Annotated in this window: 55 protein-coding genes and 4 tRNA genes (1 of these 59 running past the window's edge); 38 read left to right on the top strand and 21 right to left on the bottom strand. The window is 65.8% G+C overall.

Features of this window, described 5'->3' with window-relative positions:
- From AB0N05_RS03935 to AB0N05_RS03915, 5 genes are all read right to left on the bottom strand, one after another.
- Positions 1–357, bottom strand: partial view of an alpha/beta hydrolase family protein gene (locus AB0N05_RS03935; protein WP_364687193.1) — the 5' end (the start) only. Its footprint begins 699 nt before the window's first position; only the first 357 of its 1056 coding nucleotides appear in the window; the start codon lies at positions 355–357; its stop codon lies off the left edge, out of view.
- Between the two features lie 42 nt (positions 358–399).
- On the bottom strand, positions 400–1440 hold the full coding sequence (locus tag AB0N05_RS03930) for an alpha/beta hydrolase family protein (RefSeq protein ID WP_364687191.1): 1041 nt from the start codon (positions 1438–1440) through the stop codon (positions 400–402).
- Between the two features lie 58 nt (positions 1441–1498).
- Complete coding sequence (locus AB0N05_RS03925) at positions 1499–5830, bottom strand: bifunctional nitrate reductase/sulfite reductase flavoprotein subunit alpha (protein ID WP_364687189.1); 4332 nt, start codon at positions 5828–5830, stop codon at positions 1499–1501.
- Positions 5831–6012: 182 nt separating this feature from the next.
- On the bottom strand, positions 6013–6726 hold the full coding sequence (locus tag AB0N05_RS03920; RefSeq protein ID WP_364687187.1) for a demethylmenaquinone methyltransferase: 714 nt from the start codon (positions 6724–6726) through the stop codon (positions 6013–6015).
- A 56-nt stretch (positions 6727–6782) separates the two neighbouring features.
- A complete protein-coding gene (locus AB0N05_RS03915) occupies positions 6783–7292 on the bottom strand; it encodes a DUF3592 domain-containing protein (protein WP_364687185.1) in 510 nt (169 codons plus the stop codon).
- A 39-nt stretch (positions 7293–7331) separates the two neighbouring features.
- On the opposite strand from AB0N05_RS03915, the gene AB0N05_RS03910 reads away from it, so the two are divergent.
- Positions 7332–7835, top strand: a complete 504-nt coding sequence (locus AB0N05_RS03910) for a DUF2505 domain-containing protein (RefSeq protein ID WP_364687183.1) — start codon at positions 7332–7334, stop codon at positions 7833–7835.
- Between the two features lie 145 nt (positions 7836–7980).
- On the opposite strand, the gene AB0N05_RS03905 is transcribed toward AB0N05_RS03910, so the two are convergent.
- Positions 7981–9255, bottom strand: coding sequence for a geranylgeranyl reductase family protein (locus AB0N05_RS03905; RefSeq protein ID WP_364687180.1), 1275 nt, complete (start codon positions 9253–9255; stop codon positions 7981–7983).
- Positions 9256–9568: 313 nt separating this feature from the next.
- Here AB0N05_RS03905 and AB0N05_RS03900 point away from each other — a divergent pair, with 313 nt between their 5' ends.
- The gene (locus tag AB0N05_RS03900) at positions 9569–10591 is read left to right on the top strand and encodes a polyprenyl synthetase family protein (protein WP_364687178.1); all 1023 of its coding nucleotides are present in this window, start codon (positions 9569–9571) and stop codon (positions 10589–10591) included.
- 198 nt (positions 10592–10789) lie between these two features.
- Positions 10790–11671 (top strand): zinc metalloprotease HtpX, encoded by an 882-nt coding sequence (gene htpX, locus AB0N05_RS03895; protein ID WP_364687176.1) that lies wholly within the window; start codon positions 10790–10792, stop codon positions 11669–11671.
- 83 nt (positions 11672–11754) lie between these two features.
- Here the strand turns inward: htpX and AB0N05_RS03890 are convergent, their stop codons facing one another.
- Positions 11755–12246 carry a YajQ family cyclic di-GMP-binding protein gene (locus AB0N05_RS03890; protein ID WP_364687174.1) on the bottom strand — a complete coding sequence of 164 codons (492 nt, stop codon included), beginning with the start codon at positions 12244–12246 and terminating at the stop codon, positions 11755–11757.
- A 140-nt stretch (positions 12247–12386) separates the two neighbouring features.
- On the opposite strand from AB0N05_RS03890, the gene AB0N05_RS03885 reads away from it, so the two are divergent.
- The 26 genes from AB0N05_RS03885 to AB0N05_RS03760 all read left to right on the top strand — a co-directional run bounded on the left by AB0N05_RS03885 (position 12387) and on the right by AB0N05_RS03760 (position 39324).
- A tRNA-Tyr gene (locus AB0N05_RS03885) sits at positions 12387–12469 on the top strand.
- A 257-nt stretch (positions 12470–12726) separates the two neighbouring features.
- A tRNA-Thr gene (locus tag AB0N05_RS03880) sits at positions 12727–12799 on the top strand.
- 78 nt (positions 12800–12877) lie between these two features.
- Positions 12878–12950 (top strand) — tRNA-Met (locus AB0N05_RS03875).
- 45 nt (positions 12951–12995) lie between these two features.
- Positions 12996–13166: a 50S ribosomal protein L33 gene (rpmG, locus tag AB0N05_RS03870; protein WP_011211653.1), complete on the top strand. Its 171-nt coding sequence runs from the start codon at positions 12996–12998 to the stop codon at positions 13164–13166.
- Positions 13167–13328: 162 nt separating this feature from the next.
- Positions 13329–14456: a fused (3R)-hydroxyacyl-ACP dehydratase subunits HadA/HadB gene (locus AB0N05_RS03865; protein ID WP_364687172.1), complete on the top strand. Its 1128-nt coding sequence runs from the start codon at positions 13329–13331 to the stop codon at positions 14454–14456.
- A 192-nt stretch (positions 14457–14648) separates the two neighbouring features.
- Positions 14649–14721: transfer RNA gene (locus tag AB0N05_RS03860), tRNA-Trp, on the top strand.
- A gap of 30 nt (positions 14722–14751) precedes the next feature.
- Complete coding sequence (secE, locus tag AB0N05_RS03855) at positions 14752–15138, top strand: preprotein translocase subunit SecE (RefSeq protein ID WP_364687169.1); 387 nt, start codon at positions 14752–14754, stop codon at positions 15136–15138.
- 128 nt (positions 15139–15266) lie between these two features.
- Positions 15267–16085: a transcription termination/antitermination protein NusG gene (gene nusG, locus AB0N05_RS03850; protein WP_364687167.1), complete on the top strand. Its 819-nt coding sequence runs from the start codon at positions 15267–15269 to the stop codon at positions 16083–16085.
- 155 nt (positions 16086–16240) lie between these two features.
- Positions 16241–16672 carry a 50S ribosomal protein L11 gene (gene rplK / locus AB0N05_RS03845; RefSeq protein ID WP_364687165.1) on the top strand — a complete coding sequence of 144 codons (432 nt, stop codon included), beginning with the start codon at positions 16241–16243 and terminating at the stop codon, positions 16670–16672.
- 78 nt (positions 16673–16750) lie between these two features.
- Positions 16751–17461 (top strand): 50S ribosomal protein L1, encoded by a 711-nt coding sequence (gene rplA, locus AB0N05_RS03840; RefSeq protein WP_364687163.1) that lies wholly within the window; start codon positions 16751–16753, stop codon positions 17459–17461.
- Positions 17462–17895: 434 nt separating this feature from the next.
- Positions 17896–18465, top strand: a complete 570-nt coding sequence (gene rplJ / locus AB0N05_RS03835; protein WP_364687161.1) for a 50S ribosomal protein L10 — start codon at positions 17896–17898, stop codon at positions 18463–18465.
- Between the two features lie 64 nt (positions 18466–18529).
- A complete protein-coding gene (gene rplL / locus AB0N05_RS03830) occupies positions 18530–18904 on the top strand; it encodes a 50S ribosomal protein L7/L12 (protein ID WP_364687159.1) in 375 nt (124 codons plus the stop codon).
- Positions 18905–19203: 299 nt separating this feature from the next.
- Complete coding sequence (locus AB0N05_RS03825; RefSeq protein WP_364687157.1) at positions 19204–20262, top strand: ATP-binding cassette domain-containing protein; 1059 nt, start codon at positions 19204–19206, stop codon at positions 20260–20262.
- Between the two features lie 10 nt (positions 20263–20272).
- Positions 20273–21067, top strand: a complete 795-nt coding sequence (locus AB0N05_RS03820; RefSeq protein ID WP_364687155.1) for an ABC transporter permease — start codon at positions 20273–20275, stop codon at positions 21065–21067.
- A 105-nt stretch (positions 21068–21172) separates the two neighbouring features.
- A complete protein-coding gene (locus tag AB0N05_RS03815; RefSeq protein WP_364687469.1) occupies positions 21173–21937 on the top strand; it encodes an ABC transporter permease in 765 nt (254 codons plus the stop codon).
- A complete protein-coding gene (locus AB0N05_RS03810) occupies positions 21934–23286 on the top strand; it encodes an MCE family protein (RefSeq protein WP_364687153.1) in 1353 nt (450 codons plus the stop codon). Before AB0N05_RS03815 ends, AB0N05_RS03810 begins: the two co-directional genes overlap by 4 nt.
- Before the next feature lie 8 nt (positions 23287–23294).
- Positions 23295–24371 carry an MlaD family protein gene (locus AB0N05_RS03805; RefSeq protein ID WP_364687467.1) on the top strand — a complete coding sequence of 359 codons (1077 nt, stop codon included), beginning with the start codon at positions 23295–23297 and terminating at the stop codon, positions 24369–24371.
- Complete coding sequence (locus tag AB0N05_RS03800) at positions 24371–25378, top strand: MCE family protein (RefSeq protein WP_364687151.1); 1008 nt, start codon at positions 24371–24373, stop codon at positions 25376–25378. The genes AB0N05_RS03805 and AB0N05_RS03800 overlap by 1 nt, the downstream gene beginning before the upstream one ends.
- Before the next feature lie 17 nt (positions 25379–25395).
- Positions 25396–26637 carry an MCE family protein gene (locus AB0N05_RS03795; RefSeq protein WP_364687465.1) on the top strand — a complete coding sequence of 414 codons (1242 nt, stop codon included), beginning with the start codon at positions 25396–25398 and terminating at the stop codon, positions 26635–26637.
- Entirely contained in the window at positions 26634–27848 is a 1215-nt protein-coding gene (locus AB0N05_RS03790; RefSeq protein WP_364687150.1) for an MCE family protein, read from the top strand. Before AB0N05_RS03795 ends, AB0N05_RS03790 begins: the two co-directional genes overlap by 4 nt.
- On the top strand, positions 27845–29086 hold the full coding sequence (locus tag AB0N05_RS03785; protein ID WP_364687148.1) for an MlaD family protein: 1242 nt from the start codon (positions 27845–27847) through the stop codon (positions 29084–29086). Before AB0N05_RS03790 ends, AB0N05_RS03785 begins: the two co-directional genes overlap by 4 nt.
- 52 nt (positions 29087–29138) lie before the next feature.
- Positions 29139–29972 (top strand): hypothetical protein, encoded by an 834-nt coding sequence (locus AB0N05_RS03780; RefSeq protein WP_364687146.1) that lies wholly within the window; start codon positions 29139–29141, stop codon positions 29970–29972.
- Between the two features lie 12 nt (positions 29973–29984).
- A complete protein-coding gene (locus tag AB0N05_RS03775) occupies positions 29985–30689 on the top strand; it encodes a hypothetical protein (RefSeq protein WP_364687144.1) in 705 nt (234 codons plus the stop codon).
- Positions 30690–31186: 497 nt separating this feature from the next.
- The gene (locus AB0N05_RS03770) at positions 31187–34672 is read left to right on the top strand and encodes a DNA-directed RNA polymerase subunit beta (RefSeq protein ID WP_364687142.1); all 3486 of its coding nucleotides are present in this window, start codon (positions 31187–31189) and stop codon (positions 34670–34672) included.
- A 99-nt stretch (positions 34673–34771) separates the two neighbouring features.
- Positions 34772–38725 carry a DNA-directed RNA polymerase subunit beta' gene (locus AB0N05_RS03765; RefSeq protein WP_364687140.1) on the top strand — a complete coding sequence of 1318 codons (3954 nt, stop codon included), beginning with the start codon at positions 34772–34774 and terminating at the stop codon, positions 38723–38725.
- A gap of 155 nt (positions 38726–38880) precedes the next feature.
- A complete protein-coding gene (locus AB0N05_RS03760) occupies positions 38881–39324 on the top strand; it encodes a hypothetical protein (RefSeq protein ID WP_364687138.1) in 444 nt (147 codons plus the stop codon).
- A gap of 79 nt (positions 39325–39403) precedes the next feature.
- Here the strand turns inward: AB0N05_RS03760 and AB0N05_RS03755 are convergent, their stop codons facing one another.
- Entirely contained in the window at positions 39404–40090 is a 687-nt protein-coding gene (locus AB0N05_RS03755; RefSeq protein WP_364687136.1) for a hypothetical protein, read from the bottom strand.
- A 96-nt stretch (positions 40091–40186) separates the two neighbouring features.
- The gene (locus AB0N05_RS03750; protein ID WP_364687134.1) at positions 40187–41116 is read right to left on the bottom strand and encodes a DMT family transporter; all 930 of its coding nucleotides are present in this window, start codon (positions 41114–41116) and stop codon (positions 40187–40189) included.
- A gap of 39 nt (positions 41117–41155) precedes the next feature.
- On the opposite strand from AB0N05_RS03750, the gene AB0N05_RS03745 reads away from it, so the two are divergent.
- A complete protein-coding gene (locus tag AB0N05_RS03745; RefSeq protein WP_364687132.1) occupies positions 41156–41686 on the top strand; it encodes a CGNR zinc finger domain-containing protein in 531 nt (176 codons plus the stop codon).
- A 7-nt stretch (positions 41687–41693) separates the two neighbouring features.
- On the opposite strand, the gene AB0N05_RS03740 is transcribed toward AB0N05_RS03745, so the two are convergent.
- Positions 41694–42389, bottom strand: coding sequence for a TetR/AcrR family transcriptional regulator C-terminal domain-containing protein (locus AB0N05_RS03740; RefSeq protein ID WP_364687130.1), 696 nt, complete (start codon positions 42387–42389; stop codon positions 41694–41696).
- A gap of 142 nt (positions 42390–42531) precedes the next feature.
- Between AB0N05_RS03740 and AB0N05_RS03735 the strand changes: the two genes are divergently transcribed.
- The 3 genes from AB0N05_RS03735 (at position 42532) to AB0N05_RS03725 (ending at position 45233) form a co-directional block, all read left to right on the top strand.
- The gene (locus AB0N05_RS03735; protein ID WP_364687128.1) at positions 42532–43050 is read left to right on the top strand and encodes a hypothetical protein; all 519 of its coding nucleotides are present in this window, start codon (positions 42532–42534) and stop codon (positions 43048–43050) included.
- Positions 43051–43126: 76 nt separating this feature from the next.
- Entirely contained in the window at positions 43127–44650 is a 1524-nt protein-coding gene (mqo, locus tag AB0N05_RS03730) for a malate dehydrogenase (quinone) (RefSeq protein ID WP_364687126.1), read from the top strand.
- Positions 44651–44762: 112 nt separating this feature from the next.
- Positions 44763–45233, top strand: a complete 471-nt coding sequence (locus AB0N05_RS03725; protein ID WP_364687124.1) for a PaaI family thioesterase — start codon at positions 44763–44765, stop codon at positions 45231–45233.
- A 72-nt stretch (positions 45234–45305) separates the two neighbouring features.
- On the opposite strand, the gene AB0N05_RS03720 is transcribed toward AB0N05_RS03725, so the two are convergent.
- The 3 genes from AB0N05_RS03720 to AB0N05_RS03710 all read right to left on the bottom strand — a co-directional run bounded on the left by AB0N05_RS03720 (position 45306) and on the right by AB0N05_RS03710 (position 47781).
- Positions 45306–46313 (bottom strand): aldo/keto reductase, encoded by a 1008-nt coding sequence (locus AB0N05_RS03720; protein WP_364687122.1) that lies wholly within the window; start codon positions 46311–46313, stop codon positions 45306–45308.
- A 79-nt stretch (positions 46314–46392) separates the two neighbouring features.
- Positions 46393–47235 carry a DUF4097 family beta strand repeat-containing protein gene (locus tag AB0N05_RS03715; RefSeq protein WP_364687120.1) on the bottom strand — a complete coding sequence of 281 codons (843 nt, stop codon included), beginning with the start codon at positions 47233–47235 and terminating at the stop codon, positions 46393–46395.
- 21 nt (positions 47236–47256) lie between these two features.
- Positions 47257–47781 (bottom strand): hypothetical protein, encoded by a 525-nt coding sequence (locus AB0N05_RS03710; protein ID WP_364687118.1) that lies wholly within the window; start codon positions 47779–47781, stop codon positions 47257–47259.
- A gap of 123 nt (positions 47782–47904) precedes the next feature.
- On the opposite strand from AB0N05_RS03710, the gene AB0N05_RS03705 reads away from it, so the two are divergent.
- The gene (locus AB0N05_RS03705) at positions 47905–48744 is read left to right on the top strand and encodes a helix-turn-helix transcriptional regulator (RefSeq protein ID WP_364687116.1); all 840 of its coding nucleotides are present in this window, start codon (positions 47905–47907) and stop codon (positions 48742–48744) included.
- A 66-nt stretch (positions 48745–48810) separates the two neighbouring features.
- Here the strand turns inward: AB0N05_RS03705 and AB0N05_RS03700 are convergent, their stop codons facing one another.
- The 4 genes from AB0N05_RS03700 to AB0N05_RS03685 all read right to left on the bottom strand — a co-directional run bounded on the left by AB0N05_RS03700 (position 48811) and on the right by AB0N05_RS03685 (position 51500).
- Entirely contained in the window at positions 48811–49797 is a 987-nt protein-coding gene (locus AB0N05_RS03700; RefSeq protein ID WP_364687114.1) for a pirin family protein, read from the bottom strand.
- 73 nt (positions 49798–49870) lie between these two features.
- Positions 49871–50182 (bottom strand): GNAT family N-acetyltransferase, encoded by a 312-nt coding sequence (locus AB0N05_RS03695; protein WP_364687112.1) that lies wholly within the window; start codon positions 50180–50182, stop codon positions 49871–49873.
- 3 nt (positions 50183–50185) lie between these two features.
- Positions 50186–50662 carry a carboxymuconolactone decarboxylase family protein gene (locus tag AB0N05_RS03690; RefSeq protein WP_364687110.1) on the bottom strand — a complete coding sequence of 159 codons (477 nt, stop codon included), beginning with the start codon at positions 50660–50662 and terminating at the stop codon, positions 50186–50188.
- A gap of 58 nt (positions 50663–50720) precedes the next feature.
- Positions 50721–51500, bottom strand: a complete 780-nt coding sequence (locus AB0N05_RS03685; RefSeq protein ID WP_364687108.1) for an alpha/beta hydrolase — start codon at positions 51498–51500, stop codon at positions 50721–50723.
- Positions 51501–51545: 45 nt separating this feature from the next.
- On the opposite strand from AB0N05_RS03685, the gene AB0N05_RS03680 reads away from it, so the two are divergent.
- Together AB0N05_RS03680 and ribA are read left to right on the top strand one after the other, a co-directional pair.
- Positions 51546–51926, top strand: a complete 381-nt coding sequence (locus tag AB0N05_RS03680) for a MerR family transcriptional regulator (RefSeq protein WP_364687106.1) — start codon at positions 51546–51548, stop codon at positions 51924–51926.
- Between the two features lie 60 nt (positions 51927–51986).
- Positions 51987–52607 carry a GTP cyclohydrolase II gene (gene ribA, locus AB0N05_RS03675; protein WP_364687104.1) on the top strand — a complete coding sequence of 207 codons (621 nt, stop codon included), beginning with the start codon at positions 51987–51989 and terminating at the stop codon, positions 52605–52607.
- A gap of 2 nt (positions 52608–52609) precedes the next feature.
- Here the strand turns inward: ribA and AB0N05_RS03670 are convergent, their stop codons facing one another.
- Positions 52610–53065 carry a MerR family transcriptional regulator gene (locus AB0N05_RS03670; protein ID WP_364687102.1) on the bottom strand — a complete coding sequence of 152 codons (456 nt, stop codon included), beginning with the start codon at positions 53063–53065 and terminating at the stop codon, positions 52610–52612.
- Between the two features lie 125 nt (positions 53066–53190).
- Here AB0N05_RS03670 and AB0N05_RS03665 point away from each other — a divergent pair, with 125 nt between their 5' ends.
- Positions 53191–53394: a hypothetical protein gene (locus tag AB0N05_RS03665; RefSeq protein ID WP_364687100.1), complete on the top strand. Its 204-nt coding sequence runs from the start codon at positions 53191–53193 to the stop codon at positions 53392–53394.
- A 19-nt stretch (positions 53395–53413) separates the two neighbouring features.
- Here the strand turns inward: AB0N05_RS03665 and AB0N05_RS03660 are convergent, their stop codons facing one another.
- Complete coding sequence (locus tag AB0N05_RS03660; RefSeq protein WP_364687098.1) at positions 53414–53905, bottom strand: histidine phosphatase family protein; 492 nt, start codon at positions 53903–53905, stop codon at positions 53414–53416.
- Positions 53906–54092: 187 nt separating this feature from the next.
- On the opposite strand from AB0N05_RS03660, the gene AB0N05_RS03655 reads away from it, so the two are divergent.
- Positions 54093–55760, top strand: coding sequence for an FAD-dependent oxidoreductase (locus tag AB0N05_RS03655; RefSeq protein WP_364687096.1), 1668 nt, complete (start codon positions 54093–54095; stop codon positions 55758–55760).
- A gap of 212 nt (positions 55761–55972) precedes the next feature.
- Here the strand turns inward: AB0N05_RS03655 and AB0N05_RS03650 are convergent, their stop codons facing one another.
- Positions 55973–56806: a hypothetical protein gene (locus tag AB0N05_RS03650; protein ID WP_364687094.1), complete on the bottom strand. Its 834-nt coding sequence runs from the start codon at positions 56804–56806 to the stop codon at positions 55973–55975.
- A 49-nt stretch (positions 56807–56855) separates the two neighbouring features.
- On the bottom strand, positions 56856–57629 hold the full coding sequence (locus tag AB0N05_RS03645; RefSeq protein ID WP_364687092.1) for an acyl-ACP thioesterase domain-containing protein: 774 nt from the start codon (positions 57627–57629) through the stop codon (positions 56856–56858).
- Positions 57630–57671 lie beyond the last annotated feature (42 nt).

The following is a 57671-nucleotide window of genomic DNA, read 5'->3' as shown; positions in this document are numbered from 1 at the left end:
GTCGGACAGGAAATCCAGTGCGTCGGTGCGCAATTGCCAGGAGGCGTCATCCACACCGCCACCCGCGCCATTGAGCAGGTAGAGGGTGGACCGCGGTGCGGAGGTGTCGGCGGGCCGCAGCACATCCACCGGGTAGCTCTGATCCATGGCGGCGGAATAGACGGTGAGGCGGATATTCCGGTCGTCCTTGACCTGAATGCTCCTGATATACGAGCCATCCGGCGATTTCACCGCGGGCACCGTGACTCCGGGCGCGGTCGCCTGCTCCGCACCGGCGGCGGGATATCCGCCCAGGCCGATCGATGCGGCGGCGGCCAGTACCGCGAGTGTCATGCGTGCGGTGATTCGGCGATTCACTCGCCCCCCTTTTTTTCGATTCTGCGTGCGTACGACGTGTTTTCAGGGCGCGGAATAGAGGCCCTCGGCCAGGACCGGCCAGGACGACTTCAGGTCGTCCTGCCAGTAGGCCCAGATGTGCGTGCCGGTCGAGCGGTAGACGAAGGTGGCCGGGATGTTCAGTTCGTTCAGGCGTTGCTGCAAGGCCTTGGTGGACAGGTCCATATTGGCTTCGATGAACGCGCCGATGGTGACGGTCTGGGCGATCTCCGTGGTGGTCAGCTGTACCCGGCCGCCCCCACCTGTCAGGTCGTACAGACCCGGGATTCCGTTACCTGTTGAAATGAAAAGGTGTGTGCCACGCAGTTTTTCGGCATTCAGGGTGGGGTCGTTCGCCGCCCAGAGCGGGCTGTCGTCGGGTCCCCACATGTTCTCGATATTGCCGTGACCCGACATCTCGGTGGTCATCTTGATGCCCCGGCGGCCGAAGTCGGTGGTCGTCTGCGTCAGGCCGCTGTAGACAGCCGCGCTGCGAAACAGCCCCGGATTGAAGATGACCGAATTCAGCACCGGCACACCGGCCATCGAGATACCGGCAATGGCATTGACGCCGTTCGTACCCAGGGCCGCATCGATCAATGGCGGGAGTTCGTGCCCGAGATAGGTTGCCCACTTGTTGTTCCCGAGCACCGGGTCCGGCCTTATCCAATCGGTGTACCAGGCGTACGGCCCGCCGATGATTTGCACCACATTGATGTTCTTGTCGGACAGGAAATCCAGTGCGTCGGTGCGCAATTGCCAGGAGGCGTCATCGACGCCGCCGCCGACGCCATTGAGCAGGTAGAGCGTGGGGCGCGGTGCGGAGGTGTCGGCGGGCCGCAGCACATCCACCGGGAAGCTGCGATCCATGGCCGCGGAATACACCGTGAGCCGCAGGTTTCTCCCGTCCACGACCTCTACGCCGGTAATGCGTGAGCCGTCGGGGGATTGCGCCGCCGGGACGGTCACCTGTTCTCCCGAGGCGGCGGGAATTCCGCCGATGCCGATCGAGGTGGCGGCGGCCACCGCCGCCAGCATCGTTCGCGCGAGGATTCGACGGGTCACCCGTCAGAAGTAGCACGCTTTCACTGTGTGGCCCAGGCCCCGGTTTGCGGGGCTCGGCTCAGTACACGTCGCGCACGTAGCGTTTCTCGGCCACCAGATGCTTCTTGAAGGCCAGGGCGGCCTCCTCGCTCAGCTTGCCGTGAATGCGGGCGATCTTCAGCAGGGCGTCGTCCACATCCTTGGCCATGCGCGCGGCATCACCGCAGACATACAGGTGACCGCCGTCCCGCAGCCACGACCACAACTCCGCGCCGTGTTCGATCATGCGGTGCTGCACATAGATCCGCTCGCGCTGATCGCGGGAGAAGGCCAGATCCAGGCGGGTGAGGAAACCGGAGCGGAACATATCCTCCAGTTCGGTGCGGTAGTAGAAATTGTCGTCGGCGTGCTGATCGCCGAAGAACAGCCAATTGCGGCCGCGGCAGCCGAGGGCGCGACGCTCCTGGAGGAAGCCCCGGAAGGGCGCGATGCCGGTGCCCGGCCCGACCATGATCATGGGCGCGTTCGGGTCCAGCGGCGGGCGGAAGTGCGGTGCGCGCTGCAGGAAGATCGGGATCTCCGAATCGGCGCGATCGGCCAGGAACGTCGAACACACGCCGCCGCGGCGGGCCGCCGACCCGATGGCCGCCGGATCGCCGTAGCGCACCACGCCGACGGTCAGCTGCACTTCATGGGGGCTGACCAGCGGGCTGGAGGAGATCGAATACTGGCGCGGTTGCAGCTTTTTCAGCGTGCCCAGCCACTCCACCAGATCGGCCCGCACCGGAAAGTCCCGCAGGACGTCCACCAGCTGCCGGTCCCACAGATAGCCGTCGAGCTCATTGCGATTATCGCGGCGCAGCAACTTCGCCAGCCGGGGGCTCGAATGCCGCTCACCCACGAAGGACAGCAGGTCCCCGCTCACCTTGGTGATGTCGTAGTGGGTGCGCAGTGCCTCGGCGAGCGTCGCCTCCCGATCGTCCAAATCGATGACCCGGCGCCCATCCAGGCCGGTCACCTCCAGCCATTCCGCCACCAGCGCTTCACAATTGGCGGGCCGGATGCCCAGCGAGTCCCCGGCCTCGTAGGTGGCGTCGAGATCACTCAGATCGAAGCCGAACTGCCGCACCTCTTTCCCGGCACCCGGCCGCGAGAGCAGCTCATTGCGAACCAGTTTCGCGGGCAACGGGGCATTGCGCGTGAACACCGCCGGTGCGGCCTTGTGCGTGCGCCCGGGCGCGAGAGTCACCACCGAGGTCCGCTGCATGGTCTGCGCCCCGGCCGTCCCGGATCGGCCGGTCGGCAGATGAGGGCCTCCGGTTCGACCCGGTGTGGCCGCCGCGCCGCTATCCGGAGCAGGTGAATCCTCTTCCTGCCAAGGAATGTCGAGACCGGCGGCGAGAGCGGTGGTGATCTCGTCCAGCCACTGATCCGACAGCGGCTCGTGATCGGGTTCGCTGTCCACGCGGGCGGACAGCCGGGTCGCCCCGCGCTGTGCGAACAGTTCGTCCAGCTTGCGGCCGTGCCCGCAGAAATCATCGTAGGAGGAGTCGCCGAGCGCGAAGACGGCGTACCGCACGGCATTGAACCGAATCGGGCTGTCGTTCAGGCGGTCCCAGAGGTCCGCGCCATTGTCCGGCGGGCCGCCGTCGCCGAAGGTGCTGGTGACGATCAGCACATCGCCGGTGAGGTCGCTCAGCTCGGCCGCGTCCATATCCAATAGCCGTGCCGTGAAACCGGTTTCGGTAAGCCGGGTGGCGACGGCGGCGGCCAGTTCCTCGGCGGTGCCGGTTTGCGACGCCCACAACACGGTGACGGTGCGCACCGGGGCAGCGCCGCCGCCCGAGGTCCCGGAGTCGAGCATCCCGCCCGTTGTGCCCCCCGGCCCGGTCGCGCCGCGCGAGTACATTCCGGCGAGCAGCCCGTTGATCCACAACCGGCTCGAGCCCGAGATCGGCGCGGTCTCCGGCAGCACCGGCTGTCCGGTCACCGGTAGCCCTTGCAGCGCAGCGAGATAACCACCGAGATAGATGCGCTCGGTCTCGCTGAGCGTCGGCGCGCTGGCCGCGTCGAGGCCGAGCATTACCGCCAGCGGGTGCGGGCCGGTCATCCCGGTCGAGGGTACCGGGAAGGACACGCCGGGCAGCGCTGCCGGGAACGGCGTGCCGCTGTCCGGCGCGGCCGGGCCCGCGCCCGCGTCGGGCGTGGCCGTGGTTGCTTCGGGTTTCGTCAGCACAGCCACCTTCCGCAATCGCACGGCGCAAGCCTTGAATTCGGGCTGCAAGGACGCCGGGTCGACGGCGTCATTGGTGACGGCATTGATGGTCAGGTATTCACCCTGCTCGTCATTCCAATGGAATGGGGCAAAGCAGGAGCCCGGCAGCACGCGGTCACTGATTCGGACGGGCAGCACCGCGCGGCCACGGCGGGAGGCGATTTCGAGCTGATCGCCGTCGTGCACCTCGAGTTTCGCGGCGTCGTCCGGATGCACCTCGACGAACGGCTGCCCGTTCAGCTTATTGAGTTTGGCGATCTTGCCGGTCTTGGTCATCGTGTGCCACTGGTGTTGCAGGCGACCGGTATTGAGCAGGAACGGGTGATCCTCGTCCGGCATCTCCTCCGGCAGCAGATGCGGGCGCGGCCAGAACACGGCGCGGCGGCTGGGCGTGGCGAAGGCCAGCCGCGGGGCGTGCCCGTCCTCGTCGGTGAACAGCGGCTGGCTGATGCCGTCGTTCACATAGCGAATCGGGTTGCGGCGCTGCGCCGGATCGGGGCACGGCCACTGCACGGGCCCCTCACGCAGGGTGTCGTAGTCGATGCCGCGCAGGTCGTAACCGGTGGCGGGATTGCTGAATTGCCGGATCTCCTCGAAGATCTCGGCGCTGGAGGCGTAGTCGAAACCCGGGAACCCCATGGCCGTCGCGACCTGGGCGATGAGCTGCCAATCCGGCCGCGCATCTCCGATCGGTTCGGTCGAGCGTTGCAGCAGCGTCATGGTGCGTTCCGAATTCACCATCACCGCATCGGCTTCCGCCCACAGTGTGCTCGGCAGCAGCAGATCGGCGTAGGAATTGGTGGCGGTGTCGGTGTACACGTCCTGCGCGATCACCAGTTCCGCGGCCTCGAGCCCGGCGATCACGGTGCGCCGATTGGCCATGGAGGCAACGGGATTGCTGCACACGATCCAGCAGGCCTTGATCTTCCCGTCCGCGAGCTGCCGGAACATGTCGACGGTGCCGGGCCCGGCCTCGGTGCGCAGGGTGCCGGGTTCCAGGTCCCACGCGGTCTCCACGAAGGCCCGGTCGGCGGGGTTGAGCAGGCTGCGCTGGCCGGGCAATCCCGGTCCCATGTAACCCATTTCGCGCCCACCCATGGCATTGGGCTGTCCGGTGAGCGAGAACGGCCCGCTGCCCTTTCGGCTGATGGTCCCGGTGGCCAGGTGCAGATTGCAGATCGCATTGGTGGTCCAGGTGCCGTGCGTGGACTGGTTGACGCCCATGGTCCACAGCGACATCCATTCGCCCGCTTCGCCGATCCACTGTGCGGCGGTGCGAATGTCGGCCTCGGCCAGCCCGGTGATCTCGGCGACCCGCGCGGGCGTGAACTCCGCCAGGAATTCCGGCATGCCCGCCCAGCCCTCGGTGTGCTCGGCGATGAATTCGCTGTCTATGTCACCGTTTTCGACGAGCAGGCGCAGCAGGCCATTGAGCAGCGCCAGATCGGTACCCGGCTGGATTTGCAGGAAAAGGTCCGCGCGCGTGGCGGTATCGGTGCGTCGCGGATCGACCACGATGAGCTTCGCGCCCGCTTTGAGCCGATCGGCCATGCGCAGGAACAGGATCGGATGGCAGTCGGCCATATTCGCGCCGATCACGAAGAACAGGTCGGCGTGGTCGAGGTCCTCATAGGATCCGGGCGGCCCGTCCGAACCCAGCGACAGCTTGTAGCCGGTGGCGGCGCTGGCCATACACAGCCGCGAATTGGCTTCCATATGCACGGTGCGCAGGTGGCCTTTGGCGAATTTGGTGGCCAGGTACTGGGCTTCGATCGACATCTGCCCGGACACGTACAGGGCGATGGCGTCCGGTCCGTGGGTGTCGAGAATCCCGCGCAGCCGGTCGGCGGCCTCCCGTACGGCCTCGTCGACCGGCACCGGGACGGGCTCCTGCCCGCGTTCGGGTCGCCGGTACGCGGACTCCATCCGGCCCGGAGCGCGCATCATGTCGGCGTGCGTCGCGCCCTTGGTGCAGAGCCGCCCGCCATTGACCGGATGCAGCTTGTCCCCGGTGACCTTGGCGATCACGGTCGCGCCCGATTCCCCGGCGCGGGTCTCGACGGTGATGCCGCAGCCCACCCCGCAGTACGAGCACGCGGTCCTGGTGCTCGAGCTGGGAGTGGTCGAATCCGCCATGTGACCGATCCTCGCGACTCCCCATTGCGCGGGATTTACCGAAAGTTAGCGTCAGATGACGTTTCGCCTCACAGTGGGTTTCGCGGCGTGTGAGGCCAGGTCACAGCCTCGAGTGAGTCGAAACACACATCGGCGGCGCGACCGCCTCTCGCGTCGCCGGGAGTCTTCCGGCCGGGCTCGCCTCAGCCCAGTTTGTAGCCGCGGTGCAGCGCCACGATGCCACCGGTGAGGTTGCGCCACTTCACCGCCGACCAGCCCGCGTCGGCAATGCGCAGGGCCAGCTGCGGCTGGTTCGGCCAGGCCCGAATCGATTCCGCCAGATACACATACGCGTCCGGATTGCTGGAGACCGCGCGCGCCGCCGCGGGCAGCGCCTTCATCAGGTACTCCATGTAGACGGTCCGGAACGGCGCGAGGGTCGGCGTCGAGAACTCGGCCACCACCAGGCGTCCGCCGGGCTTGGCGACGCGCAGCATCTCTCGCAGCCCCAGGTCCGGATCGCCCACATTGCGCAGGCCGTAGGAGATGGTGACGGCGTCGAAGGATTCGTCGGCGAACGGTAGCCGGGTGGCGTCACCGGCCACCATGGGCACATTGCGATGCCGTCCGGCCGCGAGCATGCCCTGGGAGAAGTCCGTCGCCACCACCCAGGCGCCCGACTTGGCCAGCTCCAGGGTGGACACGCCGGTCCCGGCCGCCAGGTCCAGCACGCGCTCACCGGGGCGCAGCGCCAGCGCCTGCCGGGTCGCCCACCGCCAATACCGGTCCTGCCCAGCCGAGATCACCGTGTTCGTGAGGTCATACCGCTTCGCGACCCCGTCGAACATCGACGCGACCTCGTGCGGCTGCTTGTCCAGCGAGGCCCGAAACGATTCTCGCCGCTTTGTTTTCGCCACCTCCGCACCCTAGCTCCAGTCGCGGGGCCGCGACCATCGCGCTCGGCGGTGTCCGTTCAGCGCTGCGGCACGGTGTCGGAGCGTCGCGTGCGATTGCCGCCCGGGAAGCGTGCGCGGGCGGCGGCCACCCATTGCGACGGGGGCGAGCCGAGCAGCCACAGCAGCGGCAGGGCCAGCCCCCAGGCCACCACGATCACCGACAGCGCCGGGATGATGGCGACACGCGCATCGCGACCCGCCACCCGTACGAGATCGGGATCACTGCGCAGATATTCGACATTGATGCGTTCACCGGCGGTCAGCTTGGTCGGATACAGCACGCCGACCTTCGGATTGTGCGTCTCGCCGTCCGGCGTCACGAAGATGACCGCGGACCGCAGCCGCCCCGCCGACAGGACCTCCGCACTGGTCACGCCCATATCCGAGCTGATCATCCGATCATCGCGCCAGGCCGCCAGCACCAGCAGGATCGCGAGCACGCTCACCGCCGACGCGGTGATCACCACTCCGATCCGAGCGCGCCGCAAACGCTGAGCACGGCTGGCCGACTGACTGGTTTCCGACACTTCACCAGGCTATTCCATGACTCGACTACCGTTGCGGCCATGTCCCGTAAATTCAGCTTCACCGTGCAGTACAGCGTCCCGGTAGAAGAGCTTCACCGGGCACTTACCAACGACGAGATGTGGCAGGCGCGATTCGACGGCGCATCCACCGCCACGCTGGACCTCACCCATCCGGACGGGCCCGGCACCATTCGCATTCATATGACCGAAAAGGCTCCCGAGGACAAGATTCCCGGCCTGGTGAAGAAGGTGCTCAAGAGCGATCTCGTGCTCGAGCGCACCGATACCTGGGGCCCGCTCGAGGGCGATATCGCCAAGGGCGGCTTCCAGGGCGCGTCCGGCGGCATCACCACCGAGATGGAGGGCGCGTTCGAATTGCGGCCCAGCGCCGAGGGTTCCGAGATCGCCGTCACCGGCACCGTCACCGTCAAGGTGCCGCTGGTCGGCGGCGCCATCGAGCCCCTGGTGGAAAACCTCCTGGAGAAGGTGATGAAGAGCGAACGCAAGTCCGTCGAGGCCTGGTTCGCCGCTCAGAACGCCTGATTCCGGGGCACCCCGTGGATGCGACCACCGCATCCACGGGTTTGCGGTGACTACTGCACCCGGCTCGGATCGAACTCGCGCGGTTCGACCAGCACCAGCCAGTTGCCGGAGTGAGGCAGCAGGTCTTCGGGAACCGGCCGGGAACTCATGAGAACGGCGCGCGCTGATCGAAGCGCATGGACGCGCGCCCGGCACCCCGCCACAGCTTGGCGGTGAGATCCACATCCTCGTCCGTCACCAGATTGCCCATGACGCGAACCGCGGTGCGTTGCAACAACTTCGACCGCATGACCGGCGGCCCGCCCAGCGGCACCGCGCGCGGATGCGTGGCGATCGCGGCCAAGCGGCGCGCCACCGAGAAGGTGCGGCCGTATCGGGCGCGCAGCAGTTCCGGCCAGATGCGGCTGAGATCGGGTTCGTCGAGGAGTTCGGCGAGCATGTGCCCGCCCTCCAGGCCGTAGTCGATGCCCTCGCCATTGAGTGGGTTCACGCACCCCGCGGCATCACCGACCAGGGCCCAGTTGCGCCCGGCCACATTCGACACCGCACCGCCCATGGGCAGCAGCGCCGACGCCACCGCCCGCGCCTCACCCTCGAAGCCCCATTCCGCGCGGCGCTGCGAAACATAGTGCTGGAGCAGTGGTTTCAGTGAAATATTGGAGGGCCGCTGCTCCGTGGCGAGCGAGCCGACACCGATATTGACCTCGCCATTGCCGAGCGGGAACACCCAGCCGTAGCCCGGAAGCAGCGTGCCGTCGGCATCACGCAATTCCATATGCGAGGTGATCCACGGATCGTCGCTGCGCTCGGACTTGATGTAGGCCCGCGCCGCCACGCCGTACGCGTACTGGCGATGCCAGGTGCGCCCCAGCAGTTTTCCGACCGGCGAGCGCACACCGTCGGCGACGATGAGCGTATTGCAGGACACCGCCCGCAGCCCGGCCTCGGTCTTGATGGTGACGCCGGTGACCCGGTCGCCGTCGCGGGCGACCTCCACCACACGCGCCCCGTCCACCATCCGCGCACCCGATTTCACCGCGGCCTCGCGCAGCTTGTCGTCGAGTTCGGTTCGCGGAACGGCGCTTCCGTAGGTCGGGAACGCCCCCTGCGGCCAGGGCAGCAGCGCCTCCCGCCCGAATCCGGCCATGCGCAGCCCACGATTGACCGTATGCGCGCGCACCCAGTCGCCGAGCCCCAGATGTTCCAGTTCGGCCGTGGCGCGCGGGGTCAGCCCGTCACCGCAGGTCTTGTCGCGCGGGAACACCGCGGCATCGGTGAGGAGTACATCGCGCCCGGACCGCGCGGCCCAGGCGGCCGAGGCCGACCCGGCCGGTCCCGCTCCCACCACCAGCACATCGGCGTGCGCGGGCAGCAACTCCGATGATTGCCCCTGCTCGGGCGTGACCTCCGGTGAACCCATGGGCTCAATACTTGCAGCACATCACGATCGGTGCACTCCCGCCTCCCCGCGACTTCAGCGCCGGGCTGAGAGCCGCTGCCGGTCCCATTCGCGTGGTGCGGTTACGCACATCCAGAATTCTGGACGTCCCCGGTGAGTTACCCGGACCTCACGAAATCAGTTGTCGCCTTGCGATATGACCCGGTGCTTCCCGATGACGGAAGAGTCGGTAGCTGATGTTCCGTTCGTCGCACTACGGTGGTGTCCATAGGGGGTGATCGGCCAACACGCTAGGTTCTTTGGCGTGGGGTCGGACGCGGCACTGGGAGATGAAATGAGCGCATCGGCTGTGAGCGATGAGAGCACGGTGGTGGCGGGGGTGGATCTCGGCGATCCCGAGCTCGCGGCTACGGTCCGTAAGGGCCTGGTCGAAGTCGAAGACCTGCTGATCACGGAGCTGTCCGATGGTGAGGAGTTCCTCCAGGAGGCGGCACTGCACCTCGCCAAGGCGGGCGGCAAGCGTTTCCGGCCGCTGTTCACCATCCTCACCGGGCAGTTGGGCCCCGACCCCACCAGCCCGGATCTGATCACCGCGGGCACCGTGGTGGAACTGGTACACCTGGCCACGCTCTACCACGACGACGTCATGGACGAGGCCTCCATGCGGCGCGGTGCGCCCAGCGTGAACTCGCGCTGGGGCAATAGCGTCGCCATCCTGGCCGGCGACTACCTGTTCGCGCACGCCTCCCGCCTGGTCTCCACGCTCGGCCCGGACGCGGTGCGCATCATCGCCGAGACCTTCGCCGAGCTGGTCACCGGCCAGATGCGGGAAACCATCGGCGCCAAGCAGTCCCAGGATCCGGTCGAGCACTACCTGCGCGTGGTGTGGGAGAAGACCGGTTCGCTGATCGCCGCGGCCGGCCGTTTCGGCGGCACCTTCTCCGGCGCGGATCTCGAGCATGTGGAGCGCCTGGCCCGCCTCGGCGACGCGGTCGGCACCGCCTTCCAGATCTCCGACGACATCATCGACATCTCCTCGGTGTCCGAGCAGTCCGGCAAGACCCCGGGCACCGACCTGCGCGAGGGCGTGCACACCCTGCCCGTCCTCTACGCCCTGCGCGATGAGGGCTCCGAGGGTGACCGCCTGCGCAAACTGCTGGCCCGCCCCCTCGAGACCGACGCCGAGGTCGAAGAAGCCCTCGACCTGCTGGCCCGCTCCCGCGGCATGGTCATGGCCAAGGAAAAGCTCCAGGGCTACGCCGATATCGCCCACGCCGAACTCTCGGCCCTGCCCCCCGGCCCCGCCAACGAGGCCCTCGAGCAGCTGGTTCGTTACACCATCGAGCGGGTCGGCTGACGGGGAACTTCTACCCCTGCCTCTATCGTTGACCTGGTGTAACGGAATCGACGAGCGGTGCCAACGGGACAACTGATTTCGTGAGGGCCGGGTAACTCGTCGGGTACGTCCAAAATTCGGGACGTACGTAACCGCACCACGCGAATGGGACAGTCAGCGGCTCTCAGCCCGGCGCTGAAGTCGCGGAGAGGCGGAGGAGTGCATCAGCACGGCTATGCGAACGGTGTGAAGACGTTCGGACTTTTGGTAGGCATGTCGGCGCTGATCGTGTTCGCCGGAGCGCTTTTTCGCAGTCCGACGATCCTGATCCTGTCGATCGTGCTGGCCGTGGGCATGAACGCCTACGCGTACTTCAACAGCGACAAACTCGCATTGAAGGCCATGCACGCGCAGCCGGTGACCGAACTCGAGGCCCCGGCCATGTATCGCATCGTGCGCGAATTGGCCACGGCCGCGCGGCAACCCATGCCGCGGCTCTACATCAGCCCCACCAATGCCCCCAATGCGTTCGCCACCGGACGCAGCCCGCGCCATGCCGCCGTGTGCTGCACCACCGGGATTCTGTCGATCCTGGACGAGCGGGAGCTGCGCGCGGTGCTGGGGCATGAGCTATCCCACGTCTACAACCGCGACATCCTGATCTCGTCGGTGGCGGGCGCATTGGCGTCGGTCATCTCGGGTCTCGCGAACCTGGCCTTCTTCGCCAGCGCCTTCGGTGGCCGCGGCAATGGCGAGGGCCCGAATATCATTGGCATCCTGCTGGTTTCGCTGCTGGGCCCGATCGCGGCCTCGCTGATCAAGCTGGCCGTCTCGCGTTCGCGCGAGTACCAGGCCGATCAGGACGGCGCGGCCCTCACCGGTGACCCCCTGGCCTTGGCGTCGGCCCTGCGCAAGCTGGAGCGTGGCGTTCAGGCCGCCCCGCTGCCCCCTGAGCCGCAGCTGACCGCCCAGTCGCACCTGATGATCGCCAACCCGTTCCGCGCGGGCGACAAGATGGCCCGCTGGTTCTCCACGCACCCGCCGATGGCCGACCGCATCGCACGCCTGGAGGAAATGGCCGGGGGCACCCGCAACTTCTGACCTGAAATGCCGAGAGGCCGGGGCGATGCCCCGGCCTCTTCGAATGTGTGCAGGGTCATGTCCCCCTGCGAAAAGTGTTCTGCCTAGCGGTAGTTCACGAATTGGAGCGCGAGGTCGAAGTCGCCGCCCTTGAGCAGTGCGATGACGGCCTGGAGGTCGTCGCGGTTCTTGCTGCTGACCCGCAGCTCCTCGCCCTGGATCTGCGCCTTGACGCTCTTGGGGCCCTCGTCGCGGATCTTCTTGGCGATCTTCTTGGCGTTCTCGGACGAGATGCCCTGCACCAGTTCGCCTGTGATCTTGTACACCTTGCCGGAGGCCACCGGCTCGCCGGCGTCGAACGCCTTGAGCGAGATGTCGCGGCGAATCAGCTTCTCCTTGAACACGTCCAGGGCGGCCTTCACGCGCTCCTCGGCCCCGGCGGTGAGAATGATCTTCTCCTCGCCCGACCATTCGATGCTCGCGCCGGTGCCGCGGAAGTCGTAGCGCTGGCTGAGCTCCTTCGCCGCCTGGTTGAGGGCGTTGTCGACCTCCTGACGATCGATCTTGCTGACGACATCGAACGACGAATCCGCCACGCTTGTGCTCCTGTCCGAGATCGGAAGTTTCCGGGATTTCCCGCATCGACGCTAGCCGGTCGGATACCGCCATAGCCAGCCGGTTTGCATTGGGGGCATGGGTTCGTTGTATTCTGCTCACCGCACCGAATGCGGCGCACGGCAGATTGCCCGAGCGGCCAATGGGAGCGGACTGTAAATCCGTCGGCGAAAGCCTACGTAGGTTCGAATCCTACATCTGCCACCTCGAAGAACCCCGTGGACGACAGTCCGCGGGGTTCTTTGCGTTTCGTCCTTCGATGGCACCGCGCCCCGATCCTCCATCAGCCCCGATGTCCCGGCGGCCGCTGGTCGAGGGAGGTCACCGGGACCACAGCCGGGTACCCACTCGAACGGCTCGAAAAACCCCTCTGACCACACGGTTTGGAGTCTTGGTGAGATGTTGTGTAATCTCGTTCAAGTCTTCAGCGCCCCGGTTTGGTCCGGTGCTCAAACAGACACGCCCCCTTAGCTCAGTCGGTAGAGCGTTTCCATGGTAAGGAAAAGGTCAACGGTTCGATTCCGTTAGGGGGCTCGCCGGATTGCCGGTGGTGAACGCCTCGGCACTCCCTGAATGACCGGGCCGCTTACACCGTCGATCTCGCTACCATATGGCGGTGTAGCTCAGCTGGTAGAGCAAACGACTCATAATCGTTGTGTCGCCGGTTCAAGTCCGGCCATCGCTACCCATACTGATTGACCCTCTAGGTTGACCGGAAAGAAGGAAAATCGTGGCCGCGAAGTCCACCGATGTCCGGCCAAAGATCACCTTGGCCTGCGAGCAGTGCAAGCATCGCAACTACATCACCAAGAAGAACCGGCGTAACGACCCGGACCGGCTGGAACTGAAGAAGTTCTGCCCGAACTGCGGTACCCACCGGGCGCACCGCGAATCTCGCTAACTTAACCCCGCGCGATCTACCGCGTGGAAGAAGTGCCGGAACGGTCAGCCGCTTCGTCCCCCATACAAAGGGACAGTGGCACCGGTCCGGCACTTGGTGTATATAGCGGTGGTTAGCGCTCCTCGGACTCCGGACACGGGGTCAGATAGGTGATGTCCTGCCGTGACCATCAATACCGACGTAAACGTCGAATCGGACGAGACTCTCATTGCTGCCGAAGCCGATCAGGCTGTGGCAGCGGAAGACTCGGCCAAGGCCTTCGATCCCGCCGCGCACGCCGCGTCCATGGTCGGCCACCACTACCGCGTCGATGACTACTACGAGGTCGGCCGCGAGAAGGTGCGTGAATACGCCCGCGCCGTGCAGGATTATCACCCGGTGCACTGGGACGAGGATGTCGCCCAGGAGTACGGCTACGACGGCCTGGTGGCCCCGCTCACCTTCATCTCCCTGGTCGGAATCCTGGCTCAGAACAAGCTGTTCGAGCAGATCGTCACCGGCTACGACCTGAGCCAGATCATGCAGACCGATCAGATTCTGGAATTCCACCGTCCGATCAAGGCCGGCGACCAGCTCTCCTGCATCGTTTACCTGCATTCGTTCCGGCAGGCCTTCGGCGGCGACATCATCGTCACCAAGAACGACGTCATCGCGCAGAACGACGAGTTGGTGCTCACCACCTACACCACCCTCATCGGCCGCAGCGGCGGTGATATCGACCCCAATATGGGTGACGCCGTACGCAATGTGCTCATGCACGGCGTCGGCCCGGGCGAGACACCCGACCATCACCCGCGCGCCGACGTGACCTCGCCCGCACCGCAGTCGAGCGAGACCTTCGCGCGCGGGCAGATCCTGCCCGGCAAGCACGCCCTCCGTTTCGAGGACGTGACGGTCGGCCAGGAACTGCCGCCGCGCACGGTCCGGCTGACCCGCGGTGATCTGGTCAACTACGCCGGTGTCTCCGGCGATGCCAATCCGATCCACTGGAGCGACGATGTCGTGAAACTGGTCGGCCTGGAAAATGTTGTGGCGCACGGCATGCTGACCATGGGCCTGGGTGGCGGCTTCGTCACCTCGTGGCTCGGCGATCCGGGTGCGATCAAGGAGTACAACGTCCGCTTCACCAGCCCCGTGTACGTCCCCGCCGATAAGCCCGCGGAGATCGAATACACCGGCAAGGTGAAGTCCGTGGACCCGGAAACCCGCACCGCCGTGGTGGCCATTGTCGCGAAATCGGAGGGCCGCAAGATCTTCGGCCGCGCCACCGCGACGGTCCAACTGGCCTGAGCCAGCCGCCCTCAACAGGGGAAAGGGCCGGTGACCCCCGATTGGCGATGGTCGCGCCGATTGACGTAGACTTCGGAATCTGGGGTCACCAGCCGCTGCGCGCTGCTCCGACGAGCGGCGCGCGTGCTATGTGGGCACCAGGTTGTATAACTGAATAGAACAGTGGCTGGACGTTTCGAATTGTTCAGCCAAAGGGGCGTAGCTCAACTGGCAGAGCAGCGGTCTCCAAAACCGCAGGTTGCAGGTTCAAGTCCTGTCGCCCCTGCCCCCAAGCCAGCGACGAGAGAGGATCGACGTGAGCGACGAGCGGGATACTCGCCACGAAGATGGCGATGACACCGCCGCAGTAGCTCGTCCGAGCGGTAAGCGTTCCGCCCGGCGATCTCGTGCAACGTCATCGTCCGCGGCTTCGGTCGCGACGATCGACCGTCCCACGTCGGCGGCGAAGGCAACCGGCAAGCAGTCGGGTAAGGCCGGTCGAGGCGGAACGGGAAATCCGTTCAAGCGCCTGGTGAAGTTCCTCAAAGAAGTAATCGCGGAACTGCGCAAGGTCATCTGGCCGAACCGCAAGCAGATGGCCACCTACACGAGCGTCGTGCTGGTATTCGTGATCTTCATGATCTCGTACATCAGCGGCCTGGATGTGGCGTTCATCAAGGGTGTCAACTGGCTGTTCGGCTAGCGGCACGACATCCGTGACCGTCGCGCCGGTAACCGATCCCCGAGCAGAGGCGGGGACGGGACCAACCGCCGGGTGGATATGCCCGGCGCGCAGAGGATTACGTGACGACTAAGGAAGCGAGTGCCCCAGTGAGCACCCCGGAGAACGGCACAACCGACGAGATCCAGATCGACGACACGGTGGACGAGACCATCGTGGATGTCGAGGACTCGGTAGACGCCGAGGACACGGCCGAAGCCGTGGTCTCCGAAGACGCCGCTGTCGACACCGAGGAGTCCGAGCCGGCGCAGCCCGCCGCCGACATCTCCGATGAGCCCGCCGACCCGGTCGCCGAAATGACGGCCGCCCTGCGTCGCGCCCCCGGTGACTGGTACGTCATCCACTCCTACGCCGGCTACGAGAACAAGGTGAAGACCAATCTCGAGACCCGCGTGCAGAACCTCGGTCTCGAGGACTACATCTTCCAGGTCGAGGTTCCGACCGAAGAGGTCACCGAGATCAAGAACGGCCAGCGCAAGAACGTCAATCGCAAGGTGCTGCCGGGCTACATCCTGGTCCGGATGGAACTGAACGACGAGTCCTGGGGTGCGGTCCGCAATACCCCAGGCGTCACCGGTTTCGTCGGCGCGACCTCGCGTCCGTCGCCGCTGTCCATTGCCGATGTGGTGAAGTTCCTGGTTCCGGCCGCGCAGCAGAAGAAGCCCACCGCGGCGTCCGCTGCTTCCGGTTCCGGCGACACCTCCGGCGAGTCCACCATCGTGAAGCCGACCATCGAGGTCGACTTCGAGGTCGGCGAGTCGGTCACCGTCATGGACGGCCCCTTCGCCACGCTGCCCGCCAGCATTTCCGAGGTCAATGCCGAGCAGCAGAAGCTCAAGGTGCTGGTCTCGATCTTCGGCCGTGAGACCCCGGTCGAGCTGGCGTTCACGCAGGTCGCCAAGATTTAAGCGGATCGAGGCGGTGACACGGGCCTTGGGCCGGTGTCACCGCCTTTTTCGCGTCCGCGTAGACTTGCCGGGTTGCGCCTGTGCTCAGTCTGCGCGCGCACATCCCGGATAAGGCTTACGGGAATCCGTAAGGGAACCTAACCAAGGAAATAAAGATGCCCCCGAAGAAGAAGAAGGTCTCTGGGCTTATCAAGCTCCAGATCCAGGCCGGTGCCGCTAACCCGGCCCCGCCGGTCGGCCCCGCGCTGGGTCAGCACGGCGTCAACATCATGGAGTTCTGCAAGGCGTACAACGCGGCGACCGAGTCGCAGCGTGGCAACGTCATCCCGGTCGAGATCACGGTCTACGAAGACCGCTCGTTCGACTTCAAGCTGAAGACGCCGCCCGCCGCGCGTCTGCTGCTGAAGGCCGCCGGTGTGCAGAAGGGCTCCGCCGAGCCGCACCGTCTGAAGGTCGCGCAGGTCACCATGGATCAGATCCGTGAGATCGCCAAGACCAAGCAGGAAGATCTGAACGCCAACGACATCGACGCCGCGGCGAAGATCATCGCTGGTACCGCTCGTTCGATGGGTATCACCGTCGTCTGAGTAAGGGCCTTCCAGCTCTCGTGGGAGGGACGGCCAGTCCCGGAAACCACGTCTGAACTCACTTAAGGACAGAGAATCATGGCAAAACGAAGCAAGGCATATCTCGAGGCGGCCGCCAAGGTCGACCGCGACGCGCTGTACTCCCCGCTCGCCGCTGCGAAGCTGGCGCAGGAGACCGCCACCAAGAAGACCGACGCGACCGTCGAGGTTGCCGTCCGTCTCGGTGTCGATCCCCGCAAGGCCGATCAGATGGTCCGTGGCACGGTCAACCTGCCGCACGGCACCGGTAAGACCGCCCGCGTCATCGTGTTCGCCGCCGGTGAGAAGGCCGCCGAGGCCGAGGCCGCCGGTGCCGACGCTGTCGGCTCCGAGGACCTGATCGAGCGCATCCAGGGCGGTTGGCTGGACTTCGACGCCGCGATCGCCACCCCGGATCAGATGGCCAAGGTCGGTCGTATCGCTCGCGTGCTGGGCCCGCGTGGCCTGATGCCGAACCCGAAGACCGGCACCGTCACCAACGATGTGACCAAGGCCGTCAACGAGATCAAGGGCGGCAAGATCAACTTCCGCGTCGACAAGCAGGCCAACCTGCACTTCGTCATCGGCAAGGCGTCGTTCGACGACAAGAAGCTGGCGGAGAACTACGGCGCCGCGCTCGACGAGATCCTGCGTGTCAAGCCCTCCACCGCGAAGGGCCGCTACGTCAAGAAGGTGACGTTCTCCACGAACACCGGACCGGGCATCCCGGTGGATCCGAACCGCACCCGCAACTTCACCGAAGAGGACTGAGTCCTTCTCGACTGAGTTTTCTCAGAAGTGCTTGCGTAGCAACGCATTAGCCTGAAAGGCCGGTACGGGATTCCCGTACCGGCCTTTCGCTGTCGGGGGTCGTCGCAGGTCGCAGGTGTACCGATTTGGGTTCTCGGTACCCGCCCTGGTAGCCTGGTCGACGGTCACCAGCTCGTTCCTCGGAACACTTGCCGGTGAACAACCCAATCGTTCTACCGAAGACCGTTGGTCGCTGTCGCGAGGCAGTCGAAGGTCCAGCAATATTGCTGGCGACCCACGCAGGGAGAGCCGAGTCGGGAAGACAGTGCGAGGTTCGCCTCGAGTCTTTTACGCCCCGGGACCACTCTGCGGTCCGGGGCGTTTGCTTTATCGCTGGCCCCTGGCGGAAGTCGGTAGTTCACATCAGAACCGACCATCCAGAGAGGAGGCGAAGTATGGCAAATCCCGAGAAGGTCACCGCGGTAGCGGAGATCACGGAGCAGTTCAAGAGCTCGACGGCGACTGTTGTCACGGAATACCGTGGCCTGTCCGTCAGCAAGATCACCGAACTGCGTCGTGCCCTGGGCTCCGATGCTAGTTACTCCGTCGCCAAGAACACCCTGGTCAAGCGCGCCGCTGCTGAGGCGGGCGTGCAAGGCCTGGATGACTTGTTCGTCGGTCCGACCGCGATCACCTTCATCAAGGGTGAGCCGGTCGACGCCGCGAAGGCGCTCAAGGCATTCGCCAAGGACAACAAGGCGCTGATCATCAAGGGCGGCTACATGGACGGCGTTGCGCTGTCCGTGGCCGAAGTTGAGCGGATCGCCGACCTGGAGTCCCGCGAGGTCCTGCTGGCCAAGCTGGCCGGCGCCATGAAGGGCAACCTGTCGAAGGCCGCGGCGCTGTTCGCTGCCCCCGGCAACCAGGTCGCTCGTCTGCTCGCGGCCCTCGAGGAGAAGAAGGCGAACGAGGGTGGCGCTGCCGCCGCTCCGGCTGCCGAAGCTCCCGCGGCCGACGCCGAATAAGTCACTACCCCAAACCTCTTCAAAGCCGCTCGCGCGGCGATGAACCCACCGAAAGGAAATATCAATGGCTAACGTTGATGAGCTGCTCGAGACCTTCGCCGGCATGACCCTGCTGGAGCTGTCCGAGTTCGTGAAGGCGTTCGAGGACAAGTTCGAGGTCACCGCTGCCGCTCCCGTCGCCGTCGCCGGTGTCGCTGCCGCCGCCGTCGAGGCCGTCGAGGAGCAGGACGAGTTCGACGTCATCCTCGAGGGTGCCGGCGACAAGAAGATCCAGGTCATCAAGGTCGTTCGCGAGATCGTCTCCGGCCTGGGCCTGAAGGAAGCCAAGGACCTGGTCGAGGGCGCCCCGAAGGCGATCCTGGAGAAGGTTGCCAAGGACGCCGCCGAGGCTGCCAAGGCCAAGCTGGAAGAGGCCGGCGCCAAGATCTCCATCAAGTAATTGATGTAGAGCTTGCCGCGGTACTTCCGCAGCATTCCGCAGTATCTGTTTCGTGAAAAGGGCGGTTCCCATTGGGGGACCGCCCTTTTCACGTATTCTCTCGTCGTAATTCGTCCGTGATTCGGGACGCCGCGACAATTTTCTACTCGCGAGTCAGGTCCCGGTGTCCGAGACGGTGCTTATGCGATACAGTGACCGGACCTACTGTGACGCGCCACACCGCGCGTTAACGGTGCCTTTTGCACCGGGAACGTGGTCGACGCAGTAGGACGCTCGTCGGAGAAATTGTGGAGGTTGGCGTGGGCGTCGAGGTCAGGACCGAGGGCATCACCAAGTCGTTCGGTTCGCAACGAATTTGGCAGGATGTCACCTTGACCCTGCCGTCGGGGGAAGTCAGCGCGTTGCTCGGCCCCTCCGGTACCGGTAAGTCGGTCTTTCTGAAGTCCCTGATCGGTCTGCTGCGCCCCGAGCGCGGCTCCATCTACATCGATGGCACCGACATCACCACCTGCTCCAACAAGGAGCTCTACGAGATTCGCAAGCTGTTCGGCGTCTTGTTCCAGGACGGCGCGCTGTTCGGCTCGATGAACCTCTTCGACAATGTCGCGTTCCCGCTTCGTGAGCACACGAAGAAGAGCGAATCCGACATCAAGAAGATCGTCATGGAGAAGCTCGAGCTGACCGGTCTGCTGGGCGCGGAAGGCAAGCTCCCGGGCGAGATCTCCGGTGGTATGCGCAAGCGTGCCGGCCTGGCCCGCGCGCTGGTGCTGGACCCGCAGATCATCCTCGTCGACGAGCCGGACTCCGGTCTGGACCCCGTTCGTACGACCTATCTTTCGCAGCTGCTCATCGATATCAATGCGCAGATCGACGCGACGATCCTGATCGTCACGCACAACATCAACCTGGCTCGCACCGTGCCGGACAATATCGGCATGCTGTTCCGCCGGAACCTGGTCATGTTCGGCCCCCGCGAGGTGCTGCTCACCTCCGAGGAGCCGGTGGTCAAGCAGTTCCTCAATGGCCGCATGCAGGGCCCCATCGGTATGTCCGAGGAGAAGGACGAAGCCCAGATGGCCCGCGAGCAGGCCCTGTTCGACTCGGGCCACCTCGACGGCGGCGCCGAAGAGGTCGAGGGCATCATCCCGCAGATGAAGGCGCAGCCGGGTATGCCGGTGCGGCAGGCGGTCTTCCGTCGTCGCGAGCGCGTCCGTCAGATTCTGCACACCCTGCCGCCTGCCGCGCAGGAAGCGATTCGGGAGTCGTTGGAGTCCAACGGTGATGCCGACACACAGGTGATTCCCGCCTACACCGGCGGGTACGACACCACGGTTCGACAGAACCTGACTAACGGGTAACATACGCGGCGTGAACCCAACCCTGACGCGGCTGCGCACCCCGGTCGAGTCGGGTCTTGCCCAGGCCGGCAACATTTTCGCACTGCTTCTGGATGTCATCCGGAAGACGTTCCGCCGGCCCTTCCAGACGCGGGAATTCATCGAACAGTCGTGGTTCATCGCGAGTGTCTCGATTCTTCCCGCGGCTCTGGTGGCAATCCCGTTCGGCGCTGTGGTGGCGCTCCAGACCGGCTCGCTGATCAAGCAGCTGGGCGCGGAAAACTTCACCGGCGCTACCAGCGTCCTCGCAACCGTTCAGCAAGCCGCACCGGTGGTGACCGCTCTGATCATCGCCGGCGCGGCCGGTTCGGCCGTGGCGGCCGACCTCGGCTCGCGCACCATCCGCGAGGAGATCGATGCCATGGAGGTCCTCGGCATCGATCCCATTCAGCGCCTGGTGGTTCCGCGCGTGCTCGGCATGATGCTGGTGGCGCTGCTGCTCAATGGCCTGGTCTCGGTCGTCGGCATCTGCGGCGGCTATTTCTTCAATGTGGGGCTGCAGGGCGGCACCCCCGGTGCCTACCTCGCCTCCTTCTCCGCGCTCGCCCAGAGCGCGGACCTGGTGATCGGCGAGATCAAGGCGCTGATCTTCGGACTCGTGGCAGGCGTCATCGCCGCATACAAGGGCCTGCACCCCAAGGGCGGTCCGAAAGGAGTAGGTGACGCCGTGAACCAGTCCGTGGTGATCACGTTCCTGGTGCTGTTCTTCCTGAACCTGGTGCTGACCCTGATCTATCTTCAGGTCGTCCCGGCCAAGGGCGCGTGATCCATGGTTGTTTCGCAGCGCACCACCGTATTCAGTCGGGGGGCGCGCCGGGTGACCGGCGCGCTCAAGGCCCCCGTGAACCTGGTCGACCGGGCCGGCGACCAGATGTCGTTCTACACCCGGGCCATCGTCTGGATTCCCAAGACCGCCACGCATTACCGCAAGGAGGTCATGCGGCTGCTGGCCGAGGTGACCTTCGGCTCGGGCGCGCTGGCCGTCATCGGCGGCACCATCGGCGTCATCGTCTTCATGTCGGCGTCGGTGGGTGTGGTCGTCGGCCTGCAGGGCTTCAAGGCCCTCGACGCGCTGGGCTCCGGCGTTCTCACCGGCTTCCTGACCGGGTACATCAATACCCGTGAGCTGGCGCCATTGGTTGCGGCCCTGGCACTCTCGGCGACCGTCGGCTGCGGTTTCACGGCACAGCTGGGCGCCATGCGGATCTCCGAGGAGATCGACGCGCTCGAGGTGATGGCCGTGCCGTCGGTGCCGTTCCTGGTGACCAGCCGCGTGATCGCGGGCTTCGTCGCGGTCATCCCGCTGTACGTGGTCGGCCTGCTCGGCACCTATGTCGCGTCGCGGATGATCAGCATTTACTTCAATGGGCAGAGCAGTGGCTCCTATGACCACTACTTCAGTCTCTTCCTGCCACCGGAAGACGTCCTGTATTCGTTCGTGAAGGTGCTCGTCTTCGCGTTCGTCATCATCCTGGTGCACTGCTACTACGGCTATAACGCCTCCGGCGGTCCGGCCGGTGTCGGTGTGGCCGTGGGTCGCGCGGTGCGTGCCGCGATCGTGCTGATCAATGTGCTGGACTTCTTCCTGAGCCTTGCCATTTGGGGCACGACCACGACGGTGCGGGTGGCCGGATGAGCAATCCGCAACGCGTGCTGTTCTGGCGCTCCACCGAGAAAGTGCGCGTGCGTACGCTCGGCATCCTGTTCTTCGTGATCTGCGCACTGTTCCTGTGGACCACCACCGCCATCTACTCCAAGAAGTTCGTGGAGACGGTGAAGGTGGATCTGATCACCGACACCGTCGGCAACGCGCTCACCCGCAATGCCGACGTGAAGGTTCGCGGTGTCAACGTCGGCGAGGTGCGCTCCAGCGACTACGACGGCAAGAACGTCACCCTGAAGCTGGCCATCAATCCGGCCATGGCCGACAAGATCCCGTCCAATGTCACGGCGCGACTGCTGCCCAAGACGCTGTTCGGTGAGCGCTATGTCGACCTCGGCTGGCCGGAACAGCCCAGCGGGCACCTGAAGGAGGGCATGACCCTGCATCAGGACACCAGCGGCAATGCCATCGAGGTGAGCCAGCTGCTGGACCACATCATGCCGCTCCTGCAGGCGATTCCGCCGCAGTACCTGTCCTCCACGCTGGGCGCGCTGTCCGCCGGGTTGCAGGGCCAGGGCGAGGAGCTGGGCAAGACCATCGACCGGCTCGACACCATCTTCACCCAGGTGAACTCGGAAATGCCGACGCTGCAACAGGATCTGCGCAGTCTGGCGGACTTCTCCGCTGTGTACGCCGATGCCGCGCCGCAGCTGGTGGACGCGCTGGACAATCTGCGCACCACCAATGCCACCATCGTGCAGAAGCGTTCACAGATCGACACCCTGTACGCGGTGCTCACCCCGAGCTCCGCCACCACCGCGGACTTCCTGCTCACCAACCGCGACAACATCATCGACGTCGCGGCCGATTCACGGCCCGCGCTGGAGGCCCTGGCCCGGTACTCGCCGGGCTACACCTGCGCGCTCAAGAACTTCGCGCAGCTCAAGCCGCGCATCGACGAGATCTTCGGCAAGGGCACCGATCTGCCCGGCTCGCGAGTGACCGTCGAGATCGTCAATAACCGCGGCCGCTACGTCCCCAACCAGGACGAGCCCCGCTGGTTCGACACCCGTGGCCCCATGTGCGTGCCCGAGTACCCGCTGAATGTGGACCCGGGCCAGTACACCAACGGTTCCGCCAATGACGGCTCCTACCAGCCGCCCAGCCGAACCCCCGGCGACCAGGCCATCGGCCTGCAACCCGTCCCGCAGTACAAGCTGTACGGCCCGCAGGCCCCGACCACCGCCGGATCCCCGCAGGAGACCAAGGCCCTGGGCGCCATCTACGGTGCGGCACAGGGTGTTTCGCCGGAGCAGGTGCCCGGCTGGGTCACCCGGATCGCGGCCCCGGCCTTCCGCGGAAGTGAGGTGACCATCCGATGAAGGACCTGATGCGCGGCCTCTGGCCAACCCTGATCAAGCTCGTCGCCTTCATTCTGGTGACCGTGTTCGCCACCGGCATGCTGGCGGTGACCATTGCCAACTACGGTGGCGGCGGCACCAAGTTCAATGCCCGCTTCACCGATGTGACCTCGCTGAACAATGGCGACGAGGTGCGCATCGCGGGTGTCCGGGTGGGCAAGGTGACCAAGGTGTCCATCGTGGACAAGCGCCTGGCCAATGTGGAATTCGAACTGACGGACCGCAAATGGCTGCCCGACTCCACCATCGCGACCATCAAGTACCGCAACCTGGTCGGCCAGCGCTACATCTCGCTGGATCAGGGCACCGGCCAGCAGGGCCGCAAACTGAACAAGGGCGCGACCATCCCGCTGGAGCGGACCCGCAACGCACTCAATCTGACCGAGCTGTTCAACGGCTTCCGGCCGCTGTTCCAGACGCTCACGCCCGATGATGTGAACAAGCTGTCCTACAACATCATTCAGGTGTTCCAGGGCGAGGCGGGGACCATCAAGGATCTGGTCTCGCATACGGCGTCGCTCACCAACAAGATCGCCGACAAGGACGCGGTCATCGGTGCGCTGGTCAAGAACCTGAACGCGGTGCTCGACGCCGTGAATCAGCATGACGGCCAGCTGGATCAGCTCATCGTCAATACCGAGGCGCTGATCAGCGGCCTCAATGAGGAGCGCGGCGTGATCGGCTCGGCGGTCTCCTCGCTGGGCAATCTGGCCTCGGCCACCGCCGACCTGCTGGTGCCGGTGCGACCGAACCTGCAGGGCGCCATCGCGGGCCTGAGCCAGCTGACCGGCACCCTCAATGATCGCAAGGACGAGGTCGACGAGGGTCTGACCAACCTGCCGATCAAGATGGACAAGCTGGGCCGCGCCGCCTCGTACGGCTCCTGGTTCCAGTTCTACCTGTGCGGCATCGATCTCGTCGCCGGACCCGGCATCCAGGATGCGCCGCAGCTGAATCTGCCCGCGGCCATTCAGAACATGCCGACGGTGAACCAGCCGATCTACACCAATCCGGCTCCGCGCTGCCATGGGAAGGGAGGCCGCTGATGGACGACCGGGTAGTGCTCGGTAAGCGCAGTCCGGCGTTCATGGGCGGCATGGGCCTGATCATGGTCCTGCTCATCACCATGTCCGCCTTCAGCCTGGACAAGTTGCCGCTCCTGGGCGCAGGCACCAAATACACCGCCGAATTCTCCGAGGCCGCAGGGCTGAAGAAGGGCAATGAGGTCCGCATCGCCGGCGTCAAGGTCGGCGCGGTGCAGGACGTCCGCCTGGACGGGGACAAGGTGCTGGTCGACTTCCGCACCCAGGACGCCTGGGTGGGTGACGAGACCACCGCCTCCATCCAGATCAAGACGCTGCTGGGGCAGAAGTACCTGGCCCTGGATCCCAAGGGCGCGCACGCCGCCGATCCGGGCAAGCGAATCCCGCGGAGCCGCACCGTATCTCCCTACGACGTGGTGGACGCGTTCAGCGATGCCGCCAAGGATGTCGAGGAGACCAATACCGATCAGCTGGCACAGTCCATGCGGGTGCTGTCGGAGGCCTTCTCGGGCACGCCGCCGGAGATCCGCAATTCCATCGACGGCGTGAGCCGCCTGTCGGAAACCCTCGCCAAGCGTGACGACCAGCTCAAGGCGCTGTTCGCCAACACCAAGAAGACCACCCAGGTGCTGGCCGACCGCAATGCCGAATTCGAGCGGCTGCTCGCCAATGGCGGACAGCTGCTGGCCGAGCTGAACGTGCGCCAGTCCGCCATCGCCCAGCTGCTCGCCGGTGCGAAGACCATCGGTGCGGAACTGACCGCGCTGGTGCAGGACAACGAGGCGCAGATCGGTCCGGCGCTGACCAATCTGAACAAGACCATCGACCTGCTCAACGCGCACCAGGCCGACATCTCCAAGACACTCACCCTGGCCGCGCCCTTCTACGGGCTGTACTCCAATGTGCTGGGCACCGGCCGCTGGTTCGACGCGGTGATCACCAACCTGATTCCGCCCGCACTGCCCGATATCCCGGGTGACCGACCGCCGATTCGAAAGATGGGAGGCTAACTGTGGCAAGCAATCCGCTGACCGCTCTGAAGGCGTCCAGTCGCAAAAGCAAGACCATCGCCGCAGTGGCCGTCCTGGCGGTAGTGGCTGCCGGGCTCGGCTGGTGGGGCTTGGACAAGCTCACCACCACCACCATCACCGCGTACTTCGACAAGTCCGTCGGCATCTACGAGGGCTCCGACGTCCGCGTCCTGGGTGTCCCGATCGGCCATGTGGATTCGGTCGAGCCGGAGGGCGAGGTCGTCAAGGTCGTCATGTCGGTCGACCGCAAGTACGACATCCCCGCCGATGCCAAGGCCGCGCAGATCACGCCGTCCGTGGTGTCCGACCGGTACATCCAGCTGGCCCCGGCTTACAAGGGCGGCCCGAAGATGGGGCGCAATGCCACCATCCCGAAGGACCGCACCGCCACCCCGGTGGAGGTGGACCGCCTCTACAAGAGCATCACCGAACTCTCGGATGCCTTGGGCCCCAATGGCGCCAATAAGGACGGCGCGGTCAACGAGCTCGCTCGCACCGCGGCCGACAACCTCTCCGGCAATGGCGAGGCGCTCGGCAATAGCTTCACTCAGCTGTCCAAGGCCGCCAAGACGCTGTCGGATTCGCGCACGGACATCTTCGACACCGTGAAGAACCTGCAGACCTTTGTGGGGATGCTGGCTCAGAACGATTCGCAGGTGCGGGATTTCAATGTGCAGCTGGCCTCGCTGTCCGGCTTCCTGGCCGATGAGCGCAAGGATCTCGGCGATGCGCTGAGCCTGCTCTCGGTCGCGCTCGGCGATGTCGCCCGGTTCATCGATGACAATCGGGAACTGGTGCAGTCCAATGCCGATGCGCTGACCCAGCTCACCCAGACCCTCGCCGATCAGCGCGAGGATCTGGCCAAGGCGCTGCCGCTCATCCCGACCGCGCTGAGCAACCTGATCAATGTGCACAACGGTGAAACCGGCACCCTCGATATGCGCCCCAACTTCACCGACCTGCAGGACCCGTTCGGCGTCATCTGCAAGATGCTGGATCTGGGCAAGCTGCGCCCGGGAGACCCCAAGTTCGACGCCATCTCGCGACAGCTGGGGCCGATCCTGAACAACTGCAAGATCATTACCGACCAGCTCACGGCGGGCGTCAAGACGCCGACGCTGATCCTGCCGTTCGGCATCCTCAGCGGTGAGAACGAGCAGCGCAATACGGTCCCGGGCACCGTCCCCGGTGTCCCGTCCGATCAGGAAGCGCCGTCGCAGGGAGGTGGGCAGCGATGAAGGCCACCCGCATCGCCACGGTCGCCACGGCGCTGGGCGCGGTCACGCTGCTGGCCGGCGGCTGCGGCCTGAGCGCCTCCAGCATTCCGCTGCCGGGCGGCCCGAACGTGGGCGATCACCCGCTGCACATCGACATCCAATTCGCCGATGTGCTGGACCTGGTGCCGCAGTCCGCGGTCAAGGTGGACGGCGTGTCCGTCGGGCGGGTCGACAAGATCGAGCTCACCCCGGACGGCTGGACCGCCAGCGTCAAGACCGTGGTGAACTCCGACGTGAACCTGCCCGCCAATGCCCGGGCCGAGGTCAAGCAGACCAATCTGCTCGGCGAGAAGTTCATCCAATTGTCCGCTCCCGCAACCGATCCCTCCGCGGAACGGCTCAAGGACAATGCCACCATCAGGGTCGAGAACACCCGCACCGCCACCGAGACCGAACAGGTCCTCGGCGCGCTGTCGCTGCTGCTCAATGGCGGCGGCGTGGCCCAGCTGCAACCCATCGTGGTGGAGCTGAACAAGGCCCTGGACGGCCGCGACAACAAGGTGCGCTCACTGCTCGAGCAGGCCGACACCCTGATCAAGGGTCTCAATGACCAGGTCGACGACATCACCCGCGCGCTGGACGGCCTCGACACCCTGAGCAGCCGGGTCGGGCAGCAGACCGAGAAGATCTCCAAGGTCCTCGATGAGCTGCCGCAGGGCATCAAGATCCTGAACGAGCAACGGCCGCAACTGATCCAGTTGCTCTCGCAGCTGGATCGACTGGGCCAGGCCGGGTTCGACGTGCTCAACCACTCCAAGGACAATCTGATCACCGACCTCAGCTCGCTGCGGCCCACGCTGCAGGAGCTCGGCAAGTCGGCCGGTGACCTGGTGACCGCGTTCCCGCTCATCCCGACCTACCCGTTCCCCGACGAGGCGATCAAGTCCTCCTTCGGCGGTCAGGTCAATACCTGGCTGTCGGTCGACTTGCAGGTCGGCACCCTGCTGTCGAATCTCGGTGTGGGTAAACCGGATCCGGTGTACATACCGCCGCAGGGCCGTCAGGTGAACGTCGATCCGTCCAACCCGTACTACAACGGCAATGGCCCGCGCGGCGGCTGGCCGACGGTGTCGCTGCTGCCGCTGCCGCCGACCGTGGTGCGCCCGACCGCTGGAACCCCCGATCCGCTCGGATCGATCCTCGAGCAGCTGGGAGTGGGTGGTCCCCGATGACCCGTCTGGTGCGCAGTCAGCTGATCATGTTCGCCATCATCGCCGTGCTCGGCGTCGCCTTCGTCGGCGCGAAGTACGTGCGGCTGGACAATATGCTCGGCTTCGGGCTGTACAAGGTGACCATGATGGCTCCCGAGACCGGGAACCTGTCCAAGGGCGCGGAAGTCACCTACCGGGGCGTTCCGGTCGGGCGGGTCGGCGATCTGGACATCACCAAGGACGGCGTCCTGGTCACCCTCGAAATGGATTCCGGCGCACCCAAGGTGCCCAAGACCGCCAAGGCCGTGGTGGCCAATCGTTCCGCCATCGGTGAGCAGTACGTGGACCTCATGCCGACCAGCTCCGGCGGGCCGTACCTCAAGGACGGCTCGGTCATCGACGGCGCGACCGTGCCGATCCACGTCGAGACCCTGCTCTCCAGCGTCGACCACTTCGCCTCCTCGACCGATCTGGTCGCGCTGAGCACCGCGGTCACCGAGCTCGGCAAGGCCTTCGACGGCAAGGGCGGCGACCTGCAGGTTCTGGTGGACTCGCTCAATAAGTTCACCGCCACCGGCATCGAATCGCTGCCGCAGACCATGGACCTGATCCGGCAGTCCAAGACCGTGCTGGGCACGCAGGCCGAACAGGGCAGCTCCATCCGTCAGTTCAGCGACGGCCTGGACAAGCTGACCGCACAGCTGAAGTCGAGCGATCCGGACGTGCGCCGGCTCATCGGCACCGGCACCGACGCGGGCTCCTCGATCCAGCGCCTGCTGCAGGAGAGCGGTCCGGCCCTCACCAAGGACCTGACCAACCTGCGCTCGCTGCTGCTCACCATCTCGCCGAAGTTCTACGCGCTCAGCGCGGTGCTGCAGATGCTGCCGCTGCTGTCCATCGGCGGCTCGGCCACCGCACCCGGCGACGGCACCACCCACTTCGGCCTGGTGCTCGAGACCAATAACCCGCCCGCCTGCACCGTCGGCTATGAGGGCACCCAGGCGATCATCAATCAGATGAAGGCGCAGAACCCCAACTTCGACGATTCGCGCGATGACTTCCCGTTCAATACGGAAGCCAAATGCCTTGCCCCGCAGGGCAGCGAGACCGCCGTGCGCGGCGGCGAACGCGCCGAGCTGGCCGACCCGAGTGTCGCGCAGCCGTGGGACGACAAGCCGAAGTACGACCCGGAGAAGCTCAATCTGAACCCGGTCGGCACCCAGCTGGCCACGCTCATGGGCGTCACCCCCAAGAAGTGACGCACCACGGAGTCTGCGCGGGACCGCGAAGAGAGGAAAGTATGGTGGCGGCGTGAGCCAGCAAAAGGACAGCGACCAGGGGGCCAACCTCGAGAAACCGGACAGCGAGCCGGTGACCGAGACGAACCCCGAGTCGGGTTCCGAGACTGGCAGCGCGGCCGCTACCTCGGGCGAGACCGCGGCGGAGCCGACCGTCGTGATCGACGAGAAGCCCACCGTCGTGATCGACGAGAAGCCGACCGTCAAGGTATCGAAGCCGGATAAGGCTGCGACCGAACCGGTTTCGGAAGGTTTCGATCTGCACCGCGTGGTCACCCTCGGCTCGATCGCCCTGCTGGCGATCGCCGCCGTGGCCGCCGCCTGGTTCGGCGGTACCTGGATCATCGGCGGGCTGATCCAGGACAAGCCCCGCGCCGACGCGCGCGAGGCCGCCCTGGCCGGGGCGCAACAGGCCGCCATCAATATCACCTCGATGAACATCGACGATGTGGACGGCTCACTGAAGCTGGCCCGCTCGTCCATGACCGGCGATCTCCTCGACGCCTCCACGAAGAACGCCGAGCAGATCAAGAAGACCGTGCTCGAGTCCAATGTGAACATGAGCTCGAAGGTCTTCGGCGCCTCGGTCACCACGCTGAACTCCGAGAAGGATCGCGCCTCGACGCTGATCGTCATGGAGGTCACCGAGACCGGACAGGGCAAGCCCGCCTCCAAGCTGCGCTATACCTGGGCCGTCGACGTGGTGAAGAAGGACGACGTCTGGAAGGCCGATCAGGTCCAGGTCGTCGCCGATCCGGTCGTGCTCGGATCGGGGGCGCAGCAGAACGCGGCCCCGTCCACCACCACCGCCGCACCGCAGCCGACTACCCAGACGCCCGGCAACTAGGAGGGAGTGACCATGGCAAGCAAACGCCCCGTCAATCGGGTCACCCCGCAGCGCCGCCCGGCCGCCCAGCGCGCGTCCGGCTCCCGCCGCTCGGCCGAGGACGTCCGCTCCGACGAGACCGCCACCCGCGCCACCCCGCGCCCCGGCAAGACCGCCCAGCGTGGCCCCAGCCTCGCCAAGAAGCCCGCGCCACAGGGCAAGTCCGCGCCCGCCCGCAGGGTCGGTCTCTGGCAGACCTGGCGCACGGCGATCCTCTGCGGTGTCGCCGCCGTCCTGCTGGGCCTGTTCGCGCTGATGGCGGCCTTCCGCCCGGGCGTCGACGTCTCCAATCAGGCCTACGTCGACAACAAGGCCACCGATGAGGTGAAGGCGGCCGCGAACCACGCGCTGTCCACCCTCTACGGCTTCCAGGCCAAGGATGTCGACAAGTGGAAGTCCGAGGTCGGCACCGTGCTCACCGAGCAGATGCGCAAGGACCTCGAGAAGAACATCCAGACCACGATCGACAGCATCAAGCAGACCCAGACCGATACCAAGGTGACCACCGATCCGGTCGGCGTGACGCTACTTACCAGCGACCGGGCCGAGCTCTTGATCAATCTGAGTGTCGCCACGGTGAAGGACAACAAGCCCGAGCCCCTGGTTTCGGGTCCGATCCTGCTTCGGATGCAGAAGATCGACGGCCGCTGGCTGGCCTCGGAGATCGCCGATAAGTGACCCGCGACCGGCCGTTAGCTGTGCGAACGGCCAGTCATATCGGTGATCTTGTACTGGGGCAGGGGATCTCGCAATTGTCAACTCGTGCCGCCACTTGACGACTTTCGTCCGACCCGTCACGCTATTCACAACAACGGCGGCTGTCACAGGGGATCAGACGCCGATGCGGCCCCTTCGGAACGCAGCCAGCGGACACCAGGAGCCGGTCGGCAGACGGTGTTGGCAGTCGGCGGACGGTGTAAACATCGTCACGGACACGCTTCGGCGCGTTAGCCCGCGAGGGATCACCACGGGTGGTACTTTGACACCCCCGTAGGTTTGGGTGTAGTTTTGGACGTTGCGCTGGCTGCCTCCTGTCCATACCTTGATCGCATCACGAAAGTTCACCCTTCCGGTGTTACTTCCGCTGCTTGCTGTTCGGGTTTCGTTCGGGCTGTAACCAGCGGAATTCGTAGCAGACAAGCGACGGTCGCGGACCACCACGCGACGCGCGTGAGGTGCTGGAAGGACGCATCTTGGCAGTCTCCACCCAGACCAAGGCCGGTATCCCCGGAGCCCCGAAGCGGGTGTCTTTCGCGAAGATCAGGGAGCCTCTCGAGGTCCCGGGTCTTCTCGATCTACAAACCGACTCTTTCAACTGGCTGATCGGTTCACCGAACTGGCGGGAGCTCGCGACATCGCGCGGCGACGTCAATCCGGTGGGTGGCCTCGAGGAGGTGCTCGAAGAGCTTTCGCCGATCGAGGACTTCTCGGGTTCCATGTCCCTGTCCTTCTCCGACCCGCGCTTCGAAGAGGTCAAGGCCTCCATCGAGGAGTGCAAGGACAAGGACATGACCTACGCGGCGCCGCTCTTCGTCACCGCGGAGTTCATCAACAACAACACCGGTGAGATCAAGTCTCAGACGGTCTTCATGGGTGATTTCCCGATGATGACCGACAAGGGCACGTTCATCATCAACGGCACCGAGCGCGTGGTCGTCTCGCAGCTGGTCCGTTCGCCGGGTGTGTATTTCGATGATTCCATCGACAAGTCCACCGAGAAGACGCTGCACTCCGTGCGTGTCATCCCCTCGCGTGGCGCGTGGCTGGAGTTCGACGTCGACAAGCGCGACACCGTCGGTGTGCGCATCGACCGCAAGCGCCGGCAGCCGGTCACCGTGCTGCTGAAGGCCCTGGGCCTGACCGCCGAGGAGATCACCGAGCGCTTCGGCTTCTCGGAGATCATGATGTCCACCCTGGAGAAGGACAGCACTCCGGGTCAGGACGAGGCGCTGCTGGACATCTACCGCAAGCTGCGTCCGGGCGAGCCGCCGACCAAGGAGTCCGCGCAGACCCTGCTGGAGAACCTGTTCTTCAAGGACAAGCGCTATGACCTGGCGCGCGTTGGTCGCTACAAGATCAACAAGAAGCTGGGCCTGAACCTGGACAAGCCGGTCATCGGCTCGACGCTGACCCGCGAGGACATCGTCGCCACCATCGAGTACCTGGTGCGCCTGCACCAGGGCGACCGGAACATGACCGCCCCCGGCGGCCAGGAAGTTCCCGTCGGCGTCGATGACATCGACCACTTCGGCAACCGTCGTCTGCGCACCGTGGGCGAGCTGATCCAGAACCAGATCCGGGTCGGCCTCTCCCGTATGGAACGCGTTGTGCGTGAGCGCATGACGACTCAGGACGTCGAGGCGATCACGCCGCAGACCCTGATCAACATCCGTCCCGTCGTGGCCGCGATCAAGGAGTTCTTCGGAACTTCGCAGCTGTCGCAGTTCATGGACCAGAACAACCCGCTCTCGGGTCTGACCCACAAGCGCCGCCTGTCGGCGCTGGGCCCGGGTGGTCTGTCCCGTGAGCGCGCCGGCCTGGAAGTCCGAGACGTTCACCCGTCGCACTACGGCCGCATGTGCCCGATCGAGACCCCGGAAGGCCCGAACATCGGCCTGATCGGTTCGCTCTCGGTCTACGCGCGGGTCAACCCGTTCGGTTTCATCGAGACCCCGTACCGCAAGGTCGCGAACGGTCGCGTCACGGACGAGGTCAAGTACCTCACCGCCGATGAAGAGGACCGCCACATCCGCGCCCAGGCGAACTCGCCGGTCGACGCGGACGGCAACTTCCTCGAGCCGAAGGTCCTCGCTCGCAAGGGCAATGAGGAGATGGAATACGTCACGGCCGACGAGGTCGACTACATGGACGTCTCGCCGCGCCAGATGGTGTCGGTCGCGACCGCCATGATTCCGTTCCTCGAGCACGACGACGCCAACCGTGCCCTGATGGGCGCGAACATGCAGCGTCAGGCCGTGCCGCTGGTCCGTTCCGAGGCGCCGCTGGTCGGCACCGGTATGGAGCTGCGTGCCGCGGTCGACGCCGGCGACGTGGTCGTGAACCAGAAGGCCGGTGTGGTGGAAGAGGTTTCGGCCGACTTCATCACCGTCATGCACGACGACGGCACCCGCCGCTCGTACCGCATGCGCAAGTTCGAGCGCTCCAACCAGGGCACCTGCGCCAACCAGCGTCCGATCGTGGACGAGGGCATGCGCGTGGAGTCCGGGCATGTCCTCGCCGACGGTCCGTGCACCCAGAACGGTGAGATGGCGCTCGGCAAGAACCTGCTCGTGGCGATCATGCCGTGGGAAGGCCACAACTACGAGGACGCGATCATCCTGTCGCAGCGTCTCGTCGAGGACGACGTCCTCACCTCGATCCACATCGAGGAGCACGAGATCGACGCGCGCGACACCAAGCTGGGCGCGGAGGAGATCACCCGGGACATCCCGAACGTCTCCGATGAGGTCCTGGCGGATCTGGATGAGCGCGGCATCGTGCGCATCGGCGCCGAGGTTCGTGACGGCGACATCCTGGTCGGCAAGGTCACCCCGAAGGGCGAGACCGAGCTGACCCCCGAAGAGCGCCTGCTGCGCGCCATCTTCGGTGAGAAGGCTCGCGAAGTTCGCGACACCTCGCTCAAGGTGCCCCACGGTGAGTCCGGCAAGGTCATCGGCGTCCGCGTGTTCTCGCGCGATGACGACGACGATCTGCCCCCCGGTGTGAACGAGCTTGTGCGCGTTTACGTTGCGCAGAAGCGCAAGATCCAGGACGGCGACAAGCTCGCCGGCCGCCACGGCAACAAGGGTGTCATCGGCAAGATCCTCCCGCAGGAGGACATGCCGTTCCTGCCCGACGGCACCCCCGTCGACATCATCCTGAACACCCACGGTGTGCCGCGTCGTATGAACATCGGTCAGGTGCTGGAAACCCATCTGGGTTACATCGCCAAGACCGGTTGGCAGGTCGAAGGCTCTCCCGAGTGGGCGAAGAACCTGCCCGAGGAGATGCTGGGCCAGCCCGGCGACACGAATATCGCCACCCCGGTGTTCGACGGTGCGCGCGAGGAAGAGCTGACCGGCCTGCTCGGTTCGACGATTCCGAACCGCGACGGCGAGAAGATGATCGACGACAACGGCAAGGCGGTGCTGCTCGACGGCCGCTCCGGCGAGCCGTTCCCGTACCCGGTCTCGGTCGGTTACATGTACATCCTGAAGCTGCACCACCTGGTCGACGACAAGATCCACGCGCGTTCGACCGGTCCGTACTCGATGATCACGCAGCAGCCGCTGGGTGGTAAGGCGCAGTTCGGTGGTCAGCGATTCGGTGAAATGGAGTGCTGGGCCATGCAGGCCTACGGCGCTGCGTACACCCTGCAGGAGCTCCTCACCATCAAGTCCGATGACGTGGTCGGCCGCGTGAAGGTGTACGAGGCGATCGTCAAGGGCGAGAACATTCCGGAGCCCGGTATCCCGGAGTCGTTCAAGGTTCTGCTCAAGGAACTCCAGTCGCTGTGCCTGAACGTCGAGGTGCTGTCCTCGGACGGTGCCGCGATCGAAATGCGCGACGGTGACGACGAGGACCTGGAGCGCGCCGCGGCGAACCTGGGTATCAACCTGTCCCGCAACGAGGCTGCGACGGTCGACGACCTGGCGCAGTAAGAGCGATCGGTCTGGGAGCGCCTCGCGAGAAGCGCTCCCAGGCAACGGATTTAGCGAACTTTTGCTCATACTCAACCCGAACAGGGGAAAGGAAGTTACGTGCTAGACGTCAACTTCTTCGATGAACTCCGGATCGGCCTGGCCTCCGCTGAAGACATCAGAAACTGGTCTTTCGGTGAGGTGAAGAAGCCGGAGACCATCAACTACCGCACGCTCAAGCCGGAGAAGGATGGCTTGTTCTGCGAGAAGATCTTCGGTCCCACCCGGGACTGGGAGTGCTACTGCGGTAAGTACAAGCGTGTCCGCTTCAAGGGCATCATCTGCGAGCGCTGTGGCGTCGAGGTCACTCGCGCCAAGGTGCGTCGTGAGCGGATGGGCCATATCGAGCTGGCCGCTCCGGTCACCCACATCTGGTACTTCAAGGGCGTGCCTTCGCGCCTGGGCTACCTGCTGGACCTGGCGCCGAAGGATCTCGAGAAGATCATCTACTTCGCCGCCTACGTCATCACCTCGGTGGACGACGAGCTCCGTCACAACGAGCTGTCCACCCTCGAGGCCGAGATGGAGGTCGAGAAGAAGCAGGTCGCCGACCAGCGCGACGCCGACCTCGAGGCGCGCGCCCAGAAGCTGGAAGCCGATATCGCCGAGCTGGAGGCCGAGGGCGCCAAGTCCGACGTCCGCCGCAAGGTGAAGGACGGCGGCGAGCGCGAAATGCGTCAGCTGCGCGACCGCGCCCAGCGTGAGCTGGATCGTCTCGACGAGATCTGGACCACCTTCGTCAAGCTGGCCAAGAAGCAGCTGATCATCGACGAGATCATCTACCGCGAGCTGCAGGACCGCTACGGCGAGTACTTCACCGGTGCGATGGGTGCCGAGGCGATCCAGAAGCTCATGGAGACCTTCGACATCCCGGCCGAGGCCGAGAACCTGCGCGAGACCATTCGCTCGGGCAAGGGCCAGAAGAAGCTTCGCGCGCTGAAGCGTCTGAAGGTTGTCGCCGCGTTCCAGATGAACGGCAACTCGCCCATGGGCATGGTGCTGGACGCTGTCCCGGTGATCCCGCCGGAGCTGCGCCCGATGGTGCAGCTGGACGGTGGCCGCTTCGCGACCTCCGACCTGAACGACCTGTACCGCCGCGTTATCAACCGCAACAACCGTTTGAAGCGACTGATCGATCTGGGTGCGCCCGAGATCATCGTGAACAACGAGAAGCGCATGCTTCAGGAGTCGGTGGACGCGCTGTTCGACAACGGCCGTCGTGGCCGTCCGGTCACCGGTCCGGGTAACCGCCCGCTGAAGTCCCTGAGCGATCTGCTCAAGGGCAAGCAGGGTCGTTTCCGTCAGAACCTCTTGGGCAAGCGTGTCGACTACTCGGGCCGTTCGGTCATCGTGGTCGGTCCGCAGCTCAAGCTGCACCAGTGTGGTCTGCCCAAGCTGATGGCGCTCGAGCTGTTCAAGCCGTTCGTCATGAAGCGTCTGGTGGATCTCAACCACGCGCAGAACATCAAGTCCGCCAAGCGGATGGTCGAGCGTCAGCGCGCTCAGGTGTGGGACGTCCTCGAAGAGGTCATCTCCGAGCACCCGGTGCTGCTGAACCGTGCGCCCACCCTGCACCGCCTGGGTATCCAGGCCTTCGAGCCGCTGCTGGTCGAAGGTAAGGCCATCCAGCTGCACCCGCTCGTGTGTGAGGCGTTCAACGCCGACTTCGACGGTGACCAGATGGCCGTGCACCTTCCGCTGTCCGCGGAGGCGCAGGCCGAGGCCCGCATCCTGATGCTGTCCTCGAACAACATCCTGTCGCCGGCCTCGGGTCGTCCGCTCGCCATGCCGCGTCTGGACATGGTGACCGGTCTGTACTACCTGACTCGCCTGAACGAGGGCGCGGTCGGCGAGTACAAGCCCGCCGCCAAGGACGCGGCCGAGTTCGGCGTCTACTCCTCGCCCGCCGAGGCGCAGATGGCCGTCGACCGTGGCGATCTGACCGTGCGCTCGATGATCAAGGTCCGCCTGACCGAACAGCGTCCGTCGAAGGACATCGAGGCCGAGCTGTTCCCCGAAGGCTGGCGTCGCGGCGATGCGTGGACTGCCAAGACCACGCTCGGCCGGGTCATCTTCAACGAGCTGCTCCCGGCGGACTACGCGTTCATCGATGAGTCGATGCCGAAGAAGCGTCAGGCGGCGATCATCAATGATCTCGCCGAGCGTTATCCGATGATTGTCGTGGCGCAGACCGTCGACAAGCTGAAGGACGCGGGCTTCTACTGGGCCACTCGCTCCGGTGTCACCGTCGCCATGTCGGACGTGCTCGTTCCGCCGGAGAAGCCGGAGATCATGGAGCGCTACGAGGCGCTCGCCGATCAGATCGAGAAGAAGTACCAGCGCGGTGCTTTGGACCACCAGGAGCGCAACAACGCCCTGGTCAAGATCTGGCAGGAAGCGACCGAAGAGGTCGGTACGGCGCTGCGTGCGCACTACCCGGCCGACAACCCGATCATCACGATCGTCGACTCGGGCGCGACCGGTAACTTCACCCAGACTCGTACCCTCGCGGGTATGAAGGGCCTGGTTACCAACCCGAAGGGTGAATTCATCCCGCGGCCGATCAAGTCCTCGTTCCGTGAGGGCCTGACCGTTCTCGAGTACTTCATCAATACGCACGGTGCCCGTAAGGGTCTGGCCGACACCGCGCTTCGTACCGCCGACTCGGGTTACCTGACCCGTCGTCTGGTGGACGTGTCGCAGGACGTCATCGTGCGCGAGACCGACTGTGGCACCGAGCGCGGCATCGTGGTGCCGATCGCGGAGAAGCAGGCCGACGGCTCGCTCATCCGTGACGCCCACGTGGAGACCAGCACCTACGCTCGTACGCTGGCCACCGACGCGCTGGACGCCAAGGGCAACGTCATCATCGCGAAGGGTCACGATCTCGGCGACCCGGCTCTGGATGCGCTGCTCGAGGCCGGTATCACCGAGGTGAAGGTCCGCTCCGTGCTGACCTGCACCACCGGCACCGGCGTGTGTGCGACCTGCTACGGCCGCTCGATGGCGACCGGCAAGCTGGTCGACATCGGTGAGGCCGTCGGTATCGTCGCCGCGCAGTCCATCGGTGAGCCCGGTACCCAGCTGACCATGCGTACCTTCCACCAGGGTGGTGTCGCGGGTGACGACATCACGGGTGGTCTGCCCCGAGTGCAGGAGCTTTTCGAGGCTCGTGTGCCCAAGGGCAAGGCACCCATCGCCGAGGTGTCGGGCCGGGTCCGCATGGAGGACGACGACCGCTTCTACAAGATCACGATCATTCCGGACGACGGTTCGGACGAAGTGGTCTACGACAAGCTGTCGAAGCGTCAGCGTCTGCGTGTCTTCAAGCACGAGGACGGCTCCGAGCGTCTGCTCGCCGACGGTGACCACGTCGAGGTCGGTCAGCAGCTGCTCGAGGGCTCTGCCGATCCGCACGAGGTGCTCCGCGTGATGGGCCCGCGTCAGGTGCAGATCCACCTGGTCCACGAGGTCCAGGAGGTGTACCGCTCGCAGGGTGTGTCCATCCACGACAAGCACATCGAGGTGATCGTCCGCCAGATGCTGCGTCGCGTCACCATCATCGATTCGGGTGCCACCGAGTTCCTGCCCGGCTCCCTGGTGGAGCGCGCCGAGTTCGAGTCCTCGAACCGTCGCGTGGTCGCCGAGGCGGCCGAGCCGGCCTCGGGCCGCCCGGTCCTGATGGGTATCACCAAGGCATCGCTGGCGACGGATTCGTGGCTCTCGGCGGCCTCCTTCCAGGAGACCACCCGCGTGCTCACCGACGCCGCCATCAACTGCCGCTCCGACAAGCTGATCGGCTTGAAGGAGAACGTGATCATCGGCAAGCTGATCCCGGCCGGTACCGGCATCAACCGTTACCGGAACATCCAGGTTCAGCCGACCGAAGAGGCGCGCCAGGCCGCGTACGCTGTCCCGTCCTACGACGACAGCTACTACAGCCCGGACGGCTTCGGCACCTCCACCGGTGCCGCGGTGCCGCTGGACGACTACGGCTTCAGCGACTACCGCTGAACCGCTAGGTAGCCAACAACACTCGGCCCCCGCTCCGATCCGGAGCGGGGGCCGAGTGCATTCCGGGCCATGGTCGCGATACCGCGCGGTAGTCTGCTGCTATGACAGCTCCTCGGCTCGGGTCTGTTTGCCGCTCTGTTCGCCACGGTGTATTCGTGGCGATGCTCTGCGGCGCGGCAGCCTCCACGGTCGCGACCGTTCCGGGGGCGGCGGCTCCCGTGGACAGTGGATTCGGCGGGTGTCACAAGGGGAGCGTGCTCACCGGTGAGCGAATGGCCGGAACCGGAAGCGCCGGGCAGAGCGTGCGCCGCAAGGGCGACCTGTGGGACTGCACCAGCTCGCTGCTGCCGGGTATCACGTCCGGGCGTTTCCGCGCCGAATTGCCTTGGCTGGGTTTCGGTTCCGTGACCTCGGGAACCTTCGAATGGTCCGACGGCAGCGTCAGCACCGTGACCGGATATCCGAATACGCTCTGGCAGATCACGACTGGTCCGGGCGCGGGCCATGTCCTCCGATTCGATCTCGCGACCGAGATGAACGGCGACTGGTATTACACCGACAACAGCATGGCGATCGACGGCGCGACGTTCGTGGAGTAGCCGCCCTCGAGCAGTCCCCGCACACACGAAATCGCCCCCGCTTCGTAGGAAGCGGGGGCGAGTGTCGTTGTGCGAGTGGTCAATTCCCTTGCGGTGCGGGGAGTGCGTCGAACAGCGGGCGTCCCGCTTGCGAGGCTCCGGGGACCAGGGAGTCGGCGTAGGCGAGGGCGGCGTCCACCGCCGCCTGGCCGCCGGACTGCTGCAGGCCGATGGCTCCGCCGATCAGGCCGCCGATGACGGTGGTGATCGGGACGGTGATGAAGTCGACCACGAACAGCCCGGCCGGGAAGCCGAGCAGGAAGCCGATCCCGCCGCCGATGGCCGCGCCGGTGAGCACGCCATCCATATTGGCCTGGACCACGTCGAAGAAGCGCTGCTGGGCGTCGATATCGCGCAGTGCGGCAGGGGATTCGGCGACGGGGGTGAGGGTGAGGGTGCGGTGGTCGTTCTCGATCTTCGGGGTGAGTTCGAGGGTCTTGCCCGCGATGTCGTACTTCAGCGGGACGGTGGCGATGGAGATGCCCGAATCAGCGGTGACGACAATGGCTTCGCCGTCCCAGGTCGCCAGGAAGCGACCGGCTTGCAGATTGGTGACGGTGGCGCGCTTGTCGTCGGTGAGCGCGACCTGATAGCCGACATTGTGGTCGGTGCCCCGCACCTGGAGTGCGGGCTGCGCGGGAGCCGCCGGATCGGCGGCGGCGGTGCCCGCGGTGGCGACGGCGGTCAGGCAGAGGAGCAGTGGCGCAATGGTTTTGCTGATACCCATATCGGTTCTCTCGCGTTGCGGTCGGTCCCCCGGTATTGCGACAAACCGTACCGTTATCAAACCGAGATAGGAAGTCGGCGGCGCAACTGGGTCAGTTCACGGCTCACCGAGCCGCACCACCACGACTCCGGTGAGAATCAGTGCCCCGCCGAGCAATTGGATGGCATGCGGGGTCTCGCCCAGTAGCGCCCAGGAGAACACGATGGCCGCCAGCACCTCGGACAGGGCCGCGAAGGAGGCCAGCCGGGAGCCGAGCAGACGGGTCGCGGCAATGCCGGAGACGTAGGAGACGGCGGCCGTCACCACGCCGAGCGCCAGCAGCGGCACCCACCAGGCCACCGAGAAGCCGTGGAACGCAACGGTATTCATGGTGGCGTGCAGCGGCACGACGCCGAGCAGCCCGGCGATCAGGATGCCCAGTCCGCCGATGAGCAGGCCGCCGGTGGCCAGCACCGTGCCGGGCACGGCATCGCCGCCGTGCGCGGAGAGAATGAAATACCCTGCCGCGCCGACCATTGCGGCGAATGCCCAGGCCATGCCGATCCAGCTGGTGCTGACCCCGGAGGTCAGGTCGAGCACCAGGACCAGCCCGGCCACGCCGATGATCGCGCCGAGCACCGTGATGCGATTGGGTTTCTGACTGTGGTGCAGCCACAGCCAGCCGACGACGGCAATGGGCGCGGTGTATTCGATGAGCAGCGCCACGCCCACGGTCATGTGCTGGACCGCATTGAAGTAGGACAGCTGCGCGCCCGCGACCGCGAGCAGGCCGTAGCCCGCCAGCAGACCGGCATTGCGCCGCAAGAGATTCCAGTCGGCTTGCAATTGTCTGAGGGCGATGGGCAGCAGCACCGCCGCGCCCAGGAGTACGCGCACGATCACCGCGGCCGCGGGGCTCCACCCCGCATTGATCAATCCCCGGGCCAGTGGTCCGGAGAGTCCGAATGCCGATGCCGACAGGGCGGCGCAGAGCAACCCTGATCGCAGCCGGTCGCCTATCGCCTTGTCATGAGTCAACACCGTCATGACTAATGACGGTAAGGATCGAATATGTAATATGTCAATATGGTTTTTGCTCATGACACCGTCGCGGCCCTGGCCGCGGCCGTAGAGCTGGTGAACTCGGCCGAACCGCCGGACACGATGACCGAAACAGCCCAGCTGAAAGACTTTTTCGTCAAGCACGGCTACACCGGCGACCGGACCGGCGACACCGCCGAACTGGCGGCCGTCCGCGCCCAGCGCGCCCCCATGCGCGCACTTCTCACCGCCGACCGCGACACCGCCGTGGACCTGGTGAACAACATCCTGACCACCCACCGCGCCGTGCCCCAACTGGTCCGCCACGACGATCTCGACTACCACATCCACGCGGTGGCCTATGAGGCTCCGCTGCCCGTCCGCATTGCCGTCGAGACCGCCATGGCCATGATCGACGTCATTCGCGCCGACGAAATGAGCCGCCTCGCGGTCTGTGCCGACGACACCTGCGAGGGCATCGTTCTGGACCTGTCCCGCAACCGTTCCCGCCGCTATTGCAGCACCGCCTGCGGCAATCGCAATGCGGTGGCGGCCTACCGCGCGCGGCAGCGGTGACGCCGAACTAGTCGGCGCGCACCGTATTTCGCTCCGCGAGCCGATCCCGAAGTCCGTCGAGCAGGGTCGTGAGCCCGAATTCGAAGCTGCTCTCCGGTGCGGCGTTGTAGTCGGTCCCGGCGGCGCGCTCGATGCGGGACCGCAGTCGCGGATAGTGCATGGCCACCTCGGTGGCCTCCGAAATCGCCTCGGAGAGCTGCGCTTCCGGATCGCGGTCATTGCGCCCGAGCCGACGTTTGAGTGAGACGTCGGCCGCCGCGCCGACGGCATTGCCGAGTACGAACATGAAGACGGTGGCGGTGGCCTGATCGGCCTGGTCGTCGTCGAATCCGGCCTTCTCGAAGACTTCCAGCATCCGGTCGTCGTGCCGGGACTTGTTGGGGCCGTAGAGCAGATACCCGGCCTGCGCCTGCACAACCCAGGGATGCCGGGTGATCATCGCGTACATGCTGCCGGTCATGGACTGGGCCGCCGCACGCCATTCCTGGGCGTCCACATCGGGGAGCGCGATCTCCCCCCACACCTCGTCGGTCGCGAGCCGGACCAGATTGTCCTTGTTCTTGACGTGCCAGTACATGGCCGTGGCCGCGGAGTCGAGGCGTTTGCCGAGGCTGCGCATGTTCAGTCCGTCCAGGCCCTCCTCGTCGAGGAGCTCGATGGCGGTGCGGACGATCTGTTCGCGGGTGAGGGTGTCGCGGGCCATGCGCCTCACAGTAGGCGCTCACCAGCCACTTTCACAAAGTTCAAGAAATCTCTTGCACTAAGTTCAAATGGACGGGTAGCTTCGCTTTTACAAAGTTCAAGTCGGACCGCCGCAGGGCGGACCAGAATCAGGGAGAGTCACCATGAACGTCATCATCGCCACCGCCGAACTCATCGCCGCCGCTGCTTTCGTGAGCATGCCGATCGTTCGCAATCGCTACGGCACCGCCGCCATGGCCACCGCCGAAGCCGAACTGGCCCGCCAAGGCGTGCGCACCACCGCCCTGCGCGAGAACGGCATGCGCTTCGATGCCAGCGGCCACGAATGGTGGGCACCGGGCGGTATGGCCGCCCTGCTGGTACTCATGGCGGGCTTGAACCTGGCCAGCTTCGACTGGATGCGCCCGGTGAACTGGGTCGTCATGGTCGCGCTCTTGCTGGCAAATTCGATCATCGTCTACAGCAACCTGACCGCAGTGCAGTCGGTGCAGGCGGCCTTCGGTCGGAAGAACGATCCGGAACTGGCCCGCATCGACGTTCCCGTGCTGATCAAGGCCGCCGAGGACGGCTTCCCGGCCTGGACCTGGACGCTCCAGAACATTCGCAACGCGCTGGTTTTCGCGGGTGCCATCGCGGGCATTCTGAGCCTGATCTTCGCCTGACGGCGAATGGTGGGCTCGCCGATGCGGTGTTAGCGTGCCCGTTGGCTGTACGAGTTCGATGAGGGGTCTCCCGGTAATGAGTTCGAGAACGCAAGCGCCCCTGCGTCCGTATGACGTGGTTCTGATCGGGGGCGGGGTCATGAGCGCCACGCTCGCCATCCTGCTCAAGCATGTGGAACCCACCTGGTCGATCGCGGTGTTCGAGCGCCTGCCGGAGGTCGCGCAGGAGGCCTCGGCGGCCTGGCACAATGCCGGGACCGGGCACGCCGGATTATGTGAACTCAATTACACGAGCGAGAACCCCGACGGCTCCATCGATTTCGAGAAGGCCGTCACCGTCAATGAGCAGTTCCAGCAGAGCCGCCAACTGTGGGCCGCGCTGGTGGAGGCCGGAGTTCTCGGCAAGCCGGAAACTTTCATCAATCCCATGCCGCATATGACGCTGGTGCAGGGGTCGGACGACGTGAAGTTCCTGCGGCGCAGGCAGGAAGCCATGTCCGCGCACCCGCTGTTCACGTCCATGCGATTCAGCGACGATCCGAAGGTCATCGGCGACTGGGCCCCGCTGCTCACGCAATCCCGCGAGAGCACCGAACCCATTGCCGCCACCCGCGATATCACCGGCAGCGATATCGATTTCGGTGAGCTCACCGCCCAGATGTTCCACTACCTGAAATCCGCGGGCGTGACGGTGTACCGCCGCAATGAGGTCGTCGGATTGAGCCGCAGCAATGACGGCACCTGGAAACTGAAGGTGCACCACTACACCGACCGGGACCGCTTCACCCACCTCGTGGATGCCCGTTTCGTCTTCGCGGGCGCGGGCGGTTACGCGCTGAAGATGTTGCAGAAGGCCGGTATTCCGGAGGCGCGCGGTTTCGGCCTGCTGCCCGTGAGCGGCCGCTTCCTGCGCTGCGACAATCCGGAGATCGTGGACCGGCACGAGGCCAAGGTGTACGGCAAGGCCCCGGAGGGTGCACCGCCGATTTCCATGCCGCACTTGGATACTCGCATCGTGGACGGCCGCCGCGCCATCCTGTTCGGACCGTATCCGGGCGCGAATCCGAAATTCCTGAAGCACGGTTCGATGCTGGATGCCGTCGCCTCGCTGCGCCCGCACAACCTTGGCCCGCTGACCGGCATGCTCGGCGGCAATCTCGGACTGGTGTGGCTGCTCGCCTCTCAGGTGGCGAGCACCCGGAAGAAGAAGTTGGCGCTGCTGCGTGAATTCGCCCCGGCCGCCGATCCGGCCGACTGGACGATGATCACCGCGGGCCAGCGCGCCCAGGTGGTCAAGCGCGATGCCGAGGGCCGCGGTGCGCTGCAATTCGGCACCGAAGTGGTTGCCGCGCACGATGGTTCGATCGCCGCGGTGCTGGGCGCTTCGCCGGGAGCCTCCACCGCCCCCGCCATTCTGCTGGATGTGCTGGACCGCTGCTTCCCGCGCTATCGTCCCTACTGGGCTCCGCGGCTTCGCGAGCTGATCCCCACGCTCGGCGTCAGCCTGGCGCATGACCCGCGCCTGGCCCGCCAGACCATGCTGCGCACCGCCGAAGTCCTCGGCCTGGCCGCGCCGTTGCCACCAGATCACGAGGCCTGACGGGTTCTGGCAGGAAGATGCCGTAGACAAGCCCCTCGCACTCCCGGTATGAAATTAGAACACGTTTCAATTCAGCTGCCCCGGCAGCGCAGGTGTTCGACAGGGAGATGCGATGGACAGCGCCACTATGGGTGATCTGGTGATGGAGGGCTTCAAGAAGCTGGGCTTCATCCAATTCACCGGCATCGAAGCGGTCGAATACGCCAGCGGCCGCAATGTCGTCAGCATGGCTCCCCGCCCCGAGCACCTCAACCACAATGGCGACGTCCACGCCGCCTTACTCTTCGGCCTGGCCGAAACCGCCGCCATGGGCGCATCCATCTCCGGCATAGTCGACCTGATGGGCCAGACCTTCATCGTCGCTCGGGACGGCCGCATCACCTACCTGGCCCGAGCCAAGGGTGAAGCCGGACCCTTCCTCGCCACCTCGGAACTGACCGCCGACACCATCGCCCAAACCCGCGCCGACATCGAAGCCCGAGTCGAAATCGAACTCGAGGTCCCGGTAACCATCACGGACGCCACCGGAAAAGCCGTCGCCTCAGCAGCATTCACCGCAGTAATCCGCCCCCGAAGGCAGTAATCAAGATCAAGGAGCTGTGGTGGCGTGATTCTTCTCGAAAATCCGCCACCACAGCTCCTTGATCTTGAAAGGTCAGCGTTCGCTGTCGAGCATGGCCATTTGGGCTGTGGCGTAGCGGTCTCCGGCGACCTGGTCGGCGGGGACGGCGGCCTCGATGGCGGCCAGTTCGGATTCGGACAGTTGGATGTCCACCGCGGCTGCGGCTTCGGCCCAGCGTTCCGGGCGGCGTGCGCCGATGATCGGGACGATGTCCGCGCCGCGGGACAGGGCCCAGGCGATGGCGAGTTGGGCGACGGTCACGTCATGCGTGGCCGCGATGGCGGCGAGGGCATCCACCAATCGCAGGTTGGCGGTGAGGTTTTCGCCCTGGAAGCGCGGGGAGTGCGCCCGGAAGTCGGTGAGCGCGAACTGCTGGCCGCCGCGCATCGAATCGCTGAGCAGGCCGCGGGACAGCACGCCGTAGGCGGTGATGCCGATGCCGAGTTCGCGTGCGGTGGGCAGGATTTCGGCTTCGATACCGCGCGAGATGAGCGAGTACTCGATCTGGAGATCGGCGATCGGATGTACCGCGGCGGCGCGGCGCAGGGTCTCCGCGCCCACCTCGGAGAGGCCGATGTGCCGCACGTACCCGGCCTTCACCATGTCGGCGATCGCGCCCACGGTCTCCTCGATGGGCACATTCGGGTCGAGGCGGGCGGGCCGGTAGATGTCGATGTAATCCACACCGAGCCGTTGCATCGAGTAGGTGAGGAAGTTGCGCATGGCCTCGGGCCGGGTGTCGACGCCGCCGAAGCCGCCGTCGGGTCCGCGCAGCGCGCCGAACTTCACGCTGAGCAGCAGGTCCTCGCGCTTGCGGTCGGCGATGGCGCGGCCGATGAGCATTTCATTGTGGCCCGCGCCGTAGAAGTCGCCGGTGTCGATCAGATTCGCCCCGGAGTCGAGGGCATCGTGAATGGTTGCGAGGGAAGCGGTTTCGTCGGCCGCGCCGTACACGCCGGACATGCCCATCGCGCCGAGGCCGATGCGGGAGACGCGGGGCCCGGTCTGGCCGAGCTGGACGGTGTCGAGGTTCTTTGTCATACCGATTACCTTGCGCCGCCACGGAGGATGCCGGGAGAGGAGCGTTCATCCAGGGATCGCCGATCCCTGGATGCGGGTGTCACGCCCTCCGAATGGTGATGTCGCCGAACTGGGTCCGGGCGTACACCTTTGCGGTGTCCGCGTCCGCACCGTTCGGTTCGCCGGTCACGTCGAGCCGATTGTTCACCCGGCCCGCCGCGGAATACATATCGAGCCAGGTCGCGGTGCCCTCGCGAATGCCGATATCGATGCCGCCCACCGAGGTCTTGAATGTCACCGAGCCCCGGGACAACTCGCCGATCCGCAGGCTGCCATTGGCGGAGGTCACGGTGAGATCGGCGGCGACCCGGTCGACGGACAGGCCGCCATTGGCCAGTTTGGCGCGCAATTCTCCGGTCAGTTCGCCGATCCAGATGCTGCCGTTGGAGCTGGTCACCACCGTGGTGGCGTCGGTCTCGCCGATGCGCACCTCACCGGTCGCCGTGGTGACCGTGGTGGTGCCGGTGGCGTGGCCGACGGTGACATCGCCGCCGCCCGTCATCACCTTCAATGCCCCGACCTGGTCGAGGCGAATCGAGCCCGTGGTCTTGAGGTCGGCGTCGCCGAGAATGCCGTCGCAGGCCACGGTGCCGAATTCCACGGTGCCGCGCACCTGCGAACGCGTCGGCAGTTCCACCGTGACATCGATGGAGCCCGGACGACCGAACAGGCCCTTCCACTTCTCGGACGACTTGATCAGCAACTGGCCGTTCGCATATTCGACCTTCACCTTTTCGGCGGAGCGCACATCGCGGTCCTTGGACTTGTCGCTGGGACGGACCTCGACGACCGTATCTGCGCGGTCGCTCGCGACGACGTCGACGGAGCCGACGAGCAACCCCAGGGTGAGCACGATCGGCTTGGGGGTTTCGAACTTGGGCATGATGGATTCTCCTTGGTTGTGTCAGCGCACCCAGCCGGTGAAATGCTGTCCCGCACTGCTGTTTTCGCGCCGCGCCGGTGCCGGGCGGGCCGGTGCCGGTTCGAGCGCCACGGCGGCGGCCCGGACCAGCCAGGCGTTGACCGAGAGCCGCTCGGCGGAGGCCGCGCCTTCGATCCGTGCCTTGAGCTGATCGGGCAGGCGCAGGTTGATTCGTGAGGTCGCGCCGTCATCGCCCTCCGGCAGCGCGATCGCCGAAGACGTCGAGACCGCTGTCGCCGGGGCGGGTAGGGATTCGGCGTCGCTGTTCGCGGGCAGCACGACGAACTCGGGGTCGCGGCCGCGCAGCCGCACCTGCACCGAGCCCGGCGCGAGTTCACGCGTGATCTCGTCGGCGGCGCTGGACAGCGCCTCGAGCATGGCCAGCCGAATGGCCGATTCGAGCGGTGCGAGCAGCCACTCGGCCAGCGCCTGGGTGTCCTCGCCACCCGCCGCGGCGGCCAGGGCGACCTCGCGGCGAAGGTTGTCGATGAATGGCGTGAGTTCCATGGCTCAAGAGTGGCACCATTATGGCTCAGGTGCAAGGCCATAGTGGCTCACCGGCATCGGCCGGACACTGAGGGGGATAGCCGGTACCTGGATAAGGCGGCTGGGTCAGGGGACAGTAGGGGAGTGAACCGCGACGAACTCGCAGATTTTCTCCGCCGCCGCCGGGAGGGCCTACAGCCCGCCGCCGTCGGACTGGCCCCCGGTGCGCGCCGCCGCACGCCCGGGCTGCGCCGCGACGAGGTGGCGCTGCTCGCGGGCATGTCGACCGACTACTACACGCGGCTGGAACAGGCCCGCGGCCCGCGCCCGTCCACCCAGGTGCTGGGTTCGCTGGCCCGGGCACTGCGGCTCACCGACAGCGAACGCGACCACCTGTATCACCTCGCCGGGCAGCAGCCGCCCGCCCGGGGCGGCGACACCCATGTGGGGCCGGGCATCCTGCACGTGCTGGCCAAACTGGACGACACTCCCGCCTGTGTCATCTCCGATCTCGGTGAAGTCCTGGTCCAGAACCGCATGCACATCCTGCTGTCCGGGGACTTCTCACAAGCCCGGGGCCTGGATCGGTGCGTCCCGTGGCTGTGGTTCACCAACCCCGGCGGGCGCGACCGCTTTCCCGAGGCGGATCGAGAACATATGAGCCACAAGCATGTAGCCGATCTGCGCGCCACCGCCGCCCGCCGTGCCGGTGATGCGGATGTCACCGAACTGGTGGCCCGGCTGCGGGAGGCGAGCCCGGAATTCCAGCGCCTCTGGGACGAGCACGAGGTGGGCACCGGGGACGGCCATACGAAGCACATGATCCATCCCGAGGTCGGCGTGCTCGATCTGGTCTGCGAACCACTGTTCACTCCGAGCGCCACCCGCCAGGTCCTGGTCTATTACCCCAGGGCGGGCACCGACACCCAGGAGAAGCTGGAGTTGCTGCGCGTCATCGGCACACAGACGATGACCACTCGCTGACCCTGGAAACGTTTTCGGCCCCGGACCAATAGGTCCGGGGCCGGAAGCTTTGCACCTGAAGCCAATTCAGTCGTGCGGCACGCCGCAGCGGCGCTTGCGCGGCTTCAGGTGCAGTGGTGGTAGCGGTGGTGCCGGGATGCGCTGATCCGGGGTGTGGCCCGCGATATCCGGGAAGCGGCCGAGATCGAGGTTCTCCCAGTCGTTTCGGGCGGCCTCGATCTCTTCGTGGCTGCGCGCCACGAAGTTCCACCACATCACGAGCTCTTCCCGATAGGGCTCGCCGCCGATGAGCAGAACGTGCGCGCCGTGAATGCTGCTGAGCGGCAGTTGGTTCCGTCCGCTGCCGAGGTAGAACAGGCTGCCGGGTTCGACCTTCGTGCCGTCGGCGTCGAGCGCGCCCTCGATGACCAGCAGTGCGTGCTCGAAGTCCGGGTTCAGTGGCAGCGCGGCCGTGGTGTCCGCGTCGAGGCGGAGGTCCGCGCCGACGATCGGGGTGTAGGCCATGGCCGGTGAGGTGGCGTCGCCGAGCGAGCCGATCAGCACGATGCCGTGCAGTCCCGGCAGTTCGAACTCCGGCAGGTCGCGGTGCTGCTCGAAATGCGGTGCCACGGCGGCCTTGTCGCCGGGCAGCGCAATCCACAGCTGGAGTCCCGCACCGGACTCACGACCCGGCACCCGGTATTCGGAGTGTGCGATGCCGCGTCCGGAGGTCATGATGTTGAGCTGCCCGGGCAGGATCTCCACATCCGAGCCGACGCTGTCGCGGTGCCGGATGCGCCCGTCCAAAGGCCAAGTGACCGTTTGTAATCCGATGTGCGGATGCGGGTCGATATCGTGCCCCTCCGGCTTCGCGGCGGATCCGGACCCGAAATTGTCCAGGAAGCACCACGCGCCGACGGTCGGCAGATCCCGCTGCGGCAGTGACCGGAACACGGTCACGCCGCGCACGCCGCCCAGCGGCACCTCACGCGAGGGAAAGAATTCCGCACGCGGCCCGGGCTTTCCGGACGGTTCGCACAGCGCCTCGTCCGGCTTCAGCTCCAGGTCACTCATGCCTCCACCTCGCTGCGCTCGGCTCCGGCATGCGCGACGCACGCTGTGCCTGTGGTTCGCTCGCTGCGCTCCCTCACCGCCTGATGCCCTTGCCGACCACGTGCTCGTCGTACTCCGGATGCTTGTCCAGCCAGGACTTGATGAACGGGCAGCGCGGCACGATAACCCTTCCGCTCTTGATGACGTCCTCGATGGCCTCGTGGGCGAGGGTATTGCCGAGCCCCTTGCCACCGAAGGCGGCGTCCACTTCGGTATGGATGAAAATAGTGTCGTCGTCCCGCTCACGATATTCGGTGAACCCGGCGAGCGAGTTGCCGTACCACACCTCGTAACGGTGTTGCGCGTCATTACGGACGACGGCGGCCGCCACAGCCTGTTCGCTCATTGTTCAGTTCCCCTTCCGTACCCGCACCGGATGTTTGCTCAGAATCGACACGCGGTTGAATGCGCCGATTGTGGTTGCGGCCCAGATGAGTACGGACATCTGGTCATCCGACAAATATTGCCGCGCAGCAGCATACTCACGCGCCATCTTTTCCTCATCCGGCAGCTCGGTGACGGTTTCGGAGAGAATGAGGGCGGCTTGCTGCTGTTCGGTGTACAGGTACGGGCTGCGTCGCCACGCGTCCAGCACATCGAGTTGCTGTTCGGTTACTCCGGCTTCGCGAGCGGACCGGGTGTGCAGGTCGAGGCAGTAGGCGCAGCCATTGAGCTGCGAGACGCGCACGTTCACCAGTTCCATCACCGCCCGCCCCAGATCGACTGCGGCGGCGGCACTGCGAATAGCCAGCGCCACACTGTTGAGCGCGTGGAAAACCTCGGGCGTCTGCTTATCCAGCCAGACCCGATCATGAGCTACGGACACCTGCATAGTGGAGGCATCGTAAGCCGGAAAGTTGAACCGTGCCCTCCGGTCTGTTGAATTACGCGGCCGGGTGCCGCTCCAGGAACTCCGAGACCGTCGCCTGCCACGCCTGCGCCTGCTCGACCATGACGACGTGACCGCCCGGCAGTTCCACGTATTCGGCCCCGGGGATTCCGGCCGCCTGCTCCCGTGCATTGGCCGGATCGATCAGCAGGTCACCGGTCATGCCGACCACCAGGGTGGGCGCCGCGACCAGTGCCAGATCCGCCCGCACATCCACGGTGGCGACCAGGGCCGCCTGCGCGGCGGTGCCGCCCGGAATGTTCGTGGCGGTCTGCGCGAGCAGCCCCGGAAGCTGTTCCTCCGGAATCGAATTCACGAAATCGGCACTGAACCCGCCCAAGAGCACCACGCGTGCGAACGACTCCCGATCACCGGCCGCCAGCATGCGCTGCCACATCTCGATATTCAGCCGCCCCCGATTGTCGATCTTCGCGAAACCGCCCGCGAGCACCAGCCCGCGCACCCGCTCGGGATACTTCACCGCCGCGCGAATGGCCGCCGTGGTGCCGAGCGAGAAGGCGATGATGGTGAAGGTCTCGGCTCCGGCGGCCACGGCCTCGGCGACGAGCGCATCGGCGAGACCGTCCACATCCAGGGGAGTGTCATCGGCCGGGTAGTCCGAGCCGATCACCGTGTGGTCGCGGGCCAGCAGCGGGATCAGTCCGCCGAAATTGGCTTCGATGGTGCCGCCCGCACCGTGTGCCAGCACGATCGCGGGTCCGGATCCGGTGACCTGGGTGGTGAGCGAAATCCGGTGGGAAGAAATGTTCGTCATGGCCCGGACGTTAGGGATTCACATGGATGTGAAGGTCAACATCGTGTGCGGGAGGTCACAGTGCTGATCGGTGAACTGTCCGCAGCCACCGGAGTCCCGCCCCGCCTGCTGCGTTACTACGAGGAGCAGGAACTGCTTGTCTCGCATCGCGATTCGAACGACTACCGCGTCTACGCCGACTCCGCGCCCGCCCGCGTCATCCGCATCCGCGAGCTCCTGGATGCCGGTCTGCCCACCCGGGATATTCGGGAATTGCTCCCGTGCGCAACGGATTCCGGCTTCCAGCACTGCGATCATTCGCGGGAGATCGTGCAGGGCGGCCTCTCCCGTCTGGACGATCAGATCGCCGATCTCACCCGCCGCCGCACCCTGCTGGCTCGGCAGCAGGACGCCGTTCTGTCCAACCCGTTCGATGCCAGGGCATAACCACCGGGTCGCCGCTGTTCACCATTGATCGGAATGGTCCCTGGAATCCAGGAGCAGTACATGAGCAGCATTTCGGCCGTCGCGGCCACCATCCGCACCCGCGTGCGGATTCCGCTGACCTTCGGCGACGGCTATTCGACCACCGCCGAGGCGGTCACCTTCGACGGATTGGCCGATGGGCGTGAACATGTCGCGCTCCTGCTCGGTGAACCCGGTGCGACGCCACTGGTGCGCCTGCATTCGGAATGCCTGACCGGCGACGTATTCGGTTCCGCCCGCTGCGATTGCGGCCCGCAGCTGCGCGAGGCCGCCGAACGCATCACCGAGGCGGGCGGCGTGCTGCTCTACCTGCGCCAGGAAGGCCGCGATATCGGCCTCTACAACAAGCTCGACGCCTACGCGCTCCAGGACGCGGGCCTGGACACCTACGAGGCCAATGCCGCCCTCGGCCTGCCCGAGCACGCCCGCGACTACACCGCCGCGGCCCAGATGCTGGCCGCCCTCGGCATCGCCGAACTGGATCTGCTCACCAATAACCCCGACAAGGGACAGCAGCTCACGACCCTCGGCATCACGGTCCGCGACACCCTTCCCACCCATGTGCACGCCACCCCGTCGAACCTGCGCTACCTGCGGGCAAAGGCCGAGCACACCGGCCACACCATCAGCCTCGCGGGCTGAGCTCAAAGCGTGCAGTCCGAACGCTTTTTGGAGACGGTGCGCCAGTCGACGGTCGGATTGCCTTCGTAGTGCGCGATTTTGCAGTCGAGCACTGTCACGGTGTTCTGCAATTCCTCGATCTGCGCGAGCACTTCGGCGCGGGTCTGCCGGAACATTTCGAGACGTTCCGGGAACGTATGGTCCCCGGCGCGAACGAGTTCCGCGTATCGCACCATGTCGGCCACCGACATGCCGGTGCGCCGCAGCTTCCCGATGAGTTCCAGCCAGTCCAGGTCCCGGTCGCTGAAGCGCCGCTGTCCGGCGTGGTCGCGGCCGACGTACCCCATCAGTCCGATTCGCTCGTACCAGCGCAGCGTGTCCCGGGTCAGCCCGCACCGGTCCGATGTCTCGCCGATCGAATGCCGCGGCCGCTCGTATTCGGTGATCAGGTCCTGCTGTACCGCTGCCGTCGCGCTCACGTGCCCGCCCTTCCCTGGTCGTCGCCTCGACGCTACCGACTTGGAGTGCACTCCAAGCAAGCCCCATTCTGCCTGGCCCGGCCGGTGCGCTGAAAGGGCCGGTGGGCGCGCCTACTCTGGGTTTCATGCCAGGAAAAGACATGGATCGGGTCCGCGGGCGCTCAGCCCTGGAGACCGTGAAGGAGAACCCGGTCATCGCGGCCATTGCCGCGATTCCGGTGCTCGCGGTGTTCGGTGTGGTGTGGGCGGTGACCAACTTCTGGTTGGCGTTCCTGCTCCTGATCGTCGCGGGTGGCGTGATCGTGTGGCGCGGCCGCCTCTTGCAGTAGACCCCGGCTCGCCCGGAGTTCAGCGGGGCACGTGGAAGCGGACCAGTTCGCCCGTGCCCGGGTCGGCCGCTGCCCACGGCCGGTCGAATTCGATGACCGCCAGCGCCGAGGTGGGGAACTTGGCGCTGAGTTCCTCCGCGGCCGGTGAACTGCGATTGGCCGCCAATTCCCAGGCGGTCCAGGGCATTCCGGGGGAGTGACCGATCATGAGCAGGGTTTCCACCGCGTCATCGGTGAACTGCACCAATTCGATGAGGGTGTGCGGTGACGCGTCGTAGATCGACTTCTCGAACGACACCGGCGCGGTGATGCCCGTGGCGATGAGGGTTTCGCGGGTCCGGGTCGAGGTCGAGCAGAGCACCGCGTCGATGGCCGGTTGGGTCTCGCGCAGCCAGTCTCCGGCCAGTCCCGCTTCCCGGCGTCCACGCGGCGCGAGCGGCCGCTCATGGTCCGCCACGCCGTCCGGGTAGCCGGATTTGCCGTGTCGCATCAAGATGAGGGTCCGCACCATAGGTATTACGGTAGGCGTCACTCCGACACCGGCAGGAGACGGGCCTCACACTCGAGGCACACTGAAGGGACGTCCTACCGGGGTCTGACTGGTGCCGGAACGACGCATATATTAGAACGTGTTCTACCGACCCTGCTCGAACCCGAGCTGAGTAGCACCACGCGACTGTTTCGAGGATCTGCGAGATATGGCCTATGTGATCACGCAGCGTTGTTGCAACGACGCCAGCTGCGTACCCGAGTGTCCGGTCGATTGCATTCGTCCCACTCCTGAGCAACCCGAGTTCGCCACGACGGAAATGCTCTACATCGACCCCGACACCTGCATCGACTGCGGCGCCTGCGTTGACGCCTGCCCGGTCGACGCCATCGCCTCCGAAGACGATCTGCTCGCTTCGCTGGCGCGGTTCAAGGACATCAATGCCGCCTACTTCCAGCGGCATCCCCTGGAGTCGAACTTCGAGCCGCTGGTCGCGCCGAGCCGTGCGCCCAAGGAGCTGGGCACGCTGCGCGTCGCCGTCATCGGCGCGGGCCCGGCCGCCTGCTACGCCGCCGAGGAGCTACTCCGCCGCGCCGATGTCGAGGTGGAGCTGTTCGATCGGCTGCCCACCCCCTACGGTCTGGTCCGCGCGGGCGTCGCCCCCGACCACCCGGGCACCAAGGCGGTCTCGGGCCTGTTCGAGTCGGCGTTCCGGCGTGAGGCCCTGCAATTCCGGCTGAATGTCGAGATCGGCAAGCATCTTTCGCATCAGGAACTGCTCCAGCACCACCACGCCGTGGTGTACGCGGTCGGCGCAGCCACCGACCGCCGCCTGAACGTGCCCGGCGAGGAGCTGCCCGGCAGCCACTCCGCCACCGAGTTCGTGGCCTGGTACAACGGGCATCCGGACTTCGCGGACCGCGAATTCGATCTCTCGGGTGAACGGGCCGTCATTGTCGGCAATGGCAATGTGGCCCTGGATGTGGCCCGCGTGCTGACCGTCGACCCGGATGAGCTGGCCAAGACCGATATCGCCGACCACGCCCTGGATGCGCTGCGCCGCAGCAATATCAAGGAGGTCGTCGTCCTCGGCCGCCGTGGCCCGCTGCAGGCCGCGTACACGTCGTCGGAGTTCCTGGCGCTGGCGCACCTGAAGGGCATCGACGTCATCGTCGACCCGGCCGATCTGGAACTCGACCATGCTTCGCGGGCACTGCTGGACGATCCGGACGTCGAGCCGTCGCTGGCGCTCAAGTACACCCTCGCGCAGGAATACGCCGCCACCACCCCGACCCCGGGCAATAAGCGAATCGTGTTCCGCTACGCCGTTTCTCCCACCGCCGTCACCGGCACGGACAAGGTCGAGGGCATCGAGTTCGTGCACAACGACCTCGCCCAGGAGAACGGCCGCATCGTGGCCCGCGCCTCGGACCGCACCGGCTCGCTGGACGCGTCGCTGGTCCTGCGCTCGATCGGCTATCGCGGCGAGCCCGTCGCCGATGTCCCGTTCGACGAGGAGAGCGGCGTCATCCCGAACGAGCACGGCCAGGTGCTCGCCGACGGTGTCCCCGTCCAGGGCGTCTACGTCTCCGGCTGGATCAAGCGCGGCCCCCGCGGCGTCATCGGGTCCAACCGCGTCGACTCCCAGGAAACCGTCGACAAGCTGATCGAGGACTTCGTGGCGGGCAGACTGGCGGCCCCGGCCGCGGGCCGCGCCGCCCTGGAAGCCCTGCTCGCCGAACGCCAGCCGGACATGGTCGGCCGCGACGGCTGGAAGGCCATCGATCAGGCGGAGAAGACCGCGGGCAAGGCCGCGGGCCGCCCCCGCGTCAAGTTCACCAGCCTGGAAGACCTCCTGAAGGCCGCCAAGGGCTAACCCGCCTCTCCGCGTCTTTTGCGGGCCGGTCAGGTGCGACTTGCGTTGTGCACCCGGCTCGCTGGATGGAGGTGGCCGGGTTAGCCCGTTCCCGGTGAGTTACCCCCAACTCGCCAAATCTGTTGGCGCGTAAGTAGCCATACGAGCAAGAGCTCGCGCCCCGGCCCTTCGGTCGGGGCGCGAGCTCTTTGCGGTCGGGGTGGTGTGCGGGGTCAGTTGCCGCGCAATGAGATGGTCAGTCCGTCCTTGGTGCACGCGGATCCGTCGCCCTGGGCGTTGCAGCTCCAGCCGTCGATGGTCATCGAGTCTGTGTCGCTGATGGTTTGGACGTATTGGGTGGCGACATTGATGGCTTCGGTGCAGCCTGGGCGGCCCGCGGGAGTGCCGACGGCGATCACGGTGCGGGTGCCGCCGCCCGCGTCGGTGACGGTGCCGCAGTTGGCGTCGTCGACCGGTTTCGGGGCGGTGGTGGTGGGCGGGGTGGTCGGGGGTGCGGGCGGGGTGGGGGCGGCGTCGCCGCGCAGGCCGAGCAGGAAGCCGTCCTTGAAACAGATGTGCGGGACCTGGGTGTCGGGCTGGGGTTCGCAGGTCCAGCCGTCGACCTGGGCGGCGTCGCCGGTGCGGGTGGCGTTCACGTAATCGCTTGCGACGGTGATGGCCTCGGTGCAGCCGGGGCGGCCCGCCTGATTGGCGTAGGCGATGACATTCGCGCTCGCGCCATTGGCTCCGGTGATCGGCCCGCAATCCACATCGGAGAGCGATTGGGTGGTGGGCACCGGCGGGCGGGTCGGGTTGGGCGACCGGGTCGGACTGACCGGTGGCGGCCCGGGCACGGTCGTGGTGGAGGCCGCGGCGGCGGTTGTCGACTTCGCCGCGGTGCTGGTGGCGCTCTTGGCGGAGTCCGAGGAACCACCGCAGGCGGTCAGCCCGGCGATCAGTGCGGGAGTGGCCACGAGCAGGGCTAGGTGGGCGAGTCTCATACCGGCGATCTCCTGGTTCTCGATCACCGCCGCGGTGATCGGCGCGCACTCGAGTGTGCCAGGCAAACGCTCAGCGACCGATATATCGCCGGGAATGTCGCGCGGGCAGGAGCTTTCAGCTCGGCAGCGGGCCGATCCGCACCGCGGTCGTGGTGAGCCCGCCGACCACGAACCACAGGCGCAGCACCGGATGACCGGTGCGGTCGCCGGGCTCATAGCGGCTGCGCACGCTGACCTGCTGACGCGCCCAGATCGGGGCGATGTATTCGATGACCGCGCGGTGCGGGCCCGCCACCAGCTTCGGATAGTCGACCAGATACTGCTCGACGGCCTGCCAGTACGCCGCGTTATTGACGTGGTTGTAGCTGTCGATATCGGTGGCGCGCACCGGGAACGGCAGATCCGTATCCGATTCCGGCGGCGTGTGATCGGTCAGCCAGGGCCGCCAGCGCAGCCGGTTCTCCTCGGTGGTGAGGGCGAGCTGGGCCAGCATGTCGTCGCTGATACGGGTCGGCATATTGGTGAACTCATTGATATTGATCCAGAAGCCCTCGGTCTCGATGAGACCGCCGTTCTCACTGGTGATCCGCACCCGCATATTGGTCCAGCGCGTCGACATGGCCGAGCACCAGCGCCGCAATTCCACCCGATCCGGCCAGTGGATGGGCCGCACCACATCGATCACGGTGCGCCGCACGATCCAGGCCGGATCGGTGTGCTGGAAGGCCCCGGATTGCATTTCCTCCCAGGCGATGTCCTGGAGGTAGCGGGCGGTGGCATCGAAACGCAGCCGCTGATAGGGATCGACGTCGCCGGCCCGGACGGGCCACGCGGAAGCGAAACCCATGCCCTCCTGGGGAAGCGGGGCGAGTGGCTCATCGAGTGACACTGGTGCTCCTCGCGCTGCACAGAGTGCCGCGTTCCTTGCAAT

Source organism: Nocardia sp. NPDC051030, assembly GCF_040683015.1.
GTDB lineage: Bacteria > Actinomycetota > Actinomycetes > Mycobacteriales > Mycobacteriaceae > Nocardia.
Note: the sequence above shows the minus strand (reverse complement) of the source record. Positions and strands in the feature narration are given on the sequence as shown.

Excerpts from the sequence above, each read along its gene's own strand:
- AB0N05_RS03925 (WP_364687189.1), bottom strand. The coding sequence starts at position 5,830 with ATGGCGGATTCGACCACTCCCAGCTCGAGCACCAGGACCGCGTGCTCG.
- AB0N05_RS03910 (WP_364687183.1), top strand. The coding sequence starts at position 7,332 with ATGTCCCGTAAATTCAGCTTCACCGTGCAGTACAGCGTCCCGGTAGAA.
- AB0N05_RS03905 (WP_364687180.1), bottom strand. The coding sequence starts at position 9,255 with ATGGGTTCACCGGAGGTCACGCCCGAGCAGGGGCAATCATCGGAGTTG.
- AB0N05_RS03900 (WP_364687178.1), top strand. The coding sequence starts at position 9,569 with ATGAGCGCATCGGCTGTGAGCGATGAGAGCACGGTGGTGGCGGGGGTG.
- rplK (WP_364687165.1), top strand. The coding sequence starts at position 16,241 with ATGCCCCCGAAGAAGAAGAAGGTCTCTGGGCTTATCAAGCTCCAGATC.
- rplA (WP_364687163.1), top strand. The coding sequence starts at position 16,751 with ATGGCAAAACGAAGCAAGGCATATCTCGAGGCGGCCGCCAAGGTCGAC.
- rplJ (WP_364687161.1), top strand. The coding sequence starts at position 17,896 with ATGGCAAATCCCGAGAAGGTCACCGCGGTAGCGGAGATCACGGAGCAG.
- rplL (WP_364687159.1), top strand. The coding sequence starts at position 18,530 with ATGGCTAACGTTGATGAGCTGCTCGAGACCTTCGCCGGCATGACCCTG.
- AB0N05_RS03815 (WP_364687469.1), top strand. The coding sequence starts at position 21,173 with ATGTCGTTCTACACCCGGGCCATCGTCTGGATTCCCAAGACCGCCACG.
- AB0N05_RS03810 (WP_364687153.1), top strand. The coding sequence starts at position 21,934 with ATGAGCAATCCGCAACGCGTGCTGTTCTGGCGCTCCACCGAGAAAGTG.
- AB0N05_RS03805 (WP_364687467.1), top strand. The coding sequence starts at position 23,295 with ATGCGCGGCCTCTGGCCAACCCTGATCAAGCTCGTCGCCTTCATTCTG.
- AB0N05_RS03800 (WP_364687151.1), top strand. The coding sequence starts at position 24,371 with ATGGACGACCGGGTAGTGCTCGGTAAGCGCAGTCCGGCGTTCATGGGC.
- AB0N05_RS03790 (WP_364687150.1), top strand. The coding sequence starts at position 26,634 with ATGAAGGCCACCCGCATCGCCACGGTCGCCACGGCGCTGGGCGCGGTC.
- AB0N05_RS03785 (WP_364687148.1), top strand. The coding sequence starts at position 27,845 with ATGACCCGTCTGGTGCGCAGTCAGCTGATCATGTTCGCCATCATCGCC.
- AB0N05_RS03775 (WP_364687144.1), top strand. The coding sequence starts at position 29,985 with ATGGCAAGCAAACGCCCCGTCAATCGGGTCACCCCGCAGCGCCGCCCG.
- AB0N05_RS03755 (WP_364687136.1), bottom strand. The coding sequence starts at position 40,090 with ATGGGTATCAGCAAAACCATTGCGCCACTGCTCCTCTGCCTGACCGCC.
- AB0N05_RS03750 (WP_364687134.1), bottom strand. The coding sequence starts at position 41,116 with ATGACGGTGTTGACTCATGACAAGGCGATAGGCGACCGGCTGCGATCA.
- AB0N05_RS03745 (WP_364687132.1), top strand. The coding sequence starts at position 41,156 with ATGGTTTTTGCTCATGACACCGTCGCGGCCCTGGCCGCGGCCGTAGAG.
- AB0N05_RS03740 (WP_364687130.1), bottom strand. The coding sequence starts at position 42,389 with ATGGCCCGCGACACCCTCACCCGCGAACAGATCGTCCGCACCGCCATC.
- AB0N05_RS03735 (WP_364687128.1), top strand. The coding sequence starts at position 42,532 with ATGAACGTCATCATCGCCACCGCCGAACTCATCGCCGCCGCTGCTTTC.
- mqo (WP_364687126.1), top strand. The coding sequence starts at position 43,127 with ATGAGTTCGAGAACGCAAGCGCCCCTGCGTCCGTATGACGTGGTTCTG.
- AB0N05_RS03725 (WP_364687124.1), top strand. The coding sequence starts at position 44,763 with ATGGACAGCGCCACTATGGGTGATCTGGTGATGGAGGGCTTCAAGAAG.
- AB0N05_RS03720 (WP_364687122.1), bottom strand. The coding sequence starts at position 46,313 with ATGACAAAGAACCTCGACACCGTCCAGCTCGGCCAGACCGGGCCCCGC.
- AB0N05_RS03715 (WP_364687120.1), bottom strand. The coding sequence starts at position 47,235 with ATGCCCAAGTTCGAAACCCCCAAGCCGATCGTGCTCACCCTGGGGTTG.
- AB0N05_RS03710 (WP_364687118.1), bottom strand. The coding sequence starts at position 47,781 with ATGGAACTCACGCCATTCATCGACAACCTTCGCCGCGAGGTCGCCCTG.
- AB0N05_RS03700 (WP_364687114.1), bottom strand. The coding sequence starts at position 49,797 with ATGAGTGACCTGGAGCTGAAGCCGGACGAGGCGCTGTGCGAACCGTCC.
- AB0N05_RS03695 (WP_364687112.1), bottom strand. The coding sequence starts at position 50,182 with ATGAGCGAACAGGCTGTGGCGGCCGCCGTCGTCCGTAATGACGCGCAA.
- AB0N05_RS03685 (WP_364687108.1), bottom strand. The coding sequence starts at position 51,500 with ATGACGAACATTTCTTCCCACCGGATTTCGCTCACCACCCAGGTCACC.
- ribA (WP_364687104.1), top strand. The coding sequence starts at position 51,987 with ATGAGCAGCATTTCGGCCGTCGCGGCCACCATCCGCACCCGCGTGCGG.
- AB0N05_RS03665 (WP_364687100.1), top strand. The coding sequence starts at position 53,191 with ATGCCAGGAAAAGACATGGATCGGGTCCGCGGGCGCTCAGCCCTGGAG.
- AB0N05_RS03660 (WP_364687098.1), bottom strand. The coding sequence starts at position 53,905 with ATGGTGCGGACCCTCATCTTGATGCGACACGGCAAATCCGGCTACCCG.
- AB0N05_RS03655 (WP_364687096.1), top strand. The coding sequence starts at position 54,093 with ATGGCCTATGTGATCACGCAGCGTTGTTGCAACGACGCCAGCTGCGTA.